A 42,949-nucleotide genomic window follows, 5' to 3' on the forward strand; every position below is an offset into this window, starting at 1 on the left:
GAAAGAGGTCTATTGGAAAAGGAAATGTCTTTGTAAGTTGCTGCGAATGAAATCACATTTTAAAGCTTGTCAAGCGTCACTGTTCATGCTAAAAAGGCAATAAATTCATTAAGTTTTGAAAGTGACTTACTATAAAAGGCAATTCGAAACTAAAAGCCTGCTAAAAAGAAGAAGCTATCCATCCATTTTTTTGAGAATAGATACACAAAAATTAAGTTTATGATAACCTTCGCTTAAATTTATAAAGGTATCCAATGATCGGAATTTTTCTTTCTGCACTCGCTGCCCTCTTTATACTTTTTACTCCTTTTACGCCAGTTAACCTGCCGAATGAAAATTTACTAGGCTGCCTCTTATTGATAACAGGCACGACTTTCTTTGTCCTCTTTTGTTTGACAATTGCTGGCAGTTTAATACCTCTGCAAAAAGCTGGGCAAAACTCTACTCCTTATTTATTAAGCTTATTTAAGAGAGATAAATATTTTTAGGGATTTATAGCTGGATAGTGCTCTTCGCCCTGCTAAGCTACATGCTTGCCTTGGATACCCTCTGGCTAAATTACCTGCAAAAGAGCCACCGATTAGCTCTCTGGGTTTTTAGCATAGGAATTACCCTGGATATTTATTATACGCTTTTAAAAAGACTTATCACTTATTTAAATCCTTTGGATCAGGTGCTTTTATTCACCCAAATAGCCAAAGAGAGCATTCAAAATGATAAAAAATCAGAGCTTTGTGAAGCTGTGGAGGCGCTTACCGAAACAGCTTTAATATCTACTCATCATATGAACCCCACTCTTTGCAACCAAGCTTTACAAGCAATGCCAAACATTATAAGAAACTTCCTATCTTCCTCTAAAAGGATAGCACAGATAGCGACAGATGCGCGGGATAAAAATTCAGATATTCATGATCACACGAGTTATATATTGTATTATATATATGAACGTATCTCACTTATTAATGAAAAAGCCTTAGCAAAAAAGCTTGAGCAAGTGGCTGCTACACTCGTAGCAGTATGGGGAAAGATAGTCCTTCATTGTGCAAAATTTGATTTAACCTTGGTCAACTATCCTCTCCGCCTTCTAAGCTGCCATGCAAAGGCAGCAATCAATCAAGGTTTACCTGATATTGGTGTTAAAGCCAGCTTGACCCTTTTAGAAATAAGTAGAACCATCTTAGAAGAGATTGATTACACCTCTTTGAATTTAAAAGATCCTTTTTTTAGCCTTATCAATGGATTGGAAGAAATTACTCAATCTACTTTCCTTCAAGATAAAAGCATTAACCTAAAGATTCTTATGCAGCCTTTTCAGGATTTGAAAGGTTTATTTAACGATCCTAAAGTAGCGGCCCACAGGGACACCTCTCTTATTATAAAGAACATTGACCGCGTGTTAGGAGAATATGAAGCCTTAGAGCTGGTCATGAAAACTATCCCGCCACTTCCAGACATTCCTGAAGAAAAAAGTAAAATCTAAGATTTTAGGTTAATCTACATGCCCTTCTGCAAATCTTGCCTGCAATCTGTTGCTTTTTTCTTCTTAAAGATAGCTTGCAGCTGATGATGATGCTTGGTTATAAAAGCTTAAGCATCTCTTCGGGCAAGGTAGCATGCAGGGTAATAGACTTTCCTAAAGTAGGATGAGGAAACATTAACTCCGAATGATGTAAAGCAATACCTGGAGAAAAACAAGGTTTTTGGCTTCCATACTTAGCATCCCCCACAATAGGTTTTCCAATGGCAGCTAACTGAGCACGAATTTGGTGGTAGCGGCCGGTCTCCAAAATAACCTCCACTAAAGAAGTCTGGTTAGCATGCTTAAGAACTTGATAATGTAAGCGGCATAATTTTGCGCCAGGTCTATTGCCTGAAACTACTAGACTTTGATAGGCATCATGCAAAAGGTAATGCTCTAAAGTATCTACCGACTTTTCAGGAAGACCTTCGACGATTGCCAAGTATACTTTACGAAATTGTTGCTGGCGTAGCGCAGCATTTAATCGGCTAAGAGCTTTACTCGTGCGTGCAAAAACTACAATACCGCTTACAGATTTATCTAAACGATGGACTGCTTCTAGAAATATATTGCCCGGCTTATTATAAGTTTTTTTAAGCCAGGCTTTACAAATATCTTCTAAATTTTTTTGCTGAGTGCCACTAGGTTGCGTTAAAATTCCTGCAGGCTTGCAAACGACAAAAAGATGATTATCTTCATAAAGAATTTGGGGGTCCATATGACTTACCCTCGTCGTTGACGTAAAGCTTCATATAAAAGTAAGGTAGTGGCCATAGCCACATTTAGTGAATCGGCTATCCCAAGCATAGGAATTTTTACCTGAATATTAGCCTGCTGCATCCATGCCTCCGATAGCCCCAGCTGCTCGGTGCCAACAGCAATAGCTACCGGTTGCTTTAAGTCTGCTTGCGTATATTCTAATTTAGCGCTAGGAGTAGCAGCAACAATAGAGATGTTATGCTTTTTTAACCAATGAATGGTTTCATGGCCTTTACTTTCTATCACGGGGACAGTAAACAAAGTCCCTACACTAGCACGTACTACATTAGGATTATAAATATCTGTACATTTATCGCAAACAATCAAGGCATCAAGATGAACAGCATCGGATGAACGTAAAATGGTACCTAGATTACCAGGTTTTTCAATAGCTTCTGCCACCACTAAAAGAGGAGAATGAGTATTTTTTTTAATTAAGCTTGGTAATTGATCTAGCCCTCGCCGCTGTTGAGCAGCTATAGCAATTAATCCGTCGGGACGATCACGATACGACATTTTTCGAAAAATATTTTCCCGGCAAAGAAAAAGTTGAGCTCCTTTACTACTTAAAGATTGGATCAAAGGCTTTTCATTTTCCCCTAAGAACAGTTCCTGGCAATAAAAGAGACTATCAATTTTATAGCCTGCTTCATAAGCACGTAAAACTTCTCGATATCCCTCTATAATGAATTGCTCGGACTTATCACGTACCCGGCGCTCACGAAGGTCAATCACTTGCTTAACGCGAGAATTTTGTAAGCTGGTTAACGCAATGACTTTACCCTGCATATTGCCACCTTGCAAAAGTTCCACTAGGAATAGGAAAGGTTTCGGTAGAACCTTCTAATAACATTTCTCCTTCATCAATCGTTCCGGAAAGTCCATCTAAGTTTTGATGGAGAAGATGCTTCATCACTAAAGGAGAAAAGCCAGGAGTATGGCAAGAAAACAATATGAATAAAGGTTTGGGGGTCAGCAGCTCTCGACAGCTTCTTAAAAGCTTGTTGATCTCCTCCTCAATTTTAAAAACCTCTCCATTAGCGCCCCTGCCGAAGCTAGGAGGGTCGAGAATGATGGCATCATAGCGAGACCCGCGTCTTAATTCCCGCCCCAAAAACTTGAAAACATCATCAATAATCCAACGAATAGGAGCTTTTTCCAGATGATTTAAAGCTGCATTTTCACGGGCCCAGGCTACCATTCCTTTGGAAGCATCTAAATGGCACACTTCTGCTCCAGCTTGTGCGGCTGCAAGAGTTGAACCACCTGAGTAGGCAAATAAATTTAACACACGCTTGCCTTTAATAGGCGTGCTTTGAATCCACTTCCAAAAAGCTCTTTGCTCGGGAAAGATTCCTAGATGGCCAAAATCCGTTGGAGAAATTTTGAAGGCTATATCTGCCACTTTGATGTGCCACATATCTGGAAGCTTTTCTTTCCGAAAAGTCCATTTATTTTGTCCTTCTCGAGAAAAAAAAGCATGAGCATGATCCCAGCTTTCTTGAGAAAGGCGCGGCTCCCATACTGCTTGTGAGCATGGTCGTGATATTGTATAAGGACCAAATTGTTCTAATTTGTAACCGTTTCCACTATCTATTAAAGAATAAGTATTCATGCAATTTTTCATGGTTTCTAATATACATTACCAAGCAATAAATTATCTATAGTGGCCTCTACTTTCTATCTGCTTAAAAAGCTTCTTTTTCATTAATTTTTAGCCCCTCTGCCAGCTTATGAAAGCTTATTTTAAGCGCTGCTATTTAGCAAAAGATCTTCTTATGCTAGCTTTTTAAGAAGTGGCTTTTATCAGGCTTTTCTATTCAGGGATTGAAGAGTTCGTAGGGTGAGGAATTTGGACCTGCAAACCTCTATTTTCTAGCTGCGGATGTTGATTGATCCACGAAAAACACTTTTTTCCTAAGCGCATAGACACATTTATCAATTTATCTTTAATTAAGAAAGGAGTGGGTACAGTATATTTTCTTTGCCATTGTTGAATCAATCGAAACAAAGCTGTATTCGCATAAGCTTCTCCTACTTTATACACGGCATGTGTTTGAGGATCTTGATAAAGTTGGGGATATGAAAACTGCAGCCCCCACGAGACGGGGTCTTTTCCTAACACCATCGAACGAAATTTATTGTCAGCTACCGAATAATCGAGGGTGTGCAGCTGCAGCTGCACGACCGGTTTTGCAATGCGTATGAGTTGGCGATCGTTGCCTATTGACCAAGCATATAAATGATCTGCAGAAGAAGTCAGCACAGAAGTAAAGAATGTACGAAAATATTCCATTTCATAAGTTCGTCTACTTTTTAGTGATTGAATGTATTGAGTATAATTAGCTAGAAAAACTTCATGAGAAATTTGTCCTTCTCCGCTTTTTTCTACCTTTCCTATGGAAAAAATTTTAAAATCTCCTAGGGCTTGAAAAAGAGTCTGTATTTCATCTTCATCAATCAACATAGCTAACGAAAGCCATTTGGAGGCTTGATAAGGAACAGGACTAGATTTTACATTTAGCATAGCATCAGGTTATATGGTGGACTTTTCTTTTTCAAAAAGGGAGCTAATTAATAGCCAGGCTACTCCCAGTGTAATACAAGAGTCGGCTACATTAAAGACAGGAAAATCATACCCCCAGAGAACAAAATGAAACATATCTATTACATGCCCATAGACGAAGGTATCGATAATATTTCCTGCCGCCCCTACCATAATTAATAGAAGAGGTAGCCGCCAGCTTTTATTTCGATTATAAAAAAGAAAATAACCTATCAATCCCCCCATCATGAAGAGGCGCAAGACTAGCAAAAAGTCCTTTAATTCAGCAAACATTCCCCATGCAGCCCCATGATTAATGGCATGATTGATAGAAAATTCCACTCCCAGAAAGTTTTTAAACAGTCCAATTCCTCCATAAGGATACCATAGGAACAAATGATTGGAAATAGGTAGGTAATAATGAGTAAGGTATTTTGTAACAATGTCTACCATTAAAGCGCTACATCCAATGAAAGCTAGCATCTGACATGATAAACAAAGGGTAAAACACTTCATCATGATCAAAGCAAACCTTTTTCCAGCTGCTCCTGGGCTTTTACAGTCATAGTAGCATAAGGAACTGCTTCTAAGCGGGCTAGCGGGATTTCTTCACCGGTAAGATCGCAAATTCCATAAGTATTTTCATCAATTTTTTCCAAAGCTCTTTCGATCTGTCGAAGGATATGGTATTCACGGCTAGTCACCTCAAGGCTAATGGTTCTATCAAAATCATCCGTACCTTGATCTGCTTGATGCTGAGAATAACCTGTAGCTTCATCAGGAGTTTTAACTTCAGCAGTCGAACCTTTTAAGATATGGGTTAGCTGAGCGCGCATTTCCTCTAGCTTCTTTTTAAATTGGGCGACATCATTTTTCTTTAATCCCATGGGGACCTCCTATTAAAATATAACTATTTAATTTCTTAGACTTTCCGCTAAAGGCTTTTCTGTGGGACAAGCCTGGGAACTTTTATTTAGGCTTTCTTTAGGTTGAATCGTTTTAATTGCTTGCATAAGTTCTTCAATATCTTTGAATCGCTTATATACGCAGGCAAATCGAATATAAGCGATCTCATCTAATGCTTGTAAATGCTTCATGGCTATTTCGCCAAGTTCCTTAGTACTGACCACATGAACTTGACGTTGTAAGAGCTCCTCACTAATTTCGGCAGCCAAAGCAATGACATGGTCATGACTAATAGTTGTATGGCGGCATGCCGCCTCTAAACCATTCACCAGTTTTTGCTGTTGAAAATCTTCATAATGTCCATCACGTTTATGCACTTGTACCGTGAGTTCTACGGTCTCAAAAGTAGTAAACCTTCTTAAGCATCCTAAGCATTCTCTTCTACGTCGAATAGCATTTAGTTCAGCAGCATCGCGCGAATCGATAACCTTAAGCTCACGATGATGGCAAAAAGGACATTTCATTAAACACTCTTTTGTTACAGTTGTGCGTTCATATACATGATTTTTAACTCACATTGCAAGTATAAAATAATATACTTTGAAGCAAATTTTAATCTGTATTTATCGACGTTTTAAGGATCCATAAAAAACACCCATTTTACTCAACTTTTAGAGTATAAGTATACATTTTTATTCAATCCTTCCTTACATTTATTTCCTTCCCTTTTTCTATCTCTTAAATGCCCTATATTTATCTTTTAATTTTCTAATGAAAGAATTAAAAAACTACCCTTCAAAAATTTTAAAAATATATTAAATCTTTAAACTCTTGAGAAGGGATTATCTTTTAGGATAGCTTAAGCCAAGTAGCTTTCTTGGCAAAAGTCTTCCCTAGCATTTTGCTCTTCTAATTATCTTTATTCGATAAACATTAAGATAAAAGGAGGATCGGTAAGAAGAAAAACTTATAAGGTCGAAAAAGATTTGCTAACAGCCGCAGCTTAAAAAAAACTCACCTTTCTAAACCCTTATTTATAATTAAAAGCCAGCAGCCAAGCAAGTAAGAACCATTTAAGACAAAAGACTCTATAGCTACATAGCTCCTCAGTCTATCTGGAAGCCTGTTGCTTATAAGGTTATTACTTTTCCAAGCTGTTCCTCCATTTGTTGGGCATCTCTTTCAGTACTTCTTAAAAGATTAGCTTAAAAAAATATAGCAAATTTGAATGTGACCGCATTAATTGAGAATGGCCGCCAATTTTACTTTTGCATTTTTTATCAAAAACTAGAAAACCTGATAATAAACGTGGAAGAGTATTACTAAGCTTATAGGAAGCTATCTATTCTTCTTTAACTTTCTTTGGCTTTTTGCGCAACCTAAGCTTGATTTTTAGGAGCAAACAAACGCTCCCCTGTAAGCCAGGAAGAGAAATGGATATCTCCGTAATCTTATAACCTGTTAAAGGAAGGATCTACAAAGCTAGAAAAGCCAGTTAAAGGGAGCATAAAAATTAATTTAATCCTCTTCTTTTTTTATTTATAAATGGCTTATGAAGCTAATGAGAAAAGGCTACAGGCTCAAAAGTGTAATATTTAAGGTGTTTAATCCATGCTTATCATATTTTTTGGCTCTAGGCTCGCTTAAAAAGCAGGCTTATATGCATATTTGAACGAGCAAATTTTAATGTCTGCAAAAAAAATCACTTTTTTTTGTTTAAACCTAAGTGGTTGATTTTAAGGTGCTAACGTTTTAACTTTTTTCTTTTTTTAGCTTTTTGCTATATAAAGATGAAATTCCTGCTTGTCAGCAAATCCTTATCTTTTCATAATTCAAGTCATAAGGTGATACTACAAACTCTATTCTATCGTAGTGAATATGAGAACTGAAAATTACACCTGAAATTATCGCAATACGAACTTTCAAACTAGCAAGCTAGCAAGCGCCTAACATCTCTTATCACCTGTCAGTGTCCTTTTACTAACATTTGAAGGAGGTTATTTATGCCTACTAGAAAATCGTCTGGAGCAACTCGCCAAGAAGCAGGCCAAAAAGGAGCTGAAGCTCGTTCAGGTAGAAGTTCTTCTGATCGTGGTGGACGCGGTGGCCGTGGACATCAAGAGCCTATGAGCCGCCAAGAAGCAGGCCAAAGAGGCGGAAGAGCTGTCTCGGAAAAATATGGGCCAGAATTTTACCAAGAAATTGGACATAAAGGTGGCCAAGCGGTGGCTTCCAAATATGGTCCTGACTTTTATCGCGACATTGGCCACAGAGGAGGAGAAAAGGTAGCTTCCGAACGTGGACATGAATTCTATCAAGATATTGGTCATCGAGGCGGACAAAGGGTCGCCGAAGAGTATGGCCCTGACTTTTATCGCGAAATTGGCCGAAAAGGCGGTCGTGCCGTCGCTTCTAAATATGGTCCTGACTTTTATCGTGAAATTGGCCACAAAGGGGGAGAAAAAGTAGCCTCCGAACGTGGACATGAGTTCTATCAAGACATTGGTCATAAAGGTGGACAAAGGGTCGCTGAAGAGTATGGCCCTGACTTTTATCGCGAAATTGGCCGAAAAGGTGGTCGTGCCGTCTCTTCTAAATATGGTCCTGACTTTTATCGTGAAATTGGCCACAAAGGGGGAGAAAAAGTAGCCTCCGAACGTGGACCTGAGTTCTATCATGATATTGGTCATAAAGGCGGACAAAGGGTCGCCGAAGAGTATGGTCCTGACTTTTATCGCGAAATTGGCCGAAAAGGTGGCCGTGCCGTCTCTTCTAAATATGGTCCTGAATATTACCGTGAAATAGGTAGCAAAGGAGGCCATGCACGCGGGGGCCATGAGGAAGGTCATGAATCTGATGAAGATTATGAAGGCGAGGATGAAGGCTATAGAGGCCACCGAGGTGAAAGCCATGGCCGCTATCAAAGAGCTGGCTATCACAGCGAGGAGCCTCATCACGGCTATGAATCCGATGAGGATTATGAAGACGAAGATGAAGGCTATAGAAGCCATGGTGGCTACCAAAGTGGCCGTCACGGCGAGGAATCTCATCAAGGCTATGAATCCGATGAGGATTATGAAGATGAAGATGAAGGCCATAGAAGCCAAAGGGGTGCAAGCCATGGCTATAGCCAAAGAAGCCAGCACCAAGGTGCTGAAGCCCATCACGACGAAAGTGATGAAGAAGAAGGCGATGAAGAGTATAGCCACCAAGGTAGTGGCAAGATGAGCCGCCAGGAAGCTGGTCGTAAAGGCGGCCTAGCTACAGCCTCTCATCGTTCACGCGAAGAGTATAGGGAAATGGGCCGTAAAGGCGGCCTAGCTCGCCGAGAAAATAGATAATAAAATTATTTACTTTCTCAAACAGCAGAAGAAGGGGTTGTTAAAAACAACCCCTTCTCTTTTTCTTTAAAAAAGATTGAGTGTATCAATCATTGCTCGCAAGATTCCAAAATCGCGATGGGTATGCTGAAAAACCAGACGTGGTAAATTTAAGTGATCGATTTCCTGGGGTAGTGGTCCGCTTTTCTCTATCTTTCCTTCAGCCGCAAGAAGTTGGTAATGCTTATTTAGATGCTCTACTTCCCGATCTGTTAGCTCCCTATTTAGACGTATGACAAGCTGTGAACCTACATAGCGACTAGAATGATAATGACGGTAAAACTGTTGGACATGTAAAACGGCATCTTCAACCGAGCGAGCTATGTAAAAAAGATTAAGATCCTCAGGACTAATCCAGCCATTAGCTAACAAATGCTCATCGATATTCATTTTCCAATGGGGCCAATAGACTCCATTTTTACTTTCAACTAGGACTAAAGGCATTAAATTTGCTTTTCCTGTTTGCATAAGAGTTAGCAATTCAAACAATTCGTCCATCGTTCCAAATCCCCCAGGAAAGACAGCTACTGCATCTGAATGAGTTAAGAACATTAACTTGCGTATGAAGAAATAACGAAAAACAATTAATTTAGGGTCGCCTGCAATAACTGTATTAGTGGGTGCCTCAAAAGGCAAACGAATAGAAAGGCCAAAGCTTGATTTTTTCTGAGAGCCTTCTAAGCCTGCTTTCATAATTCCATCAGCTCCTCCTGTAATGCACATCCAACCTAGTTCTGCAATTTGAGTGCTAAAGCTTTTGGCTGCAAAGTAATCAGGATGATTTTCGGGGGTGCGTGCTGATCCAAAAATACTGATACAACGCGACTGCTTAAATTTACTAAAGATGCGATAAGCATGCCGCATCTCCTTTAAGGAGCGATTAATAAGTTTTAATTGTCCGGTATCATTATTCTCGATAAGCAACTTAAGGCTCGTTTCAATCATCTGCGTGACTAGCTCTGCTTCAAACGTATCAGAAGGTTGTCCACACATTTCTATGAGATTTTTAATCGCCAGCTGAGCCTTCTCATCCTTAAGCTCTATCATAAACCTAACTCCTTTTTTTCAGTGGCAAACCTATTCTTTTTTTAAGCAGAAAGCCCCTCAATTATCAAGCTAATAACTGCAAAAGAAAATAGCCATGCATAGCAAAATAAGCATTTACGAATCTACAGCAAATATAGCAATCTGCTAAAGAAGCAGGAAAATATTTGTCTATTTTATAGCTAGCTGCTTGCTTTTTTCTTCCCTACTTAAGCACTATAGATGATTAAACGCTCGATAAAATGTTTTATGATTTTCTTATTACCTTTGCTACTCCTTCTTTTCATTTTAATTATTGTCTGGTCAATAAAAAATGGTATCGGTCCTATGCCTACTTCCCCTCCTGTAAAGCAGATCTTACTGGACAATCTGCCATTGCAGGAAAAAGGTCTTATTTATGAGCTAGGCGCAGGATGGGGAACTCTAGCATTCTTACTTGCTCACAAATATCCTCAATGTACAATTCTAGCTTACGAAAGCTCTCCTATCCCTTATTTTTTTTGCCGAATACGCCATTTCTTTTCGCGTTCACCTCACTTGCATCTTCAATACCATGATTTTTTTAAAGCTAACCTTACAGATGCCAAGATGATTATCTGCTATCTATATCCTGTAGCCATGCAGAAATTAAAAAAGAAATTTGAAGAAGAATTACCTAAAGGGGCATGGGTAGTCACCCATACCTTCGCTGTTCCTTCTTGGAAAGCTGAGCAAATTATAGAAGTTCCCGACCTTTATTCCACTAAAATCTATATTTATAGATACACCTGATTCATTTTACTCACTTCTACAAGCTAGTCAACAAACTTTTTAGAGCGCTCTGAGGATAAATTTTAGGTAAACTTCAGCTTACCTTAAATAAAAAAACACGCCACTACTTCGATAACCAACTATTTATAATAGAACCCCTATTCCCCGCTGTTTTTTATAAGCCTCTGAAATATGAAAAATTTATAAAATTTAAGTTTAAGGATTAACTTTTATAACAGTTTAGAAGTCAGCAACTTAAATTTCAGGTGAAGAATATGGGATAGAATCTACACGTAGCCTATGCACTTTTCGAAATAATTACCTAGAGGTCGGGATTTTTAAAAGATTTAAATAAACTTTGGCGGATCCTTAAATGCTAAAATAAGTTTTCGCTGAGCGAGGAAGAGAGATTTTTATGCAAGCATAAACCTTAAGTTCTTGCCAATCGCTGTTCTTAAAAATAAAAACATCTCTCGTGTTTCTCTATTACTTTGACAATATTTCCTATTATTAATATAGGCAAAAAGCACTCTTTTCCAGTAAAGTATGTAAAAAATGCCAAGCTCTTTTTTGAAAACTAAAAAACCTATGATTTTATATGCATAATGAATACTCCAGCAATAAACACTCCTCTTTAATCCACTTTCTTAAAAACTTAAGAGATGAGATTATTATCGCTTTTGAAAAATTTGAAAACAGTAATCGTTTTACAAGGAAACCATGGCAACACCCCACAGGGGGAGGGGGCGAAATCTCTATTTTACGGGGAGAAGTTTTTGAAAAAGCAGCAGTTAATTGGTCGGGAGTCTATGGGCCACATTTTCCTATGAGTGAGAGCTCCGGGCCTTTTTTTGCTACGGGAGTAAGCTTGATTACTCACATGGTCAGCCCTCACGCACCCACTGTCCATATGAACATTCGCTACATTGAAACGCAAGAACGCTCATGGTTTGGAGGAGGCTTTGATTTAACTCCCATGGGCTTTAGCTATGCCGAGGATACTGCTCACTTTCATCAAACAACTCAAGAGTTTCTAAACTCTATCGATCCTACTCTATATCCTAACTTTTCGCAAAATGCTCGTGAGTACTTTTATATCCCCCATCGTCATAAAGAACGGGGGGTGGGAGGCATTTTTTTTGACCATTATAACAGCGGCGACTATGAAAAAGATCTACACCTATGGCAAATGGTAGGAAAGCAATTTTTAGCAGCAATCCTTCCTATCTACATAAAACGCGTACCTCTTCCTTATTCTGCTCAAGAGAAAGAAAAGCAGCTAGAAGCTCGAGCTCATTATGTAGAATTTAATTTAATGTATGACCGAGGAACAAAATTCGGATTTCAATCTGGAGGCAATCCTGAAGCCATTTTATGCTCGCTGCCCCCTTTAGCCAAGTGGTAGCTTGATTGTCACCTCTTAAGCCTATTTCTTGATAGCCAGGGTGGATATTTTTTTCCTTAAGCGATTGAGAGATCGACAAAAAAGCTAAGTTTTAAGATATAAGCACTTAAGAGGAATATGCATAAAATCTAATCCTTCGCCATCGCCTGGCCAGCAATCCAACCGGTTGTCCAAGCATTCTGAAAGTTAAAGCCACCTGTGACTCCATCAATATCCAGTACTTCGCCAGCAAAAAATAAGCCAGGGCATTTTTTACTTTCCATAGTTTTGAAATTAACATCATCGAGATGCACTCCCCCGCAAGTCACAAACTCCTCTTTAAAAATTGTTTTCCCTTGAATGTTAAAAGTAGAGTTTTGTAACAATTCTAGTAGCGCATTTAAATGAACTTTTGATAGATAGGAACAGCGCATGTCATACGGAATGCCAGCCATGATAGTAAGCTTTTTCCAAAGATTTTTTGGAAGAGCTACAGGACTGTCTGAGGAAATTAATTTGGCAGGATTTTTTACTTTATAATTGCCTAAGCATGCTGCTAGGGTCTCTTTATTCATCTCTGGCAGCCAGTTGACTACTAAGGTAGCTTGATAATTCATGCCATGCAAGATTCTTGCACCCCAAGCTGATAGCTTTAATACTGCTGGTCCACTAAATCCCCAATGGGTAAGCAAGAGAGGACCTGTTTGCTTAAGATCAGTGTGCTGAATACGTAAGCCCACATTAGAAATCGACATGCCGACAAGGTCTAGCAAGGGAGAATTAGGAACATTAAAAGTAAATAATGAAGGCACCGGAGGCACAATCTGATGCCCTAAAGCGGCTAATAATTCATACATTTTAGAGTTACTCCCTGTGGCAAACAGTAACTTTTTACACTCTACCACTAAGCCATTCGTAAGGTGAATAACAAACCCCGCCGATTGGACCTCAATTTTTTCAATTCCACTCTCTGTACGAATCTCTACATGGGCAGCTTTGGCAGCACGCATTAAACAGTCAATAATGGTAGCAGAATCATCCGTAAGGGGAAATAGGCGCCCATCTTCTTCTACCTTTAGCTCCACGTGACGATCTTTAAACCACTGAATAGTATCTCGAGGTTGAAAACGAGTGAAAGGACCAAGCAAAGCTTGGCTTCCGCGTGGATAATTTTTTACTAAAGCTACTGGGTCAAAGCAAGCATGCGTGACATTGCAGCGTCCGCCCCCTGAAATGCGCACTTTAGATAAAAGCTGTCTATTCTTTTCTAAAAGAATCACTTTTTTGGCTATACAAGCTTGCGCGCATGCAATGGCTCCGAAAAAGCCTGCTGCTCCCCCACCTACTACCACAAGATAATCTTTTATATGATTGGTATTTAAATTTTTAGGCATTTGAGAAGCGTGTTGTAGGTATGCTTATGTAACCACTTGAAAAGAGGTTTAAGCACAACTTATATTTTTGTAAAGCGTCGTTTATAAGTTAGCCCGCAAAGGCAATTTTCTTATAAAGGAAATAATTGCCTGCATGCTGCTCGAAGGTTGTAACTTACTTTTGACAAGCCAGTTTACCCGAGCATTCATTTGTTTTTCAAGAAAGCCTAACATTTAGGAAAAATTCTTGTTAACCTTTACATTGCAAGCTTGACCAGCTAACCAAGAAAAGGCTTTTTAAATTAAAGGAGATGCGAGGGATAAAAGTGCAGGAGTATTTAACAGAGGATAAACATTCCTATAGGCTAAAAAACTTTACTTCTTATGTTCTTAAAAATGATCAGTTGTCCGCTATTGATAACATTAAGTCTTTTTCTTACACTCATTAAGCTTAAAAAAATTTCACAAGGCCCCCTTCATGCTCTTTACTTTAGAAAAAGTTGTACAGCAATATATCAAACTTGATTTTCCTTTACACTCAAGGATTCATAAACTTAAAAGCTATAGCTCTTCCCACCTTCATTGTTATATTAAGCGAGATGATGAGCTAGGGCTCATGGGCTCTAAAAAAAGAAAATTTAGCTCGTTAATGACCTTTTTGATTCATCAAAAAGCCAAGACAGCAATTGTCATTGGAGGTATTAACTCAAATCATGTATTAGGCATTTCTCAGCTCTTAATTGAAAATCAAATCCAGCCTTTTCTTTTTCTATGCAAAAGCCATCAACAGAGGCTAAAAGGTAACGCTCTTCTCACCCAGTTACTCGTTCCCAAGCATCAAATTCATTGGATAGAAAGACAAGATTGGCCAACGGTCTATAAAGCTGCCTTGGATTTTGCAGATCTGCAAGGCAATCAAAGCACCTACATCATTCCTGAAGGAGGATGCATGCCAGAATCTTTTCCAGGAGCGCTTACACTTCCTATAGATATCCTTTATAATGAACTCCAAGAACAGATCCATTTCAATCATATTTTTGTGGATAGCGGAACAGGCCTTACCGCAATTGCCTTAATAGTAGGCCTGGCTTTTTTACAGCATTCAGCACATGTACATGTGGTTTTAATGGCGGGCAAGGAAGACGAATTTCTAGATAATTTAAAATGCTACCATCAACATTTTGAAAAACTTGTTAAATTACCTTGTCGGATGCCTACTCATTTCTCTTTATGTCGCCCCCATCAAGCAAAATCTTTTGGGGCGACCTCGGCAAAAACCTTTAAAGACATTCATGAGATAGCCCAAACAGAAGGAGTTCTTTGTGATCCTATCTATAACGTCAAACTTTTTAAAGAAGCCCAACGGATCATTCAACAAAAAAACTTAAAAGGAAAAGCCTTGGTAATACAGTCAGGTGGAACTTTATCGTTGCTGGGTTTTTTATAATTTCTATGCTATGACTTTTTAAGTTAAAGAAAATTAGCATCTTTACTTTAGGGCTCCTTTCCTACCAATTATTCTGGTTATACCGAAAAGGCAAACTTTACCCCTCCTTGAAATTATATGCTTATACTACTCACTCGGCCTCTTTTCTTTAAATCAATTGGTATACTTTTGATTAACCCTTAACTAACTTTCCTTAATTTTCATCAGTTTTCTAGAGGCACACAAAGTAATTCTTATAGCCTCACATGCCAACTCGAGTGTTGAAAGAGTGGTAACCTGTATGAAAAACAGTGAAAAAATTGCTTTGCCAATAACAAATTTTTCTTAAGGTGAGCAAGAGGTAGATGTACTAAGCCTATATACATTTAGATTGACTTATCAATAAATTACTCCCTTATACCCCTAATGATCCTATTAGATAGCCTTGAAAGTAATGAGTTTATAGGATAGTTAAGCGACAGGAACAACCAACAGCCTTTTTGGCAACAGTATCCCCGCCTTCCTTTCTCCTAGCTCTTTTATCTCTTTATGTCTAAATTTTCAAAAAGGATTTGAAAATATAATATTATTATAGAATATTGGAGCGAGGATTCCTTAAACTTTATTCCAAAGGAGAACAATTATATGGAACTTACTAACGTAAATATTTGGGTAGTACTAGTATGCACAATGATTAACAACTTTTTAGCCTCTATTTGGTATTCCCGTAAAGTTTTAGGCGATGCTTGGGCCAAAGAACACGGCTTTAATGTGGAGCTATTGAAACCAACTCCTTGGCATTTTGCAGGCGCTTTTCTGGATGCTTTTATTTTATGTTTTGTTTTAAATATGTTTTTCAATAATTTTGCCATCCATGGCATGGGAAATGGCATGACTATAGGCTTTCTTATCTGGCTAGGTTTTATTGCAACGACTCATTTCTCTGGTGTCATATGGGCTAAGAAGCCTTTTAAGGCTTATTTGATAGATTCAGGATATTTACTCTTGAATTTGATTTTGATTGGTGCAATCATGGGTAGCTGGCAGTAATTTAGCAAATTAAAATGCATGAGGTTGATTGTGAAAAATAAGACACTTACTTTAATCCTAGGAATGATAGCTATTTGTGGGTCTATGGATGCACATAGCGAAGAGGCTGTTTGTCATAAATGTGAAAAAGTTCGGGAGTATAATGCTGCCCATCCTGAAAATAATTATTATTGGTATGACGATTACTTAAAAGAGAAGAAAGAAGAGAGTCAGGGAGCTAGACCTCAAAAGGAACCCACCTCGACCTCTAAATTATAGCTACTTATCCATAGCTATATCTAGCTTAATCATAAGGGCGAAAAGTCAAAAAAACCTTTCCTTTATTAGATAAAAAAGCTTTTTAACGTCAATCTAAAAAGCTTTTTTATCTATGAACCTATCCCGCTTACCAGCCTATCCAACACATTATAAGACTAAAATTCAATAATCCTTTCCACCATTTCACTTGTCTTTCCCATCGCACATCGATTCTTCTAAACTTCTGTTGTAGCCAAGATATTGCCCTTTCAACTTGCCATCTCCATTTCTTAAGGTGGCAGATAACTATCTCAGCTTTCTTGATAGCCCCCATCCTTTACCTAGGTATAAACGGATATATTTTTCTTTTTAGCAACTATCCTCAATTTCCTCAGAGTTGTATCCTTTATCAGCTTCTAAAATAAGGATGAGTTAATGGAATTCATAGAGTCTCCGTAGCTTATCCCTCGGATCAAACAGCTTTTCCACCTGTTTCCTTTTATCCTTCAGCATTGGTTGCTTCAAAACTTAAAGGGCTGCCATTATCGTCTACTAAAAGATGGGTAGGCTTGTCTTTACCCTTGTGACCATAGTCTACTAGCTTACCGTCTCCTTTTCCCCTTGAAAAAAAACCATCAATGGCTAGTCTCTCCCCATTAATCATTCTTCGCTACTAAGCTATTTGCTGAGCTGCTATACGTTGAATGTCTTTATCTTTTTTGAGCTCTTCGCTCGCTGAATGAATTGCCCTGCCATTTTGCCGTACTGCTGCAAGTACAATTTCTTTATCATTTTTAAGCTTTTCGCTAGCAAATTGAAGTGCCGAGCCTTCTTGCTGAACTGCTGCAAGTACAATCTCTTTATCATTTTTAAGCTCCTCACTAGCAAATTGAAGCGCCGAGCCTTTTTGTTGAACTGCTGCAAGTACAATATGCTTATCATTTTTAAGCTCTTCGCTAGCAAATTGAAGTGCCCAGCCTTCTTGCTGAACTGCTGCAAGCACGATCTCTTTATCATTTTTAAGCTCTTCACTCGCATATTTTAACATGCCACCTTCTACCTTGACAATAGCATGTACACAGCTTTTGTTCTTCATAAAGATATCTATAATTTCATCTTCATTATTTTTTCTAAACTCTTGTCCAACATACTGAAGGGCTAACTTATTTTCTATAAAAGCAGCAACTATAACGTCTTCATCGTTTTTAAGATCCTCACTAGCGTATTGGAGCGCTAAACCATTCTGCTTAACAGCAACAAGTACGACTTCCTTATCCTGCTTTAATTCTGGGCTAGCGTATTGAAGCGCTAAACCATTTTGCTTAACAGCAATAAGTACAACTTCCTTATCTTGCTTTAATTCTGAGCTAGCGTACTTAAGTTCTAAGCCTTTTTGAGAAAGCCTCCTAAGCATGTAGCTTTTATCCCTCATGCTATAGCGATAGAAGTCATATACCCCTACAATAATATTTCCTAAAACAGGAATTAATAAAACTACACAGCGCTTAAAACTTTTTCGATCCAGATAATCATAGTAATGACTTAGAGTAATATTTTTTTTAAAATTTAAAAGGACGCATTTTTGAAAAATATCTACTAAATTAGTTATGCTACTTACTACAGGCACATAGTCCAACTTATTATCAATAGTCGCACATAGATTAGATAAAAAATTTATTTCCACACCGGCCTCAAAATTAGATTTAAATTTAATTTTTTATCCCTTAAGAGAAGGGAAGATTAATAATAAACTATTTCTATATAAAACGAAAATATTTAATTTAAAGATTAAAATTCAATAAAAACAAATCCATCCCTTAACAAAACACGTGTGCCAGGCGTTTATAATTTTTGGCAATCTTTTAGTAAGGCAGCATTACTTTCTAAAAAAATTTACATGCTAGGAGCATAAGTTATCTGCCTTGCTTAATTTTGAGCAATCTCTCTTCTATAATATGAGGTTTTTAAGACAAATTACTTTCTTAAACAAACATGGCCTATAGAGAAAAAAGCGCCTCCTTCCAGAGGAGGGCACTTTGGCAAAAAAATTACTCTTCAGGAACAGCAGCGTCGGGCTTTAAACTAGGCGAAGGCAGCTGATCATTAAGATTGAATGGAGCATTTTCTTCTTCTTTACCTTCTAAAGAAGGAGATGGCTCCTGAGGAATAAGTGAAGGGACGTTATCTTCGGTAATAGGCGGTATAATAACAGAGGGAGGAAGTTCTTCCTCTACAGTAGGAATTTCAGGTTTCTGTAAGCTTTTCTTAAGCTTTTCCCATGCCTCTTTCACTTGGTCTAGCGAACTGCTTCCAATTTTAACATGGTCTTTTTCCATAAAATTAATAGTCACTGAGAGGGCTGCACTTTCCTTTGAAGCTTCATTTGCTAAGCTCAGAAAAAAATCTATAATTTTTTCTTCCTTATCCTCATCTATGATGCTTAGGGATAAAGGTTGCTTGTTAAATTCAGCGATTTTTTCCAAAACAGGATGAATACGATTAAAATAAGCAACTAGGTCATGAATCATTTGTTTGTAATTTTTCCATTCAAACTCATACTTACCCTGAGGGTGGTTTTCAATAAACTCGGCTTGACCATAAGATTTAATTCCATAAGGCTGTGTAATCAAATCAAAATTATGGATAATTATTTGATGAAGAGAGGGTTTTTTTGCCACATCTCTAATCTTCACATCTGTATCAAAGATAAAACTCTTTTTACCCAGTTTGGCGTAATCAGGTATAATATCTTCTAACCTATCTTTACAGCATTTTAATAGCTCATCTAATAGCTGACTCTCTTGCTCTGAAGCAGAGGAAACAGACTCAGAGGCTTTCAACTTAAGCCCTTCCATAAATTGCCGGTGTATAGCTTCTATGCCTTGGGGAGTTAAGGTAGAGTCTGTACGAAATTCAAGATGAAGGTTTCTGTGATCATTCTCTTCCTGCGTATGAGCGATTTTGAAGGTAGCCGAGACTTGACCATATAGATTTTTTATATTCAACTTATGAAGGGTGATGTCGAAATTCTCAGCACTTAAAAAATTCCATAGCGCAAGGTGAGGAGGTAAGCTAGCTTCAAACTCTAAATTAATCGTATTTTTTCCCGAACTTAGAAGATAAGGAATATCTACAGCTATATCTGGATTAAGCTCCATAATTTTCTTGAAATGTCCTAGCAGAGCTTTACCTTGTTTTGCTGCCTCAGCATCTTCTATGTCCAAGTTAAATAAAAATTTATTTTCTTTATTTTTATGGGGATGATGCTTCCAACATAGCTCTCCTTTAGAAAAGCTTAGCCATTGTTTTTGAACCTCACCATTTTTTTCAAATAAAACAAAATCGTGGTCTTCATAGCTTACCATTTTCGATTCTCTTAAAATCTCGTAAATAGAAAAATTTTCTGCATTGAAGCCTTTGGGTAGCTCTGCAAAGGGATGTATAAAAGCATAAGAATAGTGGGGATGAGCTGTCTCTAACCTAATTTCTCTATTGCCCTTGCATATGTATTCTTTGGCATTTGCCTGACTAGAATTTGGCACTATATACTTCAGATCGCCTTCCTGTTTTAGCCAGTAAGATTTTCCTAAAATATCGGTTCCTATTTTCAAAGACCCCTCGATGCCCAAAGTCGGAGAGAGCATGGATTTTTTCCCTTCTTGAAGTAAAGTATAGCGAGGTTTACTTAATTTAACCTCGTAGCTAAAAGGAAATCCTTGCACCGATACATCCTCAGCGTCTAAACGATAGAAGCCCGACGATCGTTTTTCATAATTTTTAAGGTGAGCCAGTACAAATTTTTTTGCTTGATGGGCGCGGTAGAACCAATGGCCTACATAGAGAAGAGCAAAAATGGCAACAATAGAAACTGTAAAACGATTGATAATTTTCATGGTTTCCTCAAAATGTTTATTAGGCTTTTGCCACAAATCTCTTAATGCTTAGCCTAGTTTAGAGCTTGTGTTTTTCTTTTCACTCTAGGAAAAGAGAAATCATTTATTTACACGTCATATCCTGGAGTTAATCTTACTTGTATATTAACGCTTTCCCTATAATAAACAAATATTTTAGTAAGAAAAATTATGGAAAATTAGTGGAAAAGCTTATTTGCTTCTTAGAAGAGAATATTTATCCTTATTGACAAACATGATAATTGCCTTGGACAAGCCTCTTATAGCTCATCAATTCTTTTAAGACAAGAGAGCCTGGAATGCGGAGCTTATGGAGATTAATTAATGTTTCTGGCTCTCCACCCCGGGAGGCTTCATCTAGAAAACGAAGAGAGGAATTAATCATAATAACTTCAGAACTTACTAAAGAGGAAAATTGCATGGCATGTACAGGGTGATCAGAAAGAATGCCATCACAGCTTCCTGATCCATGCAGATGGATATGTTCGATAGCCTCCTCCATGCCTTTAACCAACTTAATATTTAAGACATTTGAATGCCAAGCTGTATCCCAATCTTGTAGTACAGCTAACTGAGCATTTCCAAGATTTAAACAACAAGAGACCAACAGCTCCCAACATCTATTATCCAAACGCAAAGAAATGCCTTTATCAAGTAAGGTTTTAAAAAGGAAAGGAAGGAAAGAATCTGCTAAAGCTTCATGGACAAGCAAAGTGCTGAGGGAATAGGGGGTCTCTGCCTCTTGCATTTTAGCATTATGGATGACTTCAAGCGCTTTCTCACTATTGATCAATTGATCAATATAAAGATGGCAGACACTTTTATTCTCATAAATAAGAGGAATGAGGCTATTTTTTTGGCAAAAAGTTGTAAGAGAGGCACTTCCTGCTAAAAGAACGAGATCCACGCTTTTTTTACATTGAACAAAATCTTTTAATTGCTCTTCGTCATGAGAGTGAAGAAGCTGAACGCTCTCGATAGGTAAATCAGCTGCCTCTAACCCCATTTGAATTATCTTAACTAGAAAATAACAAGTATTCTTAATCTCTTTTCCTGCCCAAATGATTAAAGGATTTCCTGATTTGATAGTTAGAGCTGCCACCCTTATAAGCGTAGCGGGATTAATATCTAAAACATATCCTAGGACACCTATAGGAACACGATATTTTGCTAATCTCAAACCATTGGAAAGTGTTTGATCATCAAAAATTTCTCCATTCAGATCAGGCATTCTTCTAATATCAGATATATATTCTATCACCCGATCTAAGCAACCAAGTTCTATTAATTTCTTTTTATCCTCACCTGACGGAGAAAGATCCTGTGGATTAGCCTGCTTTATTTCTTCTAGGTAAGCTGATAAAGCTTTGGATATTTCACTTAAAGCCAGGTTTTTTTGGCTTTCGGAGACGTTAGAAAGTATTAAAAACGCGTTTTTGGCTTTACTTGCTTTTTTATCTAAATCCGACATCGTCCTATTCATAAGCTCTACTCTCCTTAAGCATAATTTGCATGCTATTAAGTGAAAAGGTGCCCTGTCAAGTAAAAAAGCCTTTAAGGAGCAATACCTCCTCCCCTTGTGAGATAAGCGAGCAAAGAAATGAGCAGTAAGCCCTATCTGGCTCTATGTTTGTTTGACTTACAAGCTCATTGCATAGTTAAAATACCTGGCATAATTTTTAAACTTTTTGCCAATTTTTTAAGATAGTACCTATTATCTTACGAATTATCATACAAAAGCTTGTAACTTAAAATTTTGATAGTCGGCCGAATTTTTTCTCAATTTTTATGAATTTTCTCTTGAAAACAGCTTAAAAGCTAGCTATTTCCAAGGGAAAAAGATCCGCAAAATAAGAGCTAAAACTCTTAGAGGATTTTCAGAAAACTTCGCTCTTTTTAAATTTTACAAAAAAAGGATGGCAAGGCAAGTTTCTTTGGCTATTCTTTTTAATATCAAGCTAGCATTATTTAAAAATCTTAATCTTTGTTTAACTTAAGCGCTACATGCTAGACATTCTTCTTTGTTATTTGCACTACAAGCCACAAAAGGTTTGGCCTCTAAAGTAAATTTAATTGCATCCACAGCAGCTTGCGTTCTTAAATAATACATGCCCGTCTTTAAGCCACATTTCCATCCATAAAAATGCATGGAGGTCAGTTTGGCAAAGGTAGGATTCTTTACAAATAAGTTTAGCGACTGAGATTGACAAATAAAGGGCCCACGCTCTGCGGCCATTTCTACTAATGTTTTTTGCTTGATTTCCCACGCTGTCTTATAGAGTTCCTTAATATTTTCAGGAATTTCCTTAATGCCTTGTACCGAACCGTTAGCAGCGATCAGCTGATTTTTGAGCTCTTCACCCCATAAACCTAGATGGATCAAATCTTTTAATAGATGCTTGTTCACTACGATGAATTCCCCCGATAGCACACGGCGTGTATACAAATTTGAAGTATAGGGTTCAAAGCATTCATTATTTCCCAGGATTTGCGAAGTAGAAGCTGTGGGCATAGGGGCTACTAAAAGTGAGTTCCTTACTCCATATAAAGCTACTTCAGCCTTAAGGGAGGGCCAATCCCAGCGCTTCCCTGGCACCACATTCCACATATCATATTGAAAGATTCCTTTAGACATAGGAGAGCCTTCATAAGTTGAATAAGGGCCATGAATTTTAGCCAGGTCTTTTGAAGCTGTTAAGGCAGCAAAATAGATTGTCTCAAAAATCTCGCGATTTAATTGCTTAGCCTCCTGAGACTCAAAAGGCATTTTTAATATCAAAAACACATCTGCCAAGCCCTGCACCCCAATGCCAATAGGGCGATGACGGAGGTTAGAATATTCAGCTTCCACCACAGGATAATAATTGACATCAATAATTTTATTTAGATTCCGCGTGACCACTTGAGTAACCTCAAATAGCTTAGGATAATCAAACTGTCCATCTTTGATAAAACGCGGTAAAGCTAAAGATGCCAGATTACACACGGCTACTTCTCCTGGAGCTGTGTACTCTATAATTTCGGTACATAGGTTACTCGATTGAATAGTCCCTAGATGTTGCTGATTCGATTTTCTATTACAAGCATCCTTATAAACCATGTAAGGACTGCCTGTCTCAATTTGTGCCTCCAAAATTTTAAACCAGAGCTCTTGAGCTTTAATTACTCTACGGACACGCCCCTCTTTTTCATACTGCTTATAAAGTTTTTCAAACTCATCTCCCCAGCAGGCATCTAAGCCTGCCGCTTCATTAGGACAAAACAAAGACCAATCTTGGTTAGCCTCCACCCGCTGCATAAAAAGATCTGGAATCCAAAGCGCTGTAAAAAGATCACGCGCACGCATTTCGTCCTTCCCTTGATTTTTTCTTAGATCTAAAAATTCAAAAATATCAGCGTGCCAAGGTTCTAGATAAACAGCAAAAGATCCTTTACGCTTTCCTCCTCCCTGATCTACATAGCGAGCAGTATCATTAAATACTTTAAGCATAGGAATAACTCCATTAGAGATACCCCCTGTTCCACGGATGTAAGAACCTGTCGCACGGATACCATGGATACTTAAGCCTATGCCTCCTGCAGCTCGAGAGATTTTAGCACATTGTTTAAGGGTATCAAAAATACCGTCGATGCTGTCTTCTTTCATTTGTAGTAAAAAACAAGAAGAAAGCTGAGGAGTTGGTGTACCAGCATTGAAAAGGGTAGGAGTGGCCTGAGTAAACCATCGATCGCTCATCAGATGATAGGTTTCCATGGCAGACTCAATATCTCCTTTATGAATGCCTATCGATACCCGCATTAACATATGCTGAGGCCTTTCCACTACTTTACCTTGCATTTTTAGTAAATAAGCTTTTTCTAAAGTTTTAAATCCAAAGTAATCGTACAAAAAATCTCGATCATAGATGAGAGTAGAGTCTAGAAGCTCTGCATGTTGTTGGATAATCTCATAAACATCTTCAGCAATGAGAGGCGCATGTTTCCCGCTTTTAGGATCCACATAAAGATAGAGGGCTTTAATGGTCTCAGAAAACGATTTATTGGTATTTTTATGCAAATTAGAAATCGAAATTCTAGCCGCTAAAATCGCATAATCAGGATGGTTAGCCGTTAAAGTTGCCGCCACCTCAGCAGCTAGGTTGTCTAACTCGCTGGTAGTCACCCCATCAAAAACACCTTCGATGACACGCCTAGCTACTAGCACAGGGTTAATATGCTTAGCATCTAGGGCGTAGCATAACTTTTGAAGCCGAGCTGTAATTTTATCAAACTTCATCGCCTCTTTTCTTCCGTCGCGCTTAATTACAAACATACCACCTCCTTTAAAATTCTTCATTTAGAGTAAATTCGTGATTCCTTTGAGTAGACATCACACCTGGTTTCTGATATTCAGAAACTCTTTTTTCAAAGAAATTAGTTTTACCCTGCAGCGATATAAGTTCCATGAAATCAAAAGGATTATTCACCTGATATAATTTAGAATAACCCAGCGCATTTAATAATCGATCGGCTACAAATTCGATATACTGGCACATCAAATCTCCGTTCATGCCAATCAATTTGACGGGTAAAGCCTCCATGACAAATTCCTTCTCAATCTTGACTGCATCTCCAATAATCTCTTTAACAAGCTCTTCGGATAGTTTATGAGCAAGTTGCGAATAGATTAAACAAGCAAAGTCACAATGCAAGCCTTCGTCTCTAGAAATTAATTCGTTGGCAAAACTTAAGCCTGGCATAAGGCCCCGTTTTTTAAGCCAAAAAATTGAGCAAAAGCTTCCTGAAAAGAAAATACCTTCGACGGCAGCAAAAGCTACTAAACGTTCAGCAAATCCCCCTTTAGAAATCCACTTTAAGGCCCATTCTCCTTTTTTAGCTACACAAGGAAGGGTATCTAAGGCATGAAAAAGCATGCTTTTTTCTTGCGAATCTTTGATATATGTCTCAATTAATAAAGAATAAGTTTCAGAATGAATGTTTTCGATCATGATTTGAAATCCATAAAAACATCTTGCTTCAGGGTATTGAACCTCGTTAAGAAAATTCACAGCCAGGTTTTCATTTACAATACCGTCACTAGCAGCAAAAAAAGCTAGAATATGCTTGATAAAGTGTCTTTCATTTTCATTAAGTTTTTTCTCCCAGTGCTGTACATCCGTAGACAGATCGATCTCTTCAGCTGTCCAAAAGCTAGCTTCAGCTTTTTTATACATCTGCCAAATATCTTGGTGATTGATAGGAAATAAAACAAAGCGTTCTTTGTTTTCTAGTAAAATTGGTTCATGCAAGGCCTGCATAAGAAACTCCCAAAAAAAATAAGCTTAAGGTCTACCATCCTATCTAGAATGATAAGCCCACGATTTAATAATTAAAGAAAGGGAGAAAATAGACCGAGCAGATTGGCCAAAAAGAGAAAGAATATCACTCTTTATTTTCCCCATCCTGTCTTTAACGAGACAGTTCACCTTTTATAAAAAAGATGCGATGAGCAAAGATAAGCAGGTCTTCTGACTCTGAGATCATCCTACTTGCCAGCCTTCCCACTAATAAAAGCAGTGGCATTTTAGCTTTCGTCACTCATTACAGCGGCGTTACCGCACAGGATTTACACCTGTTTCCCTATTCTCTTCTAGCCTTAACTAAAAGCACTTATCTTAAGTCCAATGAATTTCTCATTGTGCTAGTAAATATATACGTTGCCAAGATTTTGTCAATAGGAATCAAGAATCTGAACAGTTTTCTTAAATTTTCATGTCATTAAAAAACTTTTTGAGAAGGATACAATCTGCCCCTCCCTATTTTAGCTAGATAGTCAAAAGCTTATATTGCTGGAGAGAAAAAAGAAAAAAGTGTATCAATTTGCAAGCAGTTAATCTTAATGCTTTTTTAGAGAGTGCCTCAGGAAAGTCCGCTTCCCACTAAATTTCTTGAAGAATAAAAAAGCAAGCCGATAGCTTTAATATTTTTTAACAATCATTCATTTTATTTTAAGGAGTAGCGATGAGTTCCCTTACGATTTCTTCAGAGAGGTCCCCTTTCATTCCTTCTTCCCTTAGCCAAGAAAAAACTACACGCTTTCCAAGGGAGAGTTTGCAGAGATTTTCCCCAGAGGTTATCCTTGGCCTTATGCAAAGACGAGGAGATTTGGACAATCCTCTTTCTTCTTATAAAATTAAAGGGACGCCATCCCGAGGAGAATGGCATTACTTTAAGTCTCCTAGAAGAAACCTTCCTTCTTCTAGCTTATCTTCTAAAGCTCCTGTAGTTTCTTCTGAGCGCGCCAGAAGTGAGAAAATTAATTTTTTTTCTAAGGAAGCAATTAAAGAAATTGGTTGTGAGACAGTTATATTAACAATTGCTCATCTTTTAAAAGCGCTAAATTCTTCAGGCTTTCAAGAAATAAAAATAGGAGGCATCACAGCTACAGCTTTGCTACCTATCCTGATGATTAACTTTAATAGATTAGCCCCTCAATTTCCTACAGAGAAAGTTCAGTTATATGGCCTGGGGTATTCTGCTGAACAAAAAGAATTTCTAAATTTAAGTATCGAGGCTCTCTTAAAAACCAGAGGGAAAAAGAACATTACCATTACTGGCTTTAGTGAGGCTAATCTTCTTCAAAACATAAACTTGCAAGAAAAGTATGAACGTCACATTGGCACATTTGACATTATTTATACTAATCTCTCTTTAGATAAGCTGTCAGAGCTTAAGGCTCTTTTAAAAGTAGGAGGGGCCCTAATTTTTAAAGAAACTCTTATTATACAAAAAAGAGCAAAATCGCATGAAAATTTGCTTTCTGAAGAAGAAAATAATTATTATAAAAAGTTTCAAGAAGTTTTCGACAGCATCCATGCTCCTGTGGAACATCATCTTCCCCTCTATGCAATATGTAAAAAAATCCTCCAAAGTGGTTTTCATTTCCACAAAAGAAATATTAGCTCCTCTTATCAACCTACTTATGTTTTTCTTTTAATAAATAAATAGCTTGATTAAGGAAAGAGTCTAGTGTACTTATTCAATAGCATGAAAACCTAAAGATAAGCTGAGGATAGGAATGAAATCGCCCAACTTTCGTAATCAATTATATAACAATGCGGTAGCTATCATTAGTTTAATAGTGGCCGTTATTGCTTTAGCTGTAAACACCTGGCGCTTAGAGCAAACGGAAAGAAACCGAAACATCCGCCAAGCAGGTTTTGAAATGCTTAAAAACTTAGGAGGATTGCAAGCGGTTGTTAACACCACTCTATATAAAGACACGCATTCAAAAATAGAGGCTATTGAGGGATGGAATTATATTGCCATGATGAGTGACATTGTTATTCTTCTCCCCTCCCCTGTCCCAGAAAATCTTAAACAGCTGGCTAAAATATGGAGTGTGCATTGGAAAAACTTAGCTACAAACCATAATGGTGTCTCTCAGGTTAATCATCAAATAGATACAACAAGAGAAGCCGTTATGCATGCTTTAAATCAATTACATTAAAATTAAGGTTAATTTCCAAAAAAAGTAAAGGGTCCCTAGAATAAAAGCCTAGCCATGGGGATCAAGCTAAAAGATTCAAATGCTTTGAAGAAGTAGGAAAGACTAAGAAAGTTTTTTCCTATTCTTCGTAAGAGGGTTTCTATATAATATTTTCTACATTTAACTTTTCTAGCTAGAATGTAAAGAGAAAAGTAATAAATTTGCTCCTTTAGCTGAATTAAGGAGGCGTTTATCAAAATGGTGGCATTTATTGCCCATGAAATTTAGAAGATTTAACTAAAACTTTGAGGATCTTGAGAAATTTAGCTTATGCGCAAAACGATAATACAATTATCAGAAATTAAACTAGTGGGCATTACAAGCCGCACTAACAATTCATGGGAGAAGGACCCCTCCTCTGCTAAAATTAGCCCAACAATCCAAAGGTATTTCCATGGCGCGTATTCAGAAAAAATTCTTTATCGCGCAAAGCCAGGTACAACCTATTGCGTTTATACCGATTATGAATCTGATTTTAATGGAGATTATACTTATTTTATTGGTGAAGAAGTCAGTAAATTCGATGTAATGGCTGAAGGATTGTCCGCCCTTGTTATACCTGCTCAAAATTACGTAAAATTCATAAGCAATCCAGGTACTCTACCTTCCCTATGCATTAATATGTGGCAAAAAATTTGGTCGATGTCCGCTCCCGAGTTGGGTGGGGAAAGAGAATATTTGGCTGATTTTGAGATTTACGATGAGCGTGCAAGCGATCACCAGAATGCAATACTTGATATTTACATTGGCATTAAAAGCGAAAAGCAAAGACCTCATTACACTTAAGAGGTAAAGTTTAAAAAGTAGCGATTTTTCTCTCAGGTTTTCCTACTATAAGCCATAGCCCCTTACCCCAGGTAAGGAGCTAAAAAGATCCTGCGAATATCCATAGAAGTTGCTTTATTGGGCTTGCCTATTAAAATTAGTAAACCCTCACTCATCTAAACTTAATGCAAGATTGTATTTTTCTTGAGGCAATGTCCAGGTTCATCGGGCAAGCTTTATAATTTGTAGTAAACTTCTTATATTTTGATAAAAGATTTTGCCTAAAACAAGGTGTTTTATGGAGTCTAAAATTGCATTCCGCATGCTTAAAAATGCGTTAACTTTTAAGTTGAGTAAACTCAAAAAATTAATAACTATTACTAAGTGTTGGGGAAGGTGAAAGAAGGACAAATTGTGAAAGAACTGAAGCCCAATAAAAAGAGAAAGCAAAGCAGATCTAGGAGTTTAAAATTTATGTCCTCTTTTGAAAAGCCCGCCAAATGCAAGGCTTTAAAGCTTTATCTGCGTTTTGCTGAAGTAAAAGAGAACAATTTACTCAGGTCAACATGACGGAGAGGGTGGGATTCGAACCCACGGTACGTTTAAAAGCGTACACACGCTTTCCAAGCGTGCTCCTTAAGCCACTCGGACACCTCTCCAAGATTAAGGAATCTGCAGTAGATTAATTCATCTTTAAAATAAGTTGCAAGGATAAAAAATTTAATCGTCTGGTCTTTCGTTTTTTTATATTAGCAAATTGCATTCATTGCTACATGAGAAGACGTTCATAAGTTTTTTTTCAAGATCTTTATTGACAGCTTAATTACTTGCTTTAATTCTTAATTCTCAGCATAGTGGATGTAAATTATTGTATCTTACAACTCTTATTTATATGATAAGCATTAAAAAACCTTTAATATTTTTTACTATTTTCCTCTCTTTTTTTTCGCTATCCCATCAGATATTTTCTAGGGAAAATTCAGTCCACTCTCATTATGTACTAGTGAGTGTAGCTCCTCACAAATTTTTTGTAGAAAAGCTTGCAGGGTCTACTCTTCAAGTAGGAGTTATGGTGCCTGCGGGCGCTAGCGCTCATACTTATGAGCCAACGCCTAAACAGATGTTAGAGGCTACTCAAGCTGATCTTTGGTTTTATGTAGGAGAAGGATTTGAGCCAAAAGTTAAGTCAGCCTTAAAAAGCTATAATCCACGCATGCAATTGATCGATTTAAGGCAAAATCTTGATCTTATTTCTTATGAGAGCAAACACCCTCACCATTGCTGTCACTCCCAGGAAAACAGCTATGACCTTCATTATTGGCTAAGTCCAATTCAAGCTAAAATTCAAGCTACCACTATTGCAGAAGCTTTAATTAAAACCTATCCAGAAAATGCCTTGCTCTATCAAAGCAATTTAGCTCATTTTCATCAAGAGCTCGATCACCTCCATGAGGAGATTCATACTCTTTTAAGTAAGCCTCATAATCCTGTGCTAATGGTCTCTCATCCAGCTTATGCTTATTTTTGCCGTGAATATAATTGTCGACAGCTTTCTATTGAGTTTGAGGGAAAAGATCCTACCCCTCAACAGCTTACTCGATTGATTAAAGAGGCGCAGAGTAATCACATAAAAACTATTTTCGTGCAAGTTCAATACAGTAGTAAAGGGGCCAAATTAATTGCTGCCCAACTAGGTGCTCGCCTAGTTAATCTAAATCCTTATGCTGAAAATTATTTGGAAAGTATGCGGGAGATTGCCAAAGCTTTTGGGGCCTCTTAAAATAATTTGACCCAATTTTTCTTATGCTTAAGAAAAGGCTTTGACAAATATTCTTTATCTTAAAGCTTACCCCCTGTTTTTCTTGAGTGTATGAGCAGCAAAGCTTTTACCTTATTTTTTCTTCTATCACATAGCCTACGAAAAGAAAGTACATCAAACTTTTCCGCCCTGCAATTGGTTTCCTAATAGAAAGCTTGCCTGCACACCTAGAGCTGGATGTATGTACCTACTTTCCTGAAGAATTTTGCCCCTTATCATTAACGCCCTTCCTTCTTAAATTTTGCTGACAGCCGATCTATTTAAACACCATCCTGTATAAGCAAAAAAACTACTCGTGGTAATCAAATCAAGAAATCCGGGACTTAACATTTACCAAGCTGTTTAATTTTCTGATCGTGCAAATTCAAAAATATGGGTTAATTTTCAGGACTTCAGAGATAGATGGACAAATTAATTCTGAAGACTTTAATATAAAAGACCATTAATTTAGTCTAAAGGCTTTTCTTGATGCCTCCTGTTATCCATATAGATCATCTCAATTTCGCCTATGCCGAAACGCCCGTTCTTACTGACATCCATTTAACTATTGAGTCGAATGATTTCATCGGTATCATAGGACCCAATGGAGGGGGCAAAACCACCCTTCTTAAGCTGTTAATGGGATTTTTAAAACCCTCTTCAGGCAAAATAGAAATTTTAGGGTCACCTCCTCAATCCTCTCGTCATCAAATTGCCTATGTTCCTCAGACACACCGTTATGATCGTGAGTTTCCCATTTCAGTTTTAGAAGTGGTTTTAGCCGGGCGCCTTTCTAAACTTCCGTGGTATGGAAAGTTCTCTTCAGCTGATAAAGAAGCTGCTAAAGAAGCTTTAAATCGCGTAAAGCTGCCTAACTTTTATAACAAACCTTTTGGTACATTATCAGGTGGGCAAGCTCAGCGAGCATTGATTGCTAGAGCTTTAATCTCCGATCCGCAGCTACTGCTTTTAGACGAACCGACAGCTCATGTGGATTCACAAGCAGAAGCTGACATTTATGATATTTTATACAGCCTTCGCCAAAAAATGGCTATTCTTATGGTAACCCATGATTTAAACACTGCGATCGAACAAGTAAAACAGGTTCTTCTCGTCCAAAACACAGCTTTATTGTTAAAGCCAGAAGAAGTTTGTGAACATTTCGCTATGGGTCTTTACCATTCACCTTTGATTCAGTTAAAGCGAGAAATTCAATGACCTCTTTTTTTGACGCCTTACATACCAATCCGCTTTTATTAGCAGCTATATTAGCTGGAATAGCAGCTTCATTTGTAAGCGGAATTATAGGCTCTTATGTGGTAGTAAAAAGAATTATTTTTATTTGTGGCAGCATCTCTCATGCAGTCCTTAGTGGAATAGGCATTTGCTTATGGCTAGAAAGGGCTAAGGGCTTTGTAGGGGTCTCGCCTTTGCTAGGTGCTCTTATTGCAGCCATAGTTTCTTCTTTGCTCATCGGATGGATTCATCTTCATTATCGCCAGCGTGAGGATACTGTCATTGCTGCCATTTGGTCAATAGGTATGGCAGTAGGGATTCTATTTATTTCGCAAACCCCTGGTTTTAACGTTGAACTCACCAATTTTCTTATTGGAAATATCTTATGGGTCACCCCTACTGATCTAAAAATTTTACTTACCTTAGATATTGTCATCTTTTTAACCGTGCTTTGTCTCCATAAACGCTTTTTAGCCATTTGTTTTGATGAAGAACAAGCTCAGCTCCAAGGCATCTCTGTTAATTCACTTTATCTTTTATTGCTGGTGTTAACGGCTGTTTCTATTGTGCTTTTGATTCAAGTGGTGGGTATTATCTTAGTGATGACCATGCTTACAATCCCCGCTGCGATTGCCAATCTATTCACAACCAGGCTTTCTCAAATGATGGCCATTGCTATTTGTATCAGCGCAGGATTTTGCTTTTTCGGAATGCAAGCAGCTTTTTATATGGATTGGCCCGGTGGAGCGACGATTGCGCTAGTAGCAGGCTTAACTTATGTGCTCACCTTACTAGGAAAATATGGGATAAAAAGAGCTCGGAAGACTAGCTTAGCTATCCCTTCCGATAAATAAAATAAGAGTAAGATCTATTACAAGCTTTGTTAACTTGCATAGCCTTAAGTTAACTACGGAAAGAGAGGGATTCGAACCCTCGATACCCTTGAGAGGTATGCGTCCTTAGCAGGGACGTGCTTTCGGCCACTCAGCCATCTTTCCATAAATACGCTGATTAAACAGATATCCTAGCGTGCAGACTGTTTTTACGCAACCCTTTATATAGAAAAAGAGAAGTTTTTAACAAGAAAACTGATTTAAGACCCTCGAACATTCCTAAGCTTTATAATTTCTTGCTATACTCTAAAATCCTGAAATAAAAGGTAAAGCTATCCTTAAAGCTTTTAAGAATAATTTCATAGCACTCTTTTATCTGGGTAATCGGCAACTTTTTATGGTGATTAGATATCCTCAAAAAGCCTAATAAACAAAAAAAGCAGGTAATGTAAGGCGAAGGCTCTAAATAGCTTTTTTGCTGCTTTATTGCCCTTTGCCCTAAATGCTATACTGACGATCTCCTCTACACCTCTAGAGCTTTTCGATCTAACAAACTAGGCACTAAAGATACAAATTTTTTTATTTACAGCCTAAAAACTGACTAGTTTATCTGACATTATATTCCAACGGATTTCCTTCCAACTCTATGTATAGCCGTTCATATGATGGCTTTATTTCTGAAGGAAGAGAGGTGAGTTGGTTAAAGCGTACATAAAGTCTTCGCAGACTAGACAACCGCCCTAACTCTGCTGGAAGGGAGGTAAGCTGGTTATCGTTTAAATAAAGCGCTCTCAAATGAAATAAATGCCCTATCTCGGGAGGAAGGTCAGTAAGATGGTTATCGTCTAAAGAAAGTAATTCCAGATGAAATAAATGCCCTATCTCGGGGGGAAGGCCAGCGAGAAGGTTGTTGCTTAGCTCAAGATTTTTTAGCTGGAAAAGCTCCGTGATCTCTAAAGGAAAAATGGTGAGCTGGTTATCATTTAAGTCAAGTGTTTCCAACTGGGATAGCTGCCCAATCTCTGCTGGAAGAGTAGTCAGATGGTTGTCAGTTAATTTTAACCAACCTAATTGCGATAAATGCCCTATCTCTGCTGGGAGAGTAGTGAGTTGGTTTTTATCTAAGTGGAGTCTTACTAGCTGAGATAGCTGTCCTATCTCTGATGGAAGAGCAGTGAGTTGGTTTTTATCTAAGTGGAGTCTTACTAGCTGAGATAGCTGTCCTATCTCTGGTGGAAGAGCAGTGAGTTGGTTTTTATCTAAGTGAAGTCTTACTAGCTGGGATAGCTGCCCTATCTCTGCTGGAAGAGTAGTAAGATGGTTGTCAGTTAATTCTAACCATCTCAATTGCGATAATTGCCCTATCTCTGCTGGGAGAGTAGTAAGATAGTTATCATTTAACATAAAATATTTCAGTTGCGATAAATGGCCTATCTCTGCAGGAAGAATAGTGAGTTGGTTATTAATTAAATGAAGCCTTGTTAGTTGGGATAGCTGCCCTATCTCTTTAGATAAAAAAGTCAAGCCAATGCTTATTAAGCCTAGGCACTTAATATCTTTATTATACTTTTCAATCCACTCTTTAAAAATCTCTCCCCTACTTGCTAAAGGCAGGGCTTCGATTTCCTCTTGATTTAAATAGTGCTGCCCCCCAGGAAGATTTTTCCAAAATAAAAGGCGATTAATATTTATAAGATAAGAGAAGTAGTTATCCACAGTAAGATATCTTGTTTCCATAGGCTTATCTTCAAGTTCTAAAGGAGAAAAAGACTTAGCTAAGATAAAGAGATGTCTAAAAATTGTAGTTATTTTTATGGCTTCAGGAAGATTGGCTTCTAGCTTATAAATCTTATCTATAATAAAAGCCCGCTCGGTTACATCTAGCTGAAGAGCATGTATTTGACCTATTTGCTTATAAAGAGAGGGCATTATTTCAGTATCCAATAAGTGTCGCCATCTTGTACAAACCCTAGATAAGGAAGGGCTAGCGCAAGCCTTTAAAATAGGGACTAATATTTCATTAGGTAGATGTTCAATGGAGATGAAAGAGCTAGGATTCATTATACGGCCTCTTTAAGATAGATATATATTTTGATGTTATTTTTGGCCCGATCTATATACAAAAAAAACACAATAGCTTGGCACAGCTTAGGAAAATTTAAGCAAGTTATTAATATAAAAACCATGAGAAATTCTTTTTAACTTTTAACCAGAAAAGCCCACCCTCGGAAAGTAATGATTCCTTAATGAGTCTGAAGGTGATCTGTATTCTCAAACCCTTCTATCTAACAAGCTAGGTGATGCAAATACAAGCTTTTTCAGCTATAACTTAAAAGGTGGCTTTATCTCATCTGGAATACTTTTCAGCTAATTTTCTTTAAACTCGAGATTTGACTTTTCATGCAGCTCTCTATCTCAGCAGGAATAGATGGAGAAATACAGGACGACATTTATCACCTAAAAAATTTAACTTCCAGGTTATACGCTTTTGAGCTAGTCTTTATGCCATTTCATATTTTATAAAATCATCTTCTTACATAGAGGAAGCAGGTTTAAGAAGATTGGGTATATACTAGTTTGCTTAAAGAGTAGTATTAAGGAATGGTAAATATTAAATCGTGAACTTTAATTTTTTACCTCATTCTTTACCGCGCTTGTTTCTCTTTAAGAAACTGCTAATTAGCTCATAATTTTTTAATGAATCATTATTGTAAGTTAAAGCATTCTTTAGCAATTAACCATTCCTCGCGCACATGCACGACAAAAACCTTTACTTTAGAACCGGCTGGTGATATCTCTCCATCATTTTTCCATGTGCCGTTTAAACTAGAATCTACTTTAACACCCAAATATTCAAGGCCCTCTATAACCTTTTGCCTTACTGGAGCAGCATTCTCTCCAATTCCTCCTGTAAAACATAGAATATCTAGACCATTTAAGGTAGCTGCTAAGGCCCCCACCGCTTTTTTCAAACAATGTACATATAGCTCTAAAGCTAAAATTGCTCGCGAATCTTTCCTTTCGGCAGCTTTTAAAATCTTACGCATATCGAAGCTACCTCCAATGCCTAATAAACCTGATTTTTTATTTAAGCAATGGTCCACTTCCTCAACAGACATGTTTTTCTGCTTTTGGAGATAAAGAATAATCCCCGGATCGATAGAACCACTGCGTGTCCCCATCATTAACCCTTCCAAAGGAGTAAATCCCATGGTCGTATCTATCCCTTTTCCATTTAAAATAGCTGTACAAGAAGAACCATTTCCTAAATGACACGTAATCAGTTTATGGTTATCCGAACCTAGCCTCTCTTGAATGGTTTCCATGCAATACTGATGGCTAATTCCATGAAACCCATAACGACGGATTCCCTCTTTAGTCCATTCACTAGGAACAGGATAAGTCCATGCTACTTCGGGCATGCTAGTGTAGAAGGCCGTATCAAATACTCCTATTTGTGTGGCAGAGGGAAAATAACGCTCGGCCTCCTGTATTCCTTCCAAATTTATAGGATTATGTAAAGGAGCTAAATGAGAGAGCTTTTGAAGAAGCTTTATAGTTTCAGGAGTAATAAAAGTAGGCTTTTGAAAGAGAGAGCCTCCATGGACGATGCGATGGCCCACTCTATCAATGGGCGTGGGAACTTCCTCGAATGCTTTCTTAATAGCTGCTCGGCGATCTTCCCAGCTATTTTCAAATTCTACCGTCTTTTGCCATAAGGGCTCAAGATGGCGCAAAAAAAACGTTTTTTGCTTCAAATAAAGCAAATTTAAAAGAACTTGACCCCCCATTTACCACTAAAATTTTCATGCAAGCACCTGTTAGTTCCTTTGAAGAAAGAGGAATAATTAAAAATAAAAGTTGAATAATGTAATCATTACCAAAAATGCTTTATACATTATCCCGTAAAAACAAAAAAACTTTTTTTTAAAATTTTTATTCTGCAGGTAAGCCTTTTCCTATTCGGCTCATGTCTGTCCCATTATTTCCTATTTATTTTTCCTCTATCTTTTGCAACTTTGAATTCATCTTTGGAGCCTGATCTTTTTTAAAAGCTACAAGTAAATAACCCAAACAAGGGGAGCTTTTTTAATAGATGTTTCCTATGTTAGCTACCTATCCTTGTCAAGCTTTGCTTTAAGCTCAGCAGGCCTCTCAATATAATGCAAATCTACTTGATCTGCTTTTTCATAAAGAAAACGAATTTTTTTTACTTTCACTCTGCTATTAGTCGAATCCTTTAGGCTGAAAAAAGATAGTACGCCTACTTACAAGCATTATTAAGCTATTAGGGGTAGATACAGAACACGAGAGAAAGAGCAGATAAGAGCCAAGCGGTAAAAGCCAATGATAATAATTTTTTTGCTGGCCTATCCTCATAGTGCTAATTATACCAAAACCTTTTCCTCATTATTTAAAAAATTGAGGTTTTTTGATTGTATCAAAACCTGCGCCTTCTTAAGATAATTTATCATTCTCATCCCTAAAGGTAAATTTATGCAAGTCCTTGGAACATCTATACCTGAAGTCAAAATTATAGAACCCCAAGTTTTCGGGGATGCCCGCGGCTTTTTTTTTGAAAGCTTTAACCTGACGATGTTTCGCGAAAAAGCTCATATTCGGGATACTTTTGTACAAGACAATCACTCTCATTCTCCTAAACATGTCTTACGTGGACTCCACTATCAGATTCATCAGCCCCAAGGAAAGCTTGTTCGGGTTGTTAGCGGTGAAGTTTATGATGTAGCTGTAGACTTACGCAAACATTCGCCTACCTTTGGTCAATGGGTAGGATTAATATTATCCGCGCAGAATAAACGGATGTTATGGATTCCTAAAGGCTTCGCCCATGGTTTTCTAGTATTGTCAGACCAGGCTGATTTCCTATATAAAGCATCGGATTTTTACGATCCTGCGTCGGAGCGTACAATTATTTGGAATGATCCCGATTTAGCCATCGAATGGCCCCTTCAGGGAGATGTACCTATTCTTTCGGCTAAAGATCAAAAGGGAAATTTATTCAAACATGCCGAGGTATTCCTATGAAAAAAATTCTTATCTTAGGCAAACAAGGGCAAGTAGGCTGGGAGCTCTGTCGCACTCTTTCACCTTTGGGACAGCTTATCACCTATGATCGGAAAGCTTTAGATCTTGCTTCTCCCCTCTCTATTCGCGAGCTTCTACGCGGATTAAAGCCCCATATGATCGTTAATGCGGCGGCCTATACAGCAGTTGATAAAGCTGAGGCTGAGAAGGAAGCTTGTATGGCCATCAACGCACGGGCTCCTCAAATTCTTGCTGAGGAGGCTAAAAAGCTTAATGCGCTTCTCGTTCACTATTCCAGTGATTATGTCTTTGATGGATGCTCGCCCAGTCCTTCTACCGAAGATACTGTTCCTAATCCTCAAAATTTTTACGGCTACTCTAAACTTGAAGGAGATCGTGCTATTCAGGCCTTAGGCTGCGCTCATCTAATCTTACGTACTAGTTGGGTTTATGGAAACCGAGGCCACAATTTTTTGCTAACTATGCTAAAATTAGGGTTAGAGAAAGATACATTAAAGATTGTAGACGATCAAATGGGTGCTCCTACCTGGAGCCGTTTAATTGCAGAAGCTACAGCACAGGTGATGGCCCGTTATGAAGGCCAGGATGGCATTTACAATCTTACCTGCCGCGGAAAAACCTCGTGGTTCGGCTTTGCTAAAGCCATCTTTGAGGGGTATAGTCTTAAAAGAGGAGTAAAGATGCCTACACTTGTAAATGTTCCCTCATCAGCCTATCCAGTAGCTGCCCAACGCCCTCATAATTCTTTACTAAGTCACGAAAAAACAGAAAAAACATTTGGCATTCAACTCCCCGATTGGAATGAAACACTGCAGATGTGCCTCGAGGAGGTATAATTTGTAGAAGTTGTGAGTGCGAAAGCTATAAAAGTACTCTATCCCGCTAACTCTTAAATTTTTTAGAGGCAGCTATTTGTACCCTCTGCCTTAAATCCCTTTAAGAATCATTTGATTACACTTGCTGTTGAATATTTAAACGAATAGCTTCACGTAATTCAGGCAGGCCATTACCCAGCATAGCTGAAATTTGGAAAATCTTCTCCTTAGCAGCAAACTTATTCTTTAAAAAGACTTTAATATGCTGAGAAGCTTCCTCAGTATCTACTTTATTTAACACGATAAGATAAGGACGTTCGAGCATTTCAGGATTATAAGCCTGGATTTCATGACGTAATACTTCAAAGTCCGAGCTGGGATCTCGTCCATCGATACCGGAAGCATCTAAGACAAATAACAAAAGTTTTGTACGTTCTATATGCCTTAAAAATTCAAAGCCTAATCCTCGATTACAATGAGCGCCTTTGATAATACCGGGAATATCAGCAATAAAAATGCGTTGGTGTTCTTTATAAGTAATAAAACCAAGGTTAGGTCGTAAGGTAGTAAAAGGATAGGGAGCTATTTTTACTTTGACAGAAGCTAAAGAAGAAAACAGTGTGGATTTTCCAGCGTTAGGAAAGCCTACCAATCCTACGTCAGCAATTAATTTTAGCTCTAATTCGATGCTACAGGCTTGGCCTTCGGTGCCTTCTGTGCGCGTATTGGGTGCACGATTAGTAGGAGATTTAAAGCTATCATTACCACGTCCACCTCGGCCACCTTTACAAATTTCCCACTTTTCTCCATCTTGGGTAAAGTCATGAAGAATTTCACCCGTATGAATATTCTTTACCAAGGTGCCACAAGGAACTTTCAGGATAAGATCTTTACCATTACGCCCCTGCTGGCAATTGGGACCTCCTTCACGGCCATTTTCTGCTTTTAAAATACGGCGATTGCGAAACCACTCTAAAGAAAAAACTTGTGCATCGGCTTGAAGGATAAGCGAACCGCCTTTACCTCCATTGCCCCCACACGGCCCTCCCTTAGGGATATACTTTTCCCGCCGCCAAGCAATAACACCATTTCCGCCTTTACCGGCAGCTAGATCTATAGTCACACGATCAACAAACATATTTTTATATAAAAAGGGAAAGTTAAAAGAGAATAATAATTGACAAAGAAGAATGAAGAGAAGAACTAGTGCTCATCATTCCTCTTTCTGTGCTCTAAAATGGTTAGGCTCCAGCTTCGATAGAGATGTAAGTGCGATCGGATTTACGAAAAGAAACGCATCCATCAGCAAGAGCGAAAAGCGTATCATCGCTACCACGGCCTACATTTTTACCTGGGTGCCATTTTGTGCCCCTTTGTCTAACCAAGACACTACCTGTCTTGACGATTTCACCCATACCTACTTTAATTCCCAGACGTTTTGAGTGAGAGTCGCGTCCGTTACGGGTTGAACCCTGTCCTTTCTTATGTGCCATAATTCTCCTTCCTTATGCTTTGGCAATCTCAGTAATTTTTACACGTGCATAATGTTGACGGTGGCCAAACTTCCTGTAATTATTATGACTCGGTTTATATTTTAAGCTTACAACCTTAGGACCTGCTACAATATCTAGCAGCTCACCCATAACTTTGAAGCCTTCTAAAGCTTGGGCACTAACATGGGAAGAGTTTTCTTCACCGACAAAAAGCACTTCAGCAAATTCAACTTTTTCTCCTGGTTCTGCGTCAAGCATTTCTACTTGGATGATGTCATCTTTAGCTACACGATACTGTTTTCCGCCAGTTTTGATAATCGCGTATGATTTGTTGGAACTCATTCTAGCCCCCTTAGGCATTGTAAAACGATAAAGTTTTTTTAAGGAAATCAATAAACTGTATGCAGTATAGCGCATTAGTGGTTTCCAATCAATCGAAATCTAAAGCCATCCAATGAGTCGATCTCTTGTCAATAAAAAAGTGCATCTTAAAATTAGCCAAATACTCTTTTGGGGCAACCTGCTGCCAATGTTCTTCATAAAAATTACCCGACACCTATTTTTTTATATACTTAATAATTGCTAGCCCTTTTATGCCTTGTTTGATAACGCGGGAAGCTACAAACTTGTACTACTCCTTCTCTCATAAATTCTTACGCCCTTTAAGCTAAGTTATAAATATATTGAAAATATCCGCGCTAACTCTTAGTATGGATTCATTAAATAAAAAAACTGATTTATAGTTATGCAGGCATTTGCAATCATCCCCTCACTTTTCTACTTACCTTCTTCCCAGCATGCTGGTCGCGAGAAGTTAGCTAAAGCGGAAAGACTGCTGGCTCAAGGCCAGCTCGAAAAAGCGCAAACATTTTTAAAAGAAATTCTTGATGACACTCATCTCAACCCAGAAACAATCATTAAAGCCAAGCTAAACAGCCAAATTATCCTTGCATATAATAATGAGGCCAAGTTTAACGAGGGTTTATTCTTAGAACTATTTGATACACTCCGACATTCCAGCTGGCTGGAAGAAGAAGAGAAGCACAAAACTTTATTGAGTATAGAGCTTATCGGGCTTTATAATCCTAGCTTAGCCAATGCTTCATCTATAGAAAACATCATCGATAATTATCCAGAAAGCCATCCTCTTGCAATTTTAGGGAGATTTTGCCTAGCTGAACGCTTACGTATACAATCTACTAATAATGATGAGCAAAAAATATTAAGCTTGTATAAAAGTGTTCATACACAGCAAGTCAGCTCTATATTTACCTACATACGAGGAATAGCCGCCCTGCAAGCCGCAGAGATTATATCCTCTAGCACTTACTCTGGCGAGCAAAGTTGGTTAGATGCCGATGAGTTATACAGTGCAGCCCTAGCAGATTTTTCTCCTCAAGCGCTCACAGACTTTGATGAGAAAAAATGGGATCTTTTTTTTGAATTTTCTCGCCTTATTTTAGAAAAGATCTATCCTTGCCCCTCTCTCTCACATCTAGCTTACGTAGGAAAAGCCTATATGTATGGCATGGGCAGCAAAGACTTAAAACCTTCAGTAGAAAAAGCCATTTTTTACTATGAAAAGTCTTTAGAGACTAATATCGCCCTCGAAGGGCAAATAGAGCCTAAGTTCTGCTTAGCAGAGTTGTATTTTTCTCATGGCGAAGCTTCTAAAGCTCTTTCATTTTTTGATGAAGTCATCGATTCTTCTACTCATGATAGCCATATAGCCTATTCTTTTATGTCCAAATGCTCTAAAGCTGATATTTTGCGCCAGGATTTTCCTGATGTAACTAAAAATTTGGCACTTTCACAAAGTTTATACCAAGAAGTATTGGAAAGTTCTTATAAAAATGATCTTCTTTTGGCTAAAGCTGGGCTAGGATTAGCCATTATTTTTCGCGATGGAGATGACCGAAATATTCTCAATTGGCCCGATGCTATCTTTTTATTTAAGCAAATCATCGAAGCTAAAGATTATTTAAAAGAAGCTCCCCAACTTGTCAGCCATGCCCAGTTAAATTACGCAGAAATGTTATATAAAGGGGGTAATGAGATTGAACAATGCTTACCTGAGGCGATGCAATTGTTTACTTGTCTTTTGCTGAATGAAAAGCAGGAAGAAGCAATAATAGCTAAAGGCCTAAATAGCTTGACCCAATTAATAGAAAAAGAGCCTCAGGCTGGACAGATTCAAAAAGTTTTAGATCTATTTGAACAAGTAATCCAGCAGAAACACTTATCCAAACCCTTAGTTGCTCAGACCTATTATTGCAAAGCTAAAATCTATAGGCTCCAAAATCGGCTAGAAGATGAGCTCTATCATCTTTTTGGGGCCCATATATTTGGTGACTTCATCATGCAACAAACGATTAGCGAAGAAGTTCAGCGAAGTCCTTGCACTGCAATTTCCAAAATAGTTGCTTACCATTCAATACTAAAAAATGTAGAAGCAAGCCTTGCACCCGCACCCGATTTTTGGATTCCTCCTTTAGGCCCTCTTTCTCAATTTCTTGAAAGCTTTTTAATTGCTAAGGACCTAAACACCTATGCTATTAAAAAAAGCATTCTTATTGGTTTAATAAAGCATGAGTATCAAATCACCAGCTACATTGATCCCCTCCTGCCTGAACCCATAAAAAATGAATTATATGATATTTTAGGTAACTTTTGCCTTTCGGCTGCGGATGAGCATCCCCACTTAGCTATCAAACTCTTAAGAAATGTGAGCGAAAAAGCCTCATGTTATCCCGCTTCTTTAGGTAAATTAATTAATTTAGTTTATACCTCTAAACTTGAAAGTTTAAGATCTGAATGGAAAGCTTATGAGGCTATAACCTCTTATTTAGAAAAAGCAAAAAAAGCAAATCGGCTCTCCCCCACCCCTCTCCTTGACCTTCAACATACTGAAAAATGGGAGTTGGCTGCTAGGAAAGAAAAACTTAAGTTTATTCAACAGCATCCCATCGATCGCCTTATTAGCTGCCCCATTAATAGATTCAGCATCTAACTTAATGCTCTGGGAAGTTTATTGGGTCTTATAGGTAGTTTATAGAGGTTAAGATTTGCTATTCTGGAAAACCTTACCTTTGAATTTTTTCAAAAAATTTTCAAACTTAATCGCTTATTC

Annotated in this window: 36 protein-coding genes, 2 tRNA genes and 1 riboswitch; of the genes, 16 read left to right on the top strand and 22 right to left on the bottom strand. The window is 37.9% G+C overall.

Translation table 11 applies throughout. The annotated features are described in order from the left end of the window. Nucleotides 1-529 precede the first annotated feature (529 nt). Nucleotides 530-1,480: a hypothetical protein gene (locus tag DB41_RS07090; protein WP_039385916.1), complete on the top strand. Its 951-nt coding sequence runs from the start codon at nt 530-532 to the stop codon at nt 1,478-1,480. 97 nt (nt 1,481-1,577) lie between these two features. Here DB41_RS07090 and DB41_RS07095 read toward each other — a convergent pair whose 3' ends face one another. The 7 genes from DB41_RS07095 to nrdR all read right to left on the bottom strand — a co-directional run bounded on the left by DB41_RS07095 (nt 1,578) and on the right by nrdR (nt 6,253). After that, nucleotides 1,578-2,237, bottom strand: coding sequence for an RluA family pseudouridine synthase (locus tag DB41_RS07095; protein WP_039385918.1), 660 nt, complete (start codon nt 2,235-2,237; stop codon nt 1,578-1,580). Between the two features lie 5 nt (nt 2,238-2,242). Next, nucleotides 2,243-3,067, bottom strand: coding sequence for an RNA methyltransferase (locus tag DB41_RS07100; RefSeq protein ID WP_039385919.1), 825 nt, complete (start codon nt 3,065-3,067; stop codon nt 2,243-2,245). Next, nucleotides 3,057-3,893, bottom strand: a complete 837-nt coding sequence (locus tag DB41_RS07105) for a class I SAM-dependent methyltransferase (RefSeq protein WP_155117607.1) — start codon at nt 3,891-3,893, stop codon at nt 3,057-3,059. The genes DB41_RS07100 and DB41_RS07105 overlap by 11 nt, the downstream gene beginning before the upstream one ends. Nucleotides 3,894-4,094: 201 nt before the next feature. Continuing rightward, nucleotides 4,095-4,805, bottom strand: coding sequence for a hypothetical protein (locus DB41_RS07110; protein ID WP_039385923.1), 711 nt, complete (start codon nt 4,803-4,805; stop codon nt 4,095-4,097). Nucleotides 4,806-4,814: 9 nt separating this feature from the next. Further along, on the bottom strand, nt 4,815-5,342 hold the full coding sequence (gene lspA, locus DB41_RS07115; RefSeq protein WP_052243986.1) for a signal peptidase II: 528 nt from the start codon (nt 5,340-5,342) through the stop codon (nt 4,815-4,817). 2 nt (nt 5,343-5,344) lie between these two features. Continuing rightward, complete coding sequence (locus DB41_RS07120) at nt 5,345-5,710, bottom strand: TraR/DksA family transcriptional regulator (protein WP_039385925.1); 366 nt, start codon at nt 5,708-5,710, stop codon at nt 5,345-5,347. Nucleotides 5,711-5,737: 27 nt separating this feature from the next. Continuing rightward, a complete protein-coding gene (gene nrdR / locus DB41_RS07125; RefSeq protein ID WP_039385926.1) occupies nt 5,738-6,253 on the bottom strand; it encodes a transcriptional regulator NrdR in 516 nt (171 codons plus the stop codon). Between the two features lie 1,479 nt (nt 6,254-7,732). Here nrdR and DB41_RS10825 point away from each other — a divergent pair. Next, nucleotides 7,733-9,070 carry a KGG domain-containing protein gene (locus DB41_RS10825; protein WP_052243987.1) on the top strand — a complete coding sequence of 446 codons (1,338 nt, stop codon included), beginning with the start codon at nt 7,733-7,735 and terminating at the stop codon, nt 9,068-9,070. 66 nt (nt 9,071-9,136) lie between these two features. Here the strand turns inward: DB41_RS10825 and DB41_RS07135 are convergent, their stop codons facing one another. After that, entirely contained in the window at nt 9,137-10,156 is a 1,020-nt protein-coding gene (locus DB41_RS07135) for an LOG family protein (RefSeq protein ID WP_052243988.1), read from the bottom strand. Between the two features lie 324 nt (nt 10,157-10,480). On the opposite strand from DB41_RS07135, the gene DB41_RS07140 reads away from it, so the two are divergent. Both DB41_RS07140 and hemF read left to right on the top strand, forming a co-directional pair. After that, nucleotides 10,481-10,924 (top strand): methyltransferase, encoded by a 444-nt coding sequence (locus tag DB41_RS07140; protein WP_238578462.1) that lies wholly within the window; start codon nt 10,481-10,483, stop codon nt 10,922-10,924. A 577-nt stretch (nt 10,925-11,501) separates the two neighbouring features. Further along, entirely contained in the window at nt 11,502-12,308 is an 807-nt protein-coding gene (hemF, locus tag DB41_RS07145; protein ID WP_039385929.1) for an oxygen-dependent coproporphyrinogen oxidase, read from the top strand. 128 nt (nt 12,309-12,436) lie between these two features. Here the strand turns inward: hemF and DB41_RS07150 are convergent, their stop codons facing one another. Then, entirely contained in the window at nt 12,437-13,681 is a 1,245-nt protein-coding gene (locus DB41_RS07150) for an NAD(P)/FAD-dependent oxidoreductase (protein ID WP_052243989.1), read from the bottom strand. 457 nt (nt 13,682-14,138) lie between these two features. Here DB41_RS07150 and DB41_RS07155 point away from each other — a divergent pair, with 457 nt between their 5' ends. From DB41_RS07155 to DB41_RS07165, 3 genes are all read left to right on the top strand, one after another. Further along, nucleotides 14,139-15,107, top strand: a complete 969-nt coding sequence (locus DB41_RS07155) for a pyridoxal-phosphate dependent enzyme (protein ID WP_039385932.1) — start codon at nt 14,139-14,141, stop codon at nt 15,105-15,107. Between the two features lie 624 nt (nt 15,108-15,731). Then, the gene (locus tag DB41_RS07160; protein WP_039385933.1) at nt 15,732-16,136 is read left to right on the top strand and encodes a DUF1761 domain-containing protein; all 405 of its coding nucleotides are present in this window, start codon (nt 15,732-15,734) and stop codon (nt 16,134-16,136) included. Nucleotides 16,137-16,166: 30 nt separating this feature from the next. Next, nucleotides 16,167-16,394 (top strand): hypothetical protein, encoded by a 228-nt coding sequence (locus tag DB41_RS07165; RefSeq protein WP_039385934.1) that lies wholly within the window; start codon nt 16,167-16,169, stop codon nt 16,392-16,394. Between the two features lie 478 nt (nt 16,395-16,872). Here the strand turns inward: DB41_RS07165 and DB41_RS11705 are convergent, their stop codons facing one another. The 6 genes from DB41_RS11705 to DB41_RS07195 all read right to left on the bottom strand — a co-directional run bounded on the left by DB41_RS11705 (nt 16,873) and on the right by DB41_RS07195 (nt 25,581). After that, complete coding sequence (locus DB41_RS11705; protein ID WP_155117608.1) at nt 16,873-17,037, bottom strand: hypothetical protein; 165 nt, start codon at nt 17,035-17,037, stop codon at nt 16,873-16,875. A gap of 9 nt (nt 17,038-17,046) precedes the next feature. Beyond that, nucleotides 17,047-18,057, bottom strand: coding sequence for a DUF4116 domain-containing protein (locus DB41_RS10830; RefSeq protein ID WP_052243990.1), 1,011 nt, complete (start codon nt 18,055-18,057; stop codon nt 17,047-17,049). Between the two features lie 364 nt (nt 18,058-18,421). Then, nucleotides 18,422-20,266, bottom strand: a complete 1,845-nt coding sequence (locus DB41_RS07180) for a hypothetical protein (RefSeq protein WP_155117609.1) — start codon at nt 20,264-20,266, stop codon at nt 18,422-18,424. A gap of 241 nt (nt 20,267-20,507) precedes the next feature. Next, nucleotides 20,508-21,767, bottom strand: coding sequence for a glutamate-5-semialdehyde dehydrogenase (locus DB41_RS07185; RefSeq protein ID WP_080502450.1), 1,260 nt, complete (start codon nt 21,765-21,767; stop codon nt 20,508-20,510). A gap of 510 nt (nt 21,768-22,277) precedes the next feature. Next, the gene (locus DB41_RS07190) at nt 22,278-24,596 is read right to left on the bottom strand and encodes a ribonucleoside-diphosphate reductase subunit alpha (RefSeq protein ID WP_039385967.1); all 2,319 of its coding nucleotides are present in this window, start codon (nt 24,594-24,596) and stop codon (nt 22,278-22,280) included. A gap of 10 nt (nt 24,597-24,606) precedes the next feature. Further along, nucleotides 24,607-25,581, bottom strand: a complete 975-nt coding sequence (locus DB41_RS07195; protein WP_039385940.1) for a ribonucleoside-diphosphate reductase small subunit — start codon at nt 25,579-25,581, stop codon at nt 24,607-24,609. A gap of 182 nt (nt 25,582-25,763) precedes the next feature. Further along, nucleotides 25,764-25,952, bottom strand: a riboswitch (cobalamin riboswitch). 332 nt (nt 25,953-26,284) lie between these two features. On the opposite strand from DB41_RS07195, the gene DB41_RS07200 reads away from it, so the two are divergent. The 3 genes from DB41_RS07200 to DB41_RS07210 all read left to right on the top strand — a co-directional run bounded on the left by DB41_RS07200 (nt 26,285) and on the right by DB41_RS07210 (nt 28,598). Then, a complete protein-coding gene (locus DB41_RS07200; RefSeq protein ID WP_039385941.1) occupies nt 26,285-27,271 on the top strand; it encodes a hypothetical protein in 987 nt (328 codons plus the stop codon). Between the two features lie 70 nt (nt 27,272-27,341). Next, on the top strand, nt 27,342-27,773 hold the full coding sequence (locus tag DB41_RS07205; RefSeq protein WP_039385943.1) for a hypothetical protein: 432 nt from the start codon (nt 27,342-27,344) through the stop codon (nt 27,771-27,773). A 309-nt stretch (nt 27,774-28,082) separates the two neighbouring features. Then, the gene (locus tag DB41_RS07210; RefSeq protein ID WP_039385945.1) at nt 28,083-28,598 is read left to right on the top strand and encodes a GyrI-like domain-containing protein; all 516 of its coding nucleotides are present in this window, start codon (nt 28,083-28,085) and stop codon (nt 28,596-28,598) included. 549 nt (nt 28,599-29,147) lie between these two features. On the opposite strand, the gene DB41_RS07215 is transcribed toward DB41_RS07210, so the two are convergent. Beyond that, nucleotides 29,148-29,236: transfer RNA gene (locus tag DB41_RS07215), tRNA-Ser, on the bottom strand. A 233-nt stretch (nt 29,237-29,469) separates the two neighbouring features. Here DB41_RS07215 and DB41_RS07220 point away from each other — a divergent pair. The 3 genes from DB41_RS07220 to DB41_RS07230 all read left to right on the top strand — a co-directional run bounded on the left by DB41_RS07220 (nt 29,470) and on the right by DB41_RS07230 (nt 32,465). Further along, a complete protein-coding gene (locus DB41_RS07220) occupies nt 29,470-30,357 on the top strand; it encodes a metal ABC transporter solute-binding protein, Zn/Mn family (RefSeq protein ID WP_052243991.1) in 888 nt (295 codons plus the stop codon). A gap of 507 nt (nt 30,358-30,864) precedes the next feature. Continuing rightward, nucleotides 30,865-31,593 (top strand): metal ABC transporter ATP-binding protein, encoded by a 729-nt coding sequence (locus DB41_RS07225; protein ID WP_039385946.1) that lies wholly within the window; start codon nt 30,865-30,867, stop codon nt 31,591-31,593. Beyond that, a complete protein-coding gene (locus DB41_RS07230; RefSeq protein WP_039385948.1) occupies nt 31,590-32,465 on the top strand; it encodes a metal ABC transporter permease in 876 nt (291 codons plus the stop codon). Before DB41_RS07225 ends, DB41_RS07230 begins: the two co-directional genes overlap by 4 nt. Before the next feature lie 56 nt (nt 32,466-32,521). Here the strand turns inward: DB41_RS07230 and DB41_RS07235 are convergent. From DB41_RS07235 to DB41_RS07245, 3 genes are all read right to left on the bottom strand, one after another. Next, nucleotides 32,522-32,609, bottom strand: a tRNA-Ser gene (locus tag DB41_RS07235). 441 nt (nt 32,610-33,050) lie between these two features. Beyond that, complete coding sequence (locus DB41_RS07240; RefSeq protein WP_052243992.1) at nt 33,051-34,505, bottom strand: leucine-rich repeat domain-containing protein; 1,455 nt, start codon at nt 34,503-34,505, stop codon at nt 33,051-33,053. 644 nt (nt 34,506-35,149) lie between these two features. Further along, on the bottom strand, nt 35,150-36,181 hold the full coding sequence (locus DB41_RS07245) for an acetate/propionate family kinase (RefSeq protein ID WP_162180930.1): 1,032 nt from the start codon (nt 36,179-36,181) through the stop codon (nt 35,150-35,152). A 760-nt stretch (nt 36,182-36,941) separates the two neighbouring features. On the opposite strand from DB41_RS07245, the gene rfbC reads away from it, so the two are divergent. Then, a complete protein-coding gene (gene rfbC / locus DB41_RS07250) occupies nt 36,942-37,490 on the top strand; it encodes a dTDP-4-dehydrorhamnose 3,5-epimerase (RefSeq protein ID WP_039385951.1) in 549 nt (182 codons plus the stop codon). Beyond that, on the top strand, nt 37,487-38,347 hold the full coding sequence (gene rfbD, locus DB41_RS07255) for a dTDP-4-dehydrorhamnose reductase (protein WP_039385953.1): 861 nt from the start codon (nt 37,487-37,489) through the stop codon (nt 38,345-38,347). Before rfbC ends, rfbD begins: the two co-directional genes overlap by 4 nt. Before the next feature lie 115 nt (nt 38,348-38,462). Here rfbD and obgE read toward each other — a convergent pair whose 3' ends face one another. The 3 genes from obgE to rplU all read right to left on the bottom strand — a co-directional run bounded on the left by obgE (nt 38,463) and on the right by rplU (nt 40,161). Further along, nucleotides 38,463-39,464: a GTPase ObgE gene (gene obgE, locus DB41_RS07260; protein ID WP_039385954.1), complete on the bottom strand. Its 1,002-nt coding sequence runs from the start codon at nt 39,462-39,464 to the stop codon at nt 38,463-38,465. A gap of 103 nt (nt 39,465-39,567) precedes the next feature. After that, entirely contained in the window at nt 39,568-39,819 is a 252-nt protein-coding gene (rpmA, locus tag DB41_RS07265) for a 50S ribosomal protein L27 (RefSeq protein ID WP_039385956.1), read from the bottom strand. Nucleotides 39,820-39,831: 12 nt separating this feature from the next. Next, nucleotides 39,832-40,161, bottom strand: coding sequence for a 50S ribosomal protein L21 (gene rplU / locus DB41_RS07270; RefSeq protein WP_039385975.1), 330 nt, complete (start codon nt 40,159-40,161; stop codon nt 39,832-39,834). Between the two features lie 403 nt (nt 40,162-40,564). Between rplU and DB41_RS07275 the strand changes: the two genes are divergently transcribed. Then, the gene (locus DB41_RS07275; protein ID WP_039385958.1) at nt 40,565-42,829 is read left to right on the top strand and encodes a hypothetical protein; all 2,265 of its coding nucleotides are present in this window, start codon (nt 40,565-40,567) and stop codon (nt 42,827-42,829) included. Nucleotides 42,830-42,949 lie beyond the last annotated feature (120 nt).

It is taken from the genome of Neochlamydia sp. TUME1 (assembly GCF_000813645.1).
Classification (GTDB): domain Bacteria; phylum Chlamydiota; class Chlamydiia; order Chlamydiales; family Parachlamydiaceae; genus Neochlamydia.

Excerpts from the sequence above, each read along its gene's own strand:
- DB41_RS07090 (WP_039385916.1), top strand. The coding sequence starts at position 530 with ATGCTTGCCTTGGATACCCTCTGGCTAAATTACCTGCAAAAGAGCCAC.
- DB41_RS07095 (WP_039385918.1), bottom strand. The coding sequence starts at position 2,237 with ATGGACCCCCAAATTCTTTATGAAGATAATCATCTTTTTGTCGTTTGC.
- DB41_RS07100 (WP_039385919.1), bottom strand. The coding sequence starts at position 3,067 with ATGCAGGGTAAAGTCATTGCGTTAACCAGCTTACAAAATTCTCGCGTT.
- DB41_RS07105 (WP_155117607.1), bottom strand. The coding sequence starts at position 3,893 with ATGAATACTTATTCTTTAATAGATAGTGGAAACGGTTACAAATTAGAA.
- DB41_RS07110 (WP_039385923.1), bottom strand. The coding sequence starts at position 4,805 with ATGCTAAATGTAAAATCTAGTCCTGTTCCTTATCAAGCCTCCAAATGG.
- lspA (WP_052243986.1), bottom strand. The coding sequence starts at position 5,342 with ATGATGAAGTGTTTTACCCTTTGTTTATCATGTCAGATGCTAGCTTTC.
- DB41_RS07120 (WP_039385925.1), bottom strand. The coding sequence starts at position 5,710 with ATGGGATTAAAGAAAAATGATGTCGCCCAATTTAAAAAGAAGCTAGAG.
- nrdR (WP_039385926.1), bottom strand. The coding sequence starts at position 6,253 with ATGAAATGTCCTTTTTGCCATCATCGTGAGCTTAAGGTTATCGATTCG.
- DB41_RS10825 (WP_052243987.1), top strand. The coding sequence starts at position 7,733 with ATGCCTACTAGAAAATCGTCTGGAGCAACTCGCCAAGAAGCAGGCCAA.
- DB41_RS07135 (WP_052243988.1), bottom strand. The coding sequence starts at position 10,156 with ATGATAGAGCTTAAGGATGAGAAGGCTCAGCTGGCGATTAAAAATCTC.
- DB41_RS07140 (WP_238578462.1), top strand. The coding sequence starts at position 10,481 with ATGCCTACTTCCCCTCCTGTAAAGCAGATCTTACTGGACAATCTGCCA.
- hemF (WP_039385929.1), top strand. The coding sequence starts at position 11,502 with ATGCATAATGAATACTCCAGCAATAAACACTCCTCTTTAATCCACTTT.
- DB41_RS07150 (WP_052243989.1), bottom strand. The coding sequence starts at position 13,681 with ATGCCTAAAAATTTAAATACCAATCATATAAAAGATTATCTTGTGGTA.
- DB41_RS07155 (WP_039385932.1), top strand. The coding sequence starts at position 14,139 with ATGCTCTTTACTTTAGAAAAAGTTGTACAGCAATATATCAAACTTGAT.
- DB41_RS07160 (WP_039385933.1), top strand. The coding sequence starts at position 15,732 with ATGGAACTTACTAACGTAAATATTTGGGTAGTACTAGTATGCACAATG.
- DB41_RS11705 (WP_155117608.1), bottom strand. The coding sequence starts at position 17,037 with ATGATTAATGGGGAGAGACTAGCCATTGATGGTTTTTTTTCAAGGGGA.
- DB41_RS07180 (WP_155117609.1), bottom strand. The coding sequence starts at position 20,266 with ATGAAAATTATCAATCGTTTTACAGTTTCTATTGTTGCCATTTTTGCT.
- DB41_RS07185 (WP_080502450.1), bottom strand. The coding sequence starts at position 21,767 with ATGAATAGGACGATGTCGGATTTAGATAAAAAAGCAAGTAAAGCCAAA.
- DB41_RS07190 (WP_039385967.1), bottom strand. The coding sequence starts at position 24,596 with ATGTTTGTAATTAAGCGCGACGGAAGAAAAGAGGCGATGAAGTTTGAT.
- DB41_RS07195 (WP_039385940.1), bottom strand. The coding sequence starts at position 25,581 with ATGCAGGCCTTGCATGAACCAATTTTACTAGAAAACAAAGAACGCTTT.
- DB41_RS07200 (WP_039385941.1), top strand. The coding sequence starts at position 26,285 with ATGAGTTCCCTTACGATTTCTTCAGAGAGGTCCCCTTTCATTCCTTCT.
- DB41_RS07205 (WP_039385943.1), top strand. The coding sequence starts at position 27,342 with ATGAAATCGCCCAACTTTCGTAATCAATTATATAACAATGCGGTAGCT.
- DB41_RS07210 (WP_039385945.1), top strand. The coding sequence starts at position 28,083 with ATGCGCAAAACGATAATACAATTATCAGAAATTAAACTAGTGGGCATT.
- DB41_RS07220 (WP_052243991.1), top strand. The coding sequence starts at position 29,470 with ATGATAAGCATTAAAAAACCTTTAATATTTTTTACTATTTTCCTCTCT.
- DB41_RS07225 (WP_039385946.1), top strand. The coding sequence starts at position 30,865 with ATGCCTCCTGTTATCCATATAGATCATCTCAATTTCGCCTATGCCGAA.
- DB41_RS07230 (WP_039385948.1), top strand. The coding sequence starts at position 31,590 with ATGACCTCTTTTTTTGACGCCTTACATACCAATCCGCTTTTATTAGCA.
- DB41_RS07240 (WP_052243992.1), bottom strand. The coding sequence starts at position 34,505 with ATGAATCCTAGCTCTTTCATCTCCATTGAACATCTACCTAATGAAATA.
- rfbC (WP_039385951.1), top strand. The coding sequence starts at position 36,942 with ATGCAAGTCCTTGGAACATCTATACCTGAAGTCAAAATTATAGAACCC.
- rfbD (WP_039385953.1), top strand. The coding sequence starts at position 37,487 with ATGAAAAAAATTCTTATCTTAGGCAAACAAGGGCAAGTAGGCTGGGAG.
- obgE (WP_039385954.1), bottom strand. The coding sequence starts at position 39,464 with ATGTTTGTTGATCGTGTGACTATAGATCTAGCTGCCGGTAAAGGCGGA.
- rpmA (WP_039385956.1), bottom strand. The coding sequence starts at position 39,819 with ATGGCACATAAGAAAGGACAGGGTTCAACCCGTAACGGACGCGACTCT.
- rplU (WP_039385975.1), bottom strand. The coding sequence starts at position 40,161 with ATGAGTTCCAACAAATCATACGCGATTATCAAAACTGGCGGAAAACAG.
- DB41_RS07275 (WP_039385958.1), top strand. The coding sequence starts at position 40,565 with ATGCAGGCATTTGCAATCATCCCCTCACTTTTCTACTTACCTTCTTCC.